Here is a 57,256-nt window from a genome sequence, read left to right on the forward strand (position 1 = left end):
CACCGTAGATGCTCCACAGCGCGCCGGAGGTGTTGAACCGCCTCCAGAACAGCGAGTACAGGATCGTCGGCAGGTTCGCCGACGCCGCCACCGCGAACGCCAACGCCACCAGGAACGCGATGTTCTGCCCATTCGCGAAGATGCCACCCACGATCGCCACCGCGCCGATCACGACCGCGCCGATCCGCGCGACCTTGACCTCCTGCTCCTTGTCGTCGACCACACCGCGCTTGATCACGTTCGCGTAGATGTCGTGCGCGAACGAGGCGGACGCGGTGATCGTCAGCCCGGCGACAACCGCGAGGATCGTCGCGAACGCGACCGCGGAGATCAGCCCGAGCAGGATCGGCCCGCCCAGCGCCTCGGCCAGCAGCGGCGCGGCCGAGTTGACCTTGCCGGGCGCGTTCTGGATGGCCGCCGGGCCGACGAGCGCCGCGGCGCCGTAGCCAAGGACCAGCGTGAACAGGTAGAAGATGCCGATCAGCACGATGGCCCAGACGACCGAGCGGCGCGCATCCTTGGCCGTGGGCACGGTGTAGAAGCGCATCAGGATGTGCGGCAGACCGGCCGTGCCCAACACCAGCGCGACAGCCAGGGACACGAAGTCGAGCTTGCTGAGCCCGGTGGCGCCGTACTGCAGGCCCGGCGACAGCACCTTCTCGCCCGCCTTCGGGCTGTTCTCGACGGCCGCGCCGAGCAGCGTGGAGAGGTTCATGCCGTACTTGCTCAGCACCCAGACCGTCATCACCGCCGCACCGCTGATCAGCAGCACCGCCTTGATGATCTGCACCCAGGTGGTGCCCTTCATCCCGCCGATCAGCACGTACATGATCATCAGCGCGCCGACGACCGCGATCACGATGGACTGGCCGACCTTGTTCTCGATACCCAGCAGCAGCGCGACGAGACCGCCCGCACCCGCCATCTGGGCCAGCAGATAGAAGAACGAGACCGCGAGAGTGGACGTGGCCGCCGCGGCGCGGACGGGGCGCTGCCGCATGCGGAACGCGAGAACGTCGCCCATCGTGTACTTGCCGGTGTTGCGCAGCAGTTCGGCCACCAGCAGCAAGGCGACGAGCCAAGCCACGAGGAAGCCGATCGAATAGAGGAAGCCGTCGTAGCCGTACAGGGCGATGGCGCCCGCGATACCGAGGAACGACGCGGCGGAGAGATAGTCGCCGGAAATGGCGATGCCGTTCTGCGGGCCGGTGAACGCGTGGCCCGCGGCGTAGTAGTCCGACACGGTCTTGTTGGTACGGCTGGCGCGGAAGACCACCACGAGGGTGATCGCCACGAACGCGCCGAAGATGGCGATATTGAGCGCGGTGTTCGACTCCGCGGCCTGGGCGAGGGTCATCGGAGGTCGTTCTCCAGTTCGTGCCGGATCTTCTCGGCCAGCGGGTCGAGGTGGCGGTCGGCGTGACGGACGTAGAGGAAGGTGATCAGGAACGTCGAGACGAACTGGAGCAGGCCCAGGACCAGGCCGACGTTGATGTTGCCGACCAGCTTGGTCGCCATGAATCCGTGCGCGTAGTCGGCGAGCAGGACATAGAGCAGGTACCAGGCCAGGAAGGCCCCGGTCATCGGGAAGACGAAGCGGCGCAGTCTGCGCTTGAGTTCGCGGAAGTCAGCGCTCTCGTGCATTCGCACCCACTCGTCTTCCTCGGTGCTGGTGGACACTGTGACCCTCCGTAGGTGATCGGCCCGTAGGTGATCGGCCGCGTGGCGAGACGGTAGGTATCCGGTCTGGTGCGGCATCCGACCGTTCGGGGTGAAATCGCCAGACTGTCGAGTGATGCGACGAGCGGTTGGCTCTGTATTACGAGTCACGAAACCGTATTCGGAGCCGAGATGTAGCTCGGTCAGGTGAATTGCGAAATTCCCGATCGAGAGCGACATTACGGATTGTGTAGATAATTCGGCGTCGGCGGCGACTAGCAGATAGCCACGATCAGGTCAGCGGCGGTGTCGGCCATTGGCCAGGCGCGTGCGCTCCTCGGCGGTGCCGAACCGGGCGATGTCGCGGTCGCGGATGAAGCCCAGCCGGTCGGGCGCGTGCATCCGCATCCTGATGCGGTTGGTGTCGGCCGGGATGTGCCGCTGGGTCGCCTTGCTCATGATGATCACGGCCAGGAACGCGGCGGGCACCGTCACCAGCGCGGGCTGCAGGAAGAACGCGGGCGCCCAGTTGCCGGTGTACGCGCTGATGATGTTGAGGCTCAGTGCGGCCAGCACCAGGCCGCCGCCGACCAGCATCCCCGCCGCCGCGCCGATCCAGGTGATCTTGCGCCACCAGATGCCGAGCACCAGCACCGGGCAGAACGTCGACGCGGCCAGCGCGAACGACATCCCGACGCTCAGCGAGAGGTCCGAGCGCGGCAGCGCCAGCGCGATCGCCAGTGGCACACCGCCCGCGATCGCGCTGGCGAAGCGGAAGTCGCGCACCCGCCCGGGCAGCACGTCGGTGGACAGCACGCCCGCCACGCTGACCACCAGTCCCGACGACGTCGACAGGAACGCGGCGAACGCGCCCGCCGCGGTGACCGCGCCCAGGATCTCGCCGAGCAGGCCGGGCGCGATCTTCATCGGCAGCGCCAGTACCGCCGCGTCGGTCCGGCCCATGACCAGCAGTTCGGGCACGTAGAGCCGCGACAGCGCGCCGAGGATCATCGGGAACAGGTAGAACAGCCCGAGCAGCAGCAGCACGTGCAGCGTCGTGCGGCGGGCGGCGCGGCCGTCGGGGTTGGTGTAGAAGCGCACGAGGACGTGCGGCAGCCCCATGGTGCCCAGGAACAGGGCCACCATCAGCGAGTACGTGGTCAGCAGGTCGCCCTTGCCGGACACCGGGCGCAGCCAGCTCGCGTTGTCCGGCGGCGTGCCCTTCACGACCGGCACCGCGGACCCCGCGGTGAACCGGAGCTGGGTCTCGGCGCCGACGGTGTGCGGCCCGGCGCCCCAGTAGACGACGCCCTCGGCGGCCGCGTTGTCGACGTTTCCCTTGACCCACAGCCAGACCGGCTCGTTGACCGTGAGCACGACCGGCGTCTCCACGTCGACGACCGCGTCGGCGGTGAAGCGTGGCGCCAGCGGCGCCGAGAGTCCGGTGGCGCCGACGCCCCGCGCGCCGCCGTCGCCGACGAACAGCGCGCACAGCACGAACGTCGGCGCGGCGATCGCGAACAGCTTGAGCCAGTACTGGAACGCCTGCACCACGGTGATCGCGCGCATGCCGCCGCCGAACACGTTGACGATCACCACCACGGCCACCAGCGCGGCGCCCACCCAGGTCGGCACCGAGGGCAGGATCTGCTGGATGGTGAGCCCCGCGCCTTGGAGCTGCGGCACCAGGTAGAGCATGCCGATGAACACCACGAACGCCGTGGACAGCCCGCGCAAGCCCCGCGAGCCCAGCCGCGCCTCGCAGAAGTCGGGCAGCGTGTACGCCCCGGACCGGCGCAGCGGCGCCGCGACGAACAGCATCAGCGCCAGGTAGCCCGCGGTGAAGCCGATCGGGTACCAGAGGGCGTCGGCGCCGTCCTTGAGGATCAGCCCGGCCACGCCGAGGAACGACGCGGCCGACAGGTACTCCCCGGAGACGGCGGCGGCGTTGCGCCGCGACCGGACCGTGCGCCGGGCGACGAGGAAGTCCTGGGTGGTGCTGGCGAGCCGGGAGCTGCGGAACCCGATCGAGAACGTGGCGAGGCCGACCAGCAGGATGCCTGCCACCGCCCACAGGTTCAGTTCCAAGGCGCCCGGGTCTCTTCTGTCGTGGGAACGCCTACTTCTCGACCATGTCGACGAAGTCGCGCTCGTGTCGCTCAGCCAAGACGTTGTACCAGTACCCGATGCCGAAAAGGAGGGGGAAGGGCAAGATGCCCAGCAACAACCACGGCAGCGCGACGCCCGCGACGGCGATTTCGGACATTCCGGGCAACAGGAAGAACAGCAGCGGCAGGCTGCCGAACAGCAGGATCACCAGCGCGGCGAGCCAGGCCGCGGTGCGGAACTGGGTGCGGATGAACCCGCGCACGACCTCCTCGGCCCAGCTCGTCTGCTGCTCCAGCTCGATGACCGTGCGCAGCACCGTGACCGGCGCCCGCGAATCGGCCAGCACGACGCGCTTGCGGCGCGGCTGGGTGGGCGGGTCCTGGTAGCCGCCTGCCGAGTGTTTGCTCACGGCCCGTTGCCTCTGACCAACCGGTCCTTGAGCTCCCGGGTGTGGCGCCTGCTGACCGGCAGCACCTTCTCCTCGTGGCCGATCACCACCGAGTAGCCCGAGCCACCCATGCGCAGCTCGGTGATCAGCGAGATCGGCACCAGGTAGGAGCGGTGGATGCGGACGAACCCGGCCTTCTCCCAGCGTTCCTCAAGCTGCGCCAGCGGGATGCGCACCAGGTGGGAGCCGTCGAGGGTGTAGAGGCGGGCGTAGTCGCCCTGCGCCTCGACCCAGCGGACCGCGGCCCGCGACACCAGTTTGGTGGTGCCCGCCAGCTCGACCGGGATCACCTCGTCGTCGCGCTGCTCGGGAACCGCGGCGGCGGACTGTCCGCCGTTCTGGTGGATCTTGGCGAGTACCCGCTCCATGGCCTTGTCCAGCCGCGGCTGCTCGGCCGGTTTGAGCAGGTAGTCGACCGCGCCGAGGTCGAACGCGGCGACCGCCTCCTCGCTGTGCGCGGTGACGAAGACCAGGACCGGGGCGGGCTTGAACCCGGCCAGCACCTTGGCCAGCTCCATGCCGGTGAGCCCGGGCATCTCCAGGTCGGCGAACACGACGTCGACCACGGGCAGGCCCGCGTCCTTGCGGGCGGCGAGTTCCGAGTCGTCGCCCGCGAGTTCGAGCAGTGCCTCGGTCGCGTCGAACGCCTGCAGGATGCGACGGACATGTCGGTTGCCGTTCAGCAGCTCGACCAGTTGGGCCATGCCGGACTTCTCGTCATCGACGGCGAGGACGACGAGACCTGGGGTGTTGTTCGCGGTACTCACGGTGAGTGCATCTTGCCGATTGCGCGGCCCGCCTGTCCATGGTCAATCCAGAGGCCAACCGACCAGGTGACGACGGGCGGCAGAATGTGACTCTGCGTTCACACCTTGGCCGACGTCACAACCCGAACCGGGACCAAGCCGCCCGCGTCTCCAGTGCCTCCATAGCGGCGAGTACACGGTCCGGCATGGTGAGGGCGACCCCGGACCCGCCGCCGACGCCCAGCCGGGCCAGCACCGTCCGCTTCGGCTCGGTAACCGACACCTCCGCGTCCGGGAACCGCTGGGCCACGACCGCGCGCAGGCTGCCCACGCCGTCGATGAGGCCCAGGTCGACCGCCTTGGCGCCGGTCCAGACCTCGCCGGAGAACAGCTCCTCGTCGGTGCCGACGAGCTTGCCGTCGCGGCGCTCGCGCACCCACCCGACGAACTGGTCGTGCAACTGGCCCTGCAGGTTCGTCAGCCAGGCCACGTCGTCGGGGTTCTCCGGCTGGAACGGGTCGAGCCGGACCTTGCGGGTGCCCGCGGTGTGCACGCGCCGCTCGACGCCGAACCGCTCCAGCAGCCCGGCCAGCCCGAACCCGGCCGTGACCACCCCGATCGACCCCACCAGCGACGACCGGTGGGCGTAAATCTCGTCGGCGGCGCAGGCCAGCCAGTAGCCGCCCGAGGCGGCCACGTCCTCACAGAAGCCCAGCACCGGCACCTGCCGCCTGTCCGCCAGCTCGCGAATCCGCTCGGCCACCAGCGCGGACTGCGTCGGCGCGCCGCCCGGGGAGTTGATCGCCAGCGCGACCGCGACGAGCCGGTCGTGGCCGAACGCCCTGGACAGGGCCGACTCCACGGTGTTGATGTTGATCGTTCCGCGCGCCAGCGGGGACGGCGTCGGGCTGATGACCCCGTGCAGCTTCACCACCGCCACCACGGGCGGTCGGTCGCCTCGGTCGCCGAACCGGGGCAGTCGGGCGGCCAGCCTGTCGGTCACGCTCATACCGACCAACATACGTGCCGCTCGGCGCGACCTCAGGGGGCGACGGCGGCGGGCGGGGCCGGTGGCGGCACCGGCCCACCCGGCCCGTCCATGTCCTCCTCGTGGGTGGAGAAGTCGGGCAGGTCGGGGCGCACGCCGGGGAAGAACTTGGGCACCCGCAGGGTGATCTTCATGCCCGCCCCCGGCGCGGTCTCCACCATCAGCGCGTACTCGTCGCCGAAAACCTGCCGCATGCGCTGGTTGATGTTGCCGACGCCGACGTGGGAGCCGGTCTTGTGCGAGTCGCGCAGATCCTCGAAGAGCCGGTCGGCGTCCATCCCTACGCCGTCGTCCTCGATGACGATCAGCGCCTCCGCGCCGTTGTCGTGGGCGAACACGCCGACCGTGCCGCCGCCCGGCTTCTTCGCGATGCCGTGCTGCACGGCGTTCTCGACCAGCGGCTGCAGCACCAGGAACGGCACGACGACCGACTGCACCTCCGGGGCGATCCGCAGCCGGACGTTGAGCCGCTCCTTGTACCGCGCGCACTGGATGGTCAGGTAGCGGTCGATATTGCTCAGCTCGTCGGCCAACGTCGCGAACAGCCCGGAGGTGCGGAAGGAGTACCGGGTGAACGCGGCGAAGTCCTGCAGCAGCTCGCGGGCCTGCTCGGGGTCGGTGCGGATGAGCGAGGAGATGGTGTTGAGGGTGTTGTAGATGAAGTGCGGGGATATCTGCGCGCGCAGCGCCCGGGTCTCCGCGCGGGCGAGCTGCTGCTTGGACTCGTCCAGCTTGGCCAGTTCGAGCTGGATGCAGAGGAACCTGGCCACCTCGTCGGCGGCCCGGATCAGCCGCCTGCTGTCGACCCCGCCGACGACGATCAGGGCGCCCTCGACCTGTCCGTCGATGATCAGCGGGACGATGACCGCGGTGCGCATCGGGCAGCTACCGCGGCGGCGGCACGGCAGGTTCTCGTGCTGGACGTGCGCGCGCTGGCTGCGCTGGACCGCGCCCACGATCGGCTCGGCGAGGTCGTCGTAGTGCTCGTTCGCCTGTCCGTCCCACGACAGCAGGTTGCCCTCGGCGTCGGAGATGCCTATCGCCACGCACTTGAGCATCTCCAGCAGGTGCTGGGTGGCCTCGTCGGCGGCGTGTCCGGTGAGCCCGTTGCGCAGCTCCGGCGCGGCCTTGGACAGCCGCTGCACCGCGTCGAGCACGGCGTCGTGGACCGAGGCCGACTTGCGCGGCCTGCAAAGCACCACGAACAGCCCGAGGACCACCAGCGTCGCGACTACTCCCACGAACGCGCGTTCGGTCAACAGCTCGGCCACCGTGCCATGCTCCCGTTCCACCGAAGGTGTGACAAGAATAGGTGGCTGCCGCCGCTACTTGAGCAGTCGGGACATCCGCCGGTCGGCCAGCGGCTTCCCGCCGGTCTGACAGGTGGCGCAGTACTGGAACGACTTGTCGGCGAACGACACCTCGCGCACCGTGTCCCCGCACACCGGGCACGGCAGGCCGGTCCGGGCGTGCACCCGCAGCCCGGAGCGCTTCTCCCCCTTGAGCCGGGCCGCGTCCTGGCCGACGGACCGGTCCACCGCGTCGGTCAGCACGGTCCGCAGCGACGCGTAGAGCCGGTCCATCGCGTCGTCGTCGAGCCTGCCGACGGTCGCGAACGGGGACAGTTTCGCCGCGTGCATGATCTCGTCGGAGTAGGCGTTGCCGACGCCCGCGATCACCCGCTGGCTGGTCAGCGCGGTCTTCAGCCGCTCGGTGCGGCCCTTGAACAGCTCGGCGAACTCGTCGCGGGTCACCGCGAGCGCGTCGGGCCCGAGCGTGGCGATCTGCTCGATCGCCGTCGGGTCGTCCACGATCCACACCGCGAGCCCCTTCTTGGTGCCCGCCTCGGTGAGGTCGATCCCCGGGCCCTGGCCGGGCGGGCCGAGGTGCACGCGCAGCGCCAGCGGCCCCTTGCCCGGACGCGGCGGAGCGGCCGACATGGTGTCGACCCAGCGCAACCAGCCCGCGCGGGCGAGGTGGGTGACCAGGTGCAGACCGTCGCAGTCCAGATCCAGGTACTTCCCGTAGCGGTTCGCCGTGGTGACCTGGCGGCCGTGCAGCGCGGTCCACGGCGGGCTGGCCGTCTTGAGCACGCTCAGCGACGCCACGTCGACGCGCGCGACCGTGCGGCCCACGGCGTTCTCGCGCAGGTGGTGGGCTAGGGCCTCGACCTCGGGCAGTTCCGGCACGGCTCCAGTGTTGCCGCTGGACGCCGCCCTGTCATGCCCGATCACTGGATGGGCTTGAGCACACCCTCGTAGCTCGGCTGGGTGTCCTGGCTGATGGTCTTGGCGATCTTGGCGATCTCGCTGCGGGCGGTGAAGTACCCGCGGACCGTGCCCATCCACCGCTCTTCCGGCCCGCCGTCGCCGTCGTCGCCGGTCTCCGCGACCAGGGTCCACGGCCTGCGCAGCGCCCAGCGGGCCGGGAAGAACAGCGCGAGCAGCACCAGCAGCAGCACCAGCCAGATCGGCACCACCACGTCGATCGGCGTCCAGGTGACCAGGACGATGGCCAGGATGCTGATGAGCACGATCATCACGATGCCGGGCACGTACCCCGCGGCCACGTCGTGCTCGAAGTCGTCCTCGGTGGCGGGCGTGCGCCACTCCAGGGTGCCGTGCACGGTCCACAGGCGGCCGTTCACGTCACGGGTCTGACGTGTCATCTTCCACCCTTCGGCGCGGGTAACCGGGTCACCACATTCAGTCACTACACCGAGGGCTACGTTACCCCCTCGGCACTGGACCGCGCGGGTGAACTACCCGTCGATCGTCCCACCGACAGGGTAGTTGATCAACTGGCGACGATGCTGGTCGGTATCGTGGCCGACCCCGGTGAGCTGGGCTTCTCCACCGCGGGCAGGGTCGGCGACGGGCTCGGCACGACCTGCGCGTACTCACCCGCGGGTTCGGCCCGCGGCGAGTAGTACGTGGTGCGCTCGGTCGTCTGGGTCAGCACGGTCGTCTGGTTGGCCGCGTTGACCTTGGTCTGCGTGGTGGTCTCGCTGACCACCTCCCGGTCGTCGTAGACCGACCACTTCCACTGGTAGGAACTCTGCTGGAAGACCACCGGCTGGTTCTCGTCGTACGTGCTCACCGGGGACGTCTCGATCCGTGCCGCCGGCTCCGACTGCGTCTCGGTCCCCGGCTCGTTGATCGCGTCGGTGGTGCGCGGCTGCGGCGCGAACGTGCCGCCCCGGTTCCGCGGCTCCGCGTCCAGGATGGGCGCCCGCGGCGGGGTCGTGGTCTCGGCGACCGACTTGGTCGGCACGGCCCCGCCGTCGGACACCACCGGCGCGGTGCTCGTGGATTCGCCGGTGATCACCAACTCGGGGGCGCCGTCGAAATCGTCGAACGCGGCGGTGTCGTCGGTCGACCCGCCCCACGGCACCAGGGCCAGTCCGAACGCGCCGACCGCCGCCGCCGACGCGGCCGCCAGCGCGACCTGGACCTTGGCACCGGCCAACAGCGCCTTCGCGCTCACGCTGAACCCCGCAGCCGCGGGGGCCGCCGCGGCGCCCGCCTGCCACAGGGCCACCCCGGCGACGGGGGCGGCGAGGTAGGCGGCATGCGCGCGCAGGCCGGAGCAGACATCCTGCAATTCGGCGTGCATCGTGGTGCACGACCCGCAGGTCGACAGGTGGGCGCGGACCTTGCGCCGCTCGGTGCCCTTGATGCTGCCCGCGGTGTAGGCGCCGAGCTTCTCCAGCACCGAGCGACAGCCGGTGGCGCCGCGGTCGACGGTGAGGTGGGCCTGCAGGTAGGCCGCCCGCAGGCCCTGCCTGGCGCGCCGGGCCAGCGCGGCGGTGGCGTTCGGGCTGAGGCCGAAGTTGACCGCGACCACGGCGGGGCGCTCACCCTCGACCTCCACCTTCCACAACACGCTGCGCCAGCGCTCGGGCAGGCTGGTGAACGCGCGGGTGATCAGGTTGCGCTCGGTCGACTGGCCGCTGGTGTCGGGATCGGCGCCGACGCGGTGGTTCAACTCCTCGTCGGACACGGGCACGTCGCGCCTGCGGCCGTTCCACTCCCACGCCACCCGGCGCGCGACGATCAGCAGGTAGCCGCGGACATTGTCGACCGGACCGGAGCCGCGGCGGATGGCCTGCAACACCCGGAAGAACGCCTCCGCGGTGAGGTCTTCGGCCTCCGCGCGGTCGTTGACCAGGCCCAGCGCGAGCCTGCGGACAGCGGCGGAGTGCCTGCTGAACAGCTCGCCGAACGCGGCGTCCTCGCCGGAGCGCAGTCGGAACAGCAGGGCTCGGTCTTCGGCGGCAGCAGTGGCCTCGGGCGACTCGGCGATCTCCGACGGCACCTCTTCGTCGCGACGCCCGCCGAACGCAGGCCGGTGGATCCCGGTCATCCGGCCCGGTACCTCCTCCTGGCCGCCGTGACAATGGTGAACAAGATGCCACATCCGGGTATCCGGCGGTCGATAACCGTGAATAACGTTTACAGGCACCGCCGAACGTCCTAGTCCGTTTGGTCGACGCCGCCTGTTCACCCAGCGTGACGCCCGAACAGGCCCACCATGACGGGGCACCGCGGACATCGGATATAGTTGCCGAGCACCGGGAAACCGGGGCGTGCGGACGTGGCGCAGCTGGTAGCGCATCACCTTGCCAAGGTGAGGGTCGCGAGTTCGAATCTCGTCGTCCGCTCCACTCTGGGTGACCCGTGTTCGCGGAGTGCGCGAACTGGGTCGTTTCGACATTTCATCTGGGGGACGATCCCCCAGACCCCCACGGTGCGGTCTCTCGCGATCCAGCGGGTTCGCTCGCCTGCGGCTCGCATCGAGTACGTAACCAACGGCAGGGTCGCCCACGGTGCGAGTGGAGCGGGGTTGGCGCTTTGTGCCGTGAGGGGGTCCGGGGGTGTTAGAGGGTGGGGGCTTTGAAGGGGTCGTGTTCGGCGATGAGTTTGTCCATCCGGGCGCGGTCGAGTCTGCTCGCCACGGCGGCGTCCTCCTGCCGGTCCCGGATGACCTTGGCCAGGGTGAACGACGAGGTCACGGCGTAGAGGGCACCTAACCCCAGGAAGGCCCGAATCCAGGGATCGACCGGCAGCAGCGCGATGCCGACGGTCACCGCGATGAGGGCGATCGAGAAGGACAGCGCGGCCTGGGCGAAGAACGCGGCCGTGGTGGGCGAGGGCGGGGTCTTGGTCTGCGTGGTCATGGACAAGAGCATGGATCCGCGCGCTGAGCAGGGCATCCGTAGGTCTACTCAATTTCGCCAAATGCTTTGCGCACGGCGGCGTCCAGCCGCGGCAGCAGTTCGGCCCGGTCGGCGGCCGACGCCTCCGCCAGCGTGCGCGCCAACGCCACCACTTGCTGAGCTGCCCGCGCCCCCGGGTCCGGCACGGGCAGCCGCGCGACGTACTGGGTGATCCAGCGGCGTCTGCCCGCGTAGAGCCGGTTGCCGCACACCTCGTCGTAGAAGCGGGTGCCGAACGCCGAGTTGGCGACCCCCAGCACGAGCTGCGCCAGGTCGTCGCCGCCGAGTTCGGGCACGCTGATCCAGTAGCAGTCGCCGTTCACCACGGCCCCGCTGCGGTCGACGGTGAACCGCGGCAGCGGGCTGATGTCCGGGAAGACGATCTTCGGCGCGCGCCACAGGGCGGGCCGCTGCGGCACCCAGATCTCGAACCACTCCCGCCCGGCGTCGGTCAGGTACCGCCGCCCGGCCAGCCGCGCCCGGTGCAGTTCGAGGTACGCGGCCGCGCGCGGGTGGTCGGCCAGGTTGACGACCTGGCGGTTGGGGAGATCGAGGTACGGGTAGAGCACGCGCGCCCGTGGCGGCCCCGGCGCCACCCAGGCGTGCACGTCCGCGTGAGTGAGCAGGGGGCGCAGCAGCTCGGGCTCCGGGGTGTGCGCGGGCGGCAGCGCGTCCCAGTGCTCGCCGATGAACACCGGGTCGGCGGTGGTCTTGATGCCGACCCGGATGCGCGCCAGCTCGCCCAGCGTCTTCCACGTCCGGTCGGCCACGCGCGCGAACCGGCGCTCGCGGTCCGGCGTGCTCAGCCGCCACGGGTGGCCGCCGCCGTGGGCGAGGGTGCCGACGGACACCTCGAACGCGCGCCCGCCGACCGCCACCCGCGAGTCGCGGTCGGCGGTGAGTGCGGCGAACAGCTCGCCCGCCGGTGCGTCCACTTTGGACTCGTACGCGCTGGCGTAGCGCGCGGGGCGGGGCTGTCCGTCGCGGACGGCCACGACCACCGCGGGGAGCACCGCGGCGTCGAACAGCCGGGTGTCGCCGAGGTCGTACACCTCATGCACGGCGAACCGCGAGGTCAGCAGCTCGCGGACGTTGCCGCCCGCCTTGGTGGTGAGGAAGCGGTTGGAGCAGAGCAGCCCGAAGACGCCGCCCGCGCGCAGCAGCCGAGGCACCATCGCGACGAACGGGTGGGTCAGATCGATCCGGCCGCGCAACCCGAACCGCGCCGACAGGTGCGCCGCCTGCCCGTCCAGGAGTTGGGTCCGCACATACGGGGGGTTGGTGATCACCACGTCGAACGAGCCCGCGGGGAGTTCGTCGCCGAACTCGGTGAAATCGCCCGGCTCGATCACCGCCGACGGCAGCCGGTCCCTGGCCACCTCGACGGCGTCCCGGTCGAGATCGAACCCGACCAGCTCGGCGTCGGCGTGCAGCAGGCGAATGGCGGCCAGCAACTCGCCGTCGCCGCACGCCGGGTCGAGCACACGGATAGGCCGATCCCCCACCGCGAGCGACACCCGCTCGGCCAGAAACCCCGCCAACCCCACCGGCGTGTAGTGCACCCCCAGGCGCTTCCGGCGGTCGACAGGCCCCACCTGGCGATCTTAGGCCGCGTCCTCGATCAACGCCCGCACCCGCCCGGCCCGCACCGCTTCCGCGAGTTCGGCGTGGTCGGCCTCGGTGCGGTCGGCGTAGTCGACTGCGTACTTGGCGAACGCCTCGTCCAGGTCGTCGCCGTCGGTTCCGCAGTAGCCCGCGAGCAGCCGCGGGTCGACCGAGCGGGTGTGCGCGCGGGCGAGCAGCGCGCCCGCGAACCGGCCGTAGTCGTCGAGGTGGTCGCGCTCCAGCGTCGTGGCGTCGATCTCGCCCTTGCGGTTGCGGAACTGGCGCACGATGTAGTGGCTGCCCCGCACGGTCGTCCAACCGAGCAGGATGTCGGTCTCGGCCTGCACCAGGCGCGCGCCGTGCACGATCCGCTTGCCCTCGTGCTTGGCCGGGTCGCCCGCCAGGTGCGCGGCGAGCGCCGACGGTCGGGCCTCCTTCACCTGCAGCACCAGCGCCTCGTCGCCGTTGCCGTGCAGCAGCACGAGGTAGTTCCGCAACCCCACACTCCCCGTCCCGACGACGCGGAAGGCCACGTCGGAGACGCCGTAGCGGGTGATCAGGATCCGCCGGGACTCCCGCAGCGTGTCGACGTACTCGGGCAACGCCCCGATCACGGCGTCAGCGGTGTCTTCGGAGACCGCGGTGAGCACCGGCGGTTCGGGAACGAACCGCCACCGCTCGTCGGCGCCGCGGTGGGTCCACTTGGCGGCGAGTCGGGCGCTGGTGTTCTTGCGGGCTTTCTTGGCGGCCTTGGCGAAGTCGTCCAGCAGGGCGCCCGCGTTGACCTGGGTCAGCACGGACTCGTCGCCAAGGGCCGTCCAGGATTCGAGGAACGGCTGCTGCGCGAGGTGGTCGATGGTGCGCCGATAGGACAGGACCACGTCCTCGGCAGCCTCGCGGCAGCCCTTCTCCGACACCCCACCCTCGCGGCCCGCGAGAACCAGGCTGACGGCGAGCCGCTTGAGGTCCCACTCCCACGGGCCGGGCAGTGTCTCGTCGAAGTCGTTGATGTCCATGACGATCCGGCCCTCGGGCGTCCCGTACAGCCCGAAGTTGGCGACGTGGGCGTCGCCGCACAACTGGGCGTCCAGGCCGCTGCGGGGGCTCGCCGCGAGGTCGCCCGCCATGAGCCCCGCACTGCCCCGGAAGAACGCGAACGGCGAGGCCAGCATGCGGCCGACGCGCAACGGCGCCAGGTCGGGCAGTCGGCCTTCGTTGCTCGCGTCGACGAAGTCCACGACCGACGGCCGGTCTTTCGCGAGCACGCACTCCCTGTGCGCCTGGTGGCTCGTGTACTCCCGCAGGGCATGCCCGCGCGCGTACACCTCCGCAGGCTCGACCCATCGACCCATCACCGCGGCGGTCCGCGCCCGCGTGCGTTCACCCATACGAGCCATGATGCGCCCCCAGCCAACCCCCCGATGCGTTGATTCGCTGGACGCCGGTCTCCGAATCAAGCGGCCGACGTCCGCGGTGAGAGCCGGACGACGAGTTCGGCTTCGAGCGCGTCGGCCAACCGCTCCAGGACCGGGATGGTCGGCACAGTTCCGCCCGCAACTGGCCGCGCGGTAGCCTGATCAACGCGCCTTAGCCGTCGATCATGGCCACTGAAACTCAAGCCGTAGGGAGACAATACGTTGAAGGGTGACACCGACCATCTCACAGCGGTTGACGCATTCTCGGGCGCTGGAGGGTTGAGCCTCGGGCTAAGAAACGCCGGGTTCGACATGCGGTGCGCCTTCGACACCGACATCGAGGCAATCACCAGCTACTGCAAGAATATCGGTGAGCACGGTTTCCAGGCTGACGCAACCACCGTCGATCGAGATTGGATTATCGAGCGCGCCGGACTTAACGATGATCTCGCTCTCTTTGCTGGCGGACCTCCGTGTCAGGGATTTTCGAAACAGAAACGAGGCGCACATCTCGGGGACAAGAGGAATAGTCTCGTCTTAGAGTATCTGCGTCTCGTTGATGAACTCAAGCCGCGATCATTCTTGCTTGAAAACGTAGCCATGTTGGCGCAGGTACGTGGCAAGCATCTAGTAGAGCGGTTCCACGGCTTGGTCGACTATGAGCTGACCGGTCACTTCTACATTGCGGCCAACTATGGTGTTGCTCAAACGCGAGAGCGGTTCGTGCTAGTTGGAATTAGGCGAGACCAACCGGGCAGCTTTGTTGTGCCGAAAGCCACCACTTCCCAATGGCCTACAGTTGGTGAAGTAATTGGCAATTTGCCGGAGCCGCCGAACGATTACAGCGAGCACCCGGAGTACCCGAATCACCAGGCCGCGCGAGTCACGGCCATCAACATCGAACGCTTTTCGCATGTCCCCCAAGGGGGAGGGTGGCGGGACATTCCATTCAACCTTCGCCTGCGCTGCCATCAGGTCGTAGATACCACCAAGGGTGGTTGGCCAGACGTGTACGGGAGGCTTCGATGGGACGGGCAATGCCCGACCATCACGGGCGGTTTCGACAGTTTTACACGAGGAAGATATGGGCATCCCAAGGTCGACCGACCGCTAACCCCTCGTGAAGCTGCTCGCCTACAAGGTTTCCCAGACTCATTCGCCTTCTCAGGAACTCGGCATCACGTCAGGCATCAGATCGGGAATGCGGTGCCAGTTACCTTGGCGGAAGCAATCGGGGGCGAAATGGCCCGCGCGTTGCGTGGCGATTCAGCCAAACGTCCGCAGGACGTCGACACTAGTGACATGATGCTGTTCTGATCATTCAAGCAAGTAAGGTAGATCCTCTGTCAGAAGGTGGCCATACGGTCGAACCAACGGCATTCCAGGACAATTTCCAGCAAGGTATGAAGCTGGAGGATCCAGGTAGTACATGCCTTCGAGTTGAGCAATATACTTCTGATAAAGCGCGATTGTTCCAGGAACAAGCGTCTCCTTCAATCCCCTGCCTGGATACTGGCCGTCTATTTCTTTGATCTTGGCGTCGTTAACTGTGTTAGTTTCGTTTACCACGCAAATTATGGTGCGATAATCGCCAGGGCGTGCTGTTTCAAGTATTCGAGCATGCACATAAGCCTGGGAAATCCGTTCGCGGGTCGATATTTTCGTCGGCACAACGAGACAGGGTCGGCCGTTGTTTGCCTCAAAGGTAAGATCGACCTTGATTTTCTCGTAACCACCCGGAACTGGTAACTTTACTTCTGAGCCGACATCCCGCCCAGACAGATTGCCGATCAACGCGCCGGTAAGTATCTCGAAATAGGTACCAGCGAGCCCATTTGAAGGTTTGAATAGGTCAACGGCGGCAGCCCAAGACATTACAGCGGAATAGCAAAGGGCATTAACTCTCACTGCGTCAAGGTATATGAGCCGACCTTGGGACCGACTACTTGCGACAGCTTCTAGGAGTTCGCTCCAGCCCGAAATAAACTCGTCAGGATCGAAGATAAACTGATCCGTATTCACTGCCCGAGAAATTCGCGCCCCAGGCTCATCCAGGATGAAAATAGAATATCTTCTCGCACCCCTACCTGTCCATGCAAACGGTCGAACCGTCGAGTGCTCACGCAACAATTTGAGTGATCCAGCGCTAAATTTTCCGATAGTTTGCAATATTTCGACTGGAGCTGTGCGTCGCGATTTCTTGAGGTTCTCAAAGTCTGCCAGCAATCGGGCAATAGGCATATCAACCGTCACAGTTATTGTTAGGTCACGAAAGGCCGCGAAAGATTTCCTCAATCGACACGCCTATGGCATCGGAAATCGCGAACACTTTGTCGACGGACACCGAATGCCGAGCATTTTCAATGTCTACATAGAAGGATCGGTCCATGCCAGCGTCATGCGCGACTTGCTCTTGCGTCAGACCTTGGTCGGTTCGGATCCGCCGGAGTTGCACAGCGAAGGCCCTGCGTCGCAACTCGATCTTGGTTGGGTCGCCAGGCACACAATTACGATACGGATTGTCACCCTGTGTGTCTGTAGGAAATATCCTACATTGAGTACTATTTCTGCACCAGTTGTGAGCAGGCGGACCTCGACATCCTCGCGCTCGCATGCTCATCGAAAGGCAACCAATGGCACGAGCACTGCCCTATGTATAGGGTTTGGTCGTCACGCTACTTCGCGGCGGTAGTGGCGATCTAATAGCCGCGGAAACCGAATTGTCGGACACCATAGGTATTCGTCAATGTAGTCGGCGGCAACGAGGTCGACCCCGTGGAACAGGGGCATGCCCCACGGCTCCGGCAAAGTCGTAGATCACATGGTCATGGGCGGATTCCGAGCCGTATAAGTGGTGGTCGGGTGAAGTCGCGTGCGGCCGCGATGTTGGTGTCGCCCGCGAGCCGCGGCCTCGGCCCCGACTCCCAAGAAGCCTGACCGTTGCCCGCCAAACGGGGCAACCGCGTGGCACCTCCGGGCCGCTCCGGCGGATGGGAGGCCCGCTTCGCGACGTGACTCCGGGAACCGTCAGTCCTCACGCATGCCCAAGCCGCCCGGGCAACTCACGCCGGTGCCGCCCATGCCGCAGTAGCCGTGGGGGACTTTGTGGAGGTACTGCTGGTGGTAGTCCTCGGCGTAGTAGAAGGGGCCCGCGGCGGCGACCTCGGTCGTGATGGTGCCGTGGCCCGCGCGGGTGAGGGCCCGCTGGTAGCTCGCCAGGCTCTCCTCGACGGCCGCCTTCTGGGCCTCGTCCACGTAGTAGATCGCTGAGCGGTACTGGGTTCCCGTGTCGTTTCCCTGGCGCATGCCCTGGGTGGGGTCGTGGCCTTCCCAGAAGATCTTGAGCAGGGCCTCGTAGGTCACCTGAGCGGGGTCGTAGACGACCAGGACGGCCTCGGTGTGGCCGGTGCGGCCGGAACAGACCTCCTCGTACGTCGGGTTCCGCGTGTGCCCGCCCACGTACCCGACCGCCGTCGAATAGACGCCGGGGACCTGCCAGAAGACTCGCTCCGGCCCCCAGAAGCAGCCCATCGCCAGCACCGCGGTGCGCAGGCCGTCGGGGAACGGCGGCACGATCCGCCGATCCGGGTGTACCGCGTGCGTGGTCGGCACGGGCAGCGGGGTCGACCGCCCCGGCAACGCCCGCTCCGGCTCCACGATCCGACTCTTGTCCCGTCCGAACAGCGCCATGCCCCCACTGTACGAGCCCGGCGCGCACCGTCCGAGTTTTGCAAGAACCTGGTAACAACTCGGCACGAACCAAGGGAAGATGGAGCGGAATCCGACCAACCTGGGAGATCAACCGATGGAGTGGCAGGAACGCCTGCGGGAACTGGACGCGCGGGAGGCGGCAGGCGAAGTGTCGGCGGCGGACCACCGGCGCCTGCGGGACGAGATCCTGGCCCAGGCGTCCAGCCGGGTCTCGGTTCGGCAGGCCGCGGGGTTCGGGGCCAAGGCGCCCGTCCAGCACGCGCCGCTGACCAGCGCACCTATCCCGCCCGCGCGGATCGCGACCGGTCAGGAGTTGGTCGAGGGGTCGGCGATCTTCGCGGGGGCGCGGGAGGGCAGGCGCACCCGGGTCGTGCTGGTGGTGCTGGCCGTGGTGGTCGTGTTGGCGGCGGTCGGGGGCGGAGTCTGGTGGTACCTGCAGCGGTCGGACGAGCAAGCGCCCGCGGCGCAGCAGACGCAGGCAACGCGGCCGGGGCTGAGTCTGGACCGGCTGCCCAATCCCACGCAGAACCCGCTGACGACCACGGGCACCTTCAGCGTCGACCAGGGGCTCGCGGCGAAGCTGCTCAAGCAGGAGGAAGTCGACTACCTGACCAACGGCGCCACCCAGCAGGTGTTCTTCCGGGCGGCGGCCGAGGACGAGCTGTCCTACCAGATGTTCCTGTTCCAGACTCCGGGCCAGGAGGGGGCGACCGTGGTCAACTCAAGCATCATCGCCGTGGGCAAGGAGGGCAGGCTGGTGGACGCGGGCATCTCCGGCCTTCCCGCCGGGGTCACCGCCACGAAGGCGACCGAGGTCGGGCTGGTCCAGGCGTCCTATGTCACCGACGGCGGAACTGTGCGAATCATCATCCTGCAGAACGGCACCCGTGACGACGCGAAGCTCACCGACGCGCTGCGGCGGACAGTGGTACTGACAGCTCGGTCGCTGCCCGCGCAGTCGAGCTAGCAGCGGTAACGCAAGGTCACGAGTTGGCCTCGACACCGGACGACCACACGGTGCGGTGCAGAATGTGGCGGGTTCGGCCATGCCACGGGAGCGGGGCCGCGGCGACAGGGAAGGGGGCCAGGGTTGTCCTGGCAGGAGGAACTCCGCAAGCTCGACGAGGAACTCGCCACCGGCCGGATCTCGGCCGACGACTACCGGGTCCGGCGAGACCAACTGCTTTCGTCCGCGGCGGGCACTGGCGGCCCAGCGCAGGCCGGACCTCCCAGCCCGGCGGAGAGCACACAGTTCATCGCGCCCACCCCGGCCGCCCCGCCGCCGCCGAACGTCGAGCGGACGCAGGTCGTGTCCGACCAGGCCGACAAGACCCAGATCGTGCCCGCGCGGCCGCCTGAGGGCACCGAGCGCACCCAGATCGTCGGCGGCAACTGGCAGAGCACCCGCCCGCGCAACGAGAGCGACGCCGAGCGCACCCAGATCGTGCCCGGCGTGCCGCAGCAGAGCGGCCAGTACCCGCCCGCGCCCGGTTACCGTCAGCCACCGCAGTCCTGGAACCAGCCCGACGAGAACCTGGCGCCGCCGTGGGCCGGGTCGGATTTCCCGCCGCTCGCGGCCGGTGGGAGCCCGGAGTGGATCCGGCAGGGGCCGGAACTGTTCGAGTCGGGCGGCTCGGGCAAGGGCAGTCGGATCGCGGTGATCGCCGCCGTGGTGGTCCTGGTCGCGGGGCTCGGCGTGGGGGCGTTCTTCTTCTTCAATCGCGACGGCTCCACCGACGCGCAGCCGCCGAACACGACTGCCCCGACGAGCACCAGCGTGGCGCCGACCACGACGGTGCGGCCGAAGGACGACCTGGAGGTCGCCGAGCTGCCCGGCAAGCGGGAGCCGACCGACCACATCCTGACCTTCGCCGACGCGGAGCAGAGCGGGTTCCTCACCCCGGACGAGATCGCGTTCTACAAGACGGCGGAGTCCGGCAAGTGCAGGCTGATCGTCTCGCGGCTGCCCGGCGACGTGAACGCGTACATCTTCACCACCAAGGCGGCCACGCCCGAGGCGGCGGTGATCGCGGTCCAGGGTCTGGCGCAGTTGCAGCTCAAGTTCGGGATGGCCGCGCGCCCCACGGCGCCGACCGGCGTCACGACCGCCGAGGTGGACAAGGCCGAGGGCAGGCCGGCGACGTTGCGCGCGCATTACCTGCACAAGGGCACCATCGTGCGTATCCAGATCTACGGTGACGACCTCGCCAAGGTGCAGGAGGCGTTCGACAAGGTGATCGAGGAGCAGCTCACGGCCCTGCCGGTCGATGCCTGAGGGCAGGCGCTCGGCGGTCGGGTGCACGATCACGACGCGCGGCGGGATGCCCGCCGCGCGGGTTCTGGCGCGGACCTACTCGGCGCACCACCCCGACCACGACTTCCTGGTCGTGGTGCTCGACGCCGCCGGTGACAGCGTCGAGCACGGCTACCGGGTCGTGGGCCCGGGCTGGCTCGACCTGGGCCGGGCCGAGTTCCTGCGGATGGCGACGTGCTACGACGCGGGCGAGTTGGCGGCGGCGGTGCGGCCGCGGCTGCTGCGGCACCTGCTCGCCGAGTACGACGTGGCCGTGTTCATCCAGCCAGAGAGCAAGGTGTTCGCACCGCTCCCCGAGGTGGTGGTGGCCGCCCGCGCGCACGACGTGGTGCTGACGCCGCGCCTGCGCGAGCCGCTGCCCGCGGATGGCAGGCAGCCGGACGACGCGGCCCTTCCCGGCACCTACGACGTCGGTTTCCTGGCCGTCGGGCAGGGCGCGAAGTCCTTCCTCGACTTCGTGGCCGAGCACGAGCGGCTGCCCGCCGACGCCAAGCAGACCGGGTCCGCCGAGCAGCGGGTGCTCGACCGCGCCGCGGCGCTGTTCGGGCACGCCGAGCTGCGCGAACCGGGGTTCGCCGCGGCCTACTGGAACGCGCACGAGCTGGCCGAGGGCACACCAGTGCCGCTGTTCCAGTTCGTCGGACACGACCCGGGGACCCCCTGGCTGCTCAGCACGCACTGCGTCGACGACGCCCGTGTTCTCCTGTCCGCCGACAGCGCGCTGCGCGAGCTGTGCGCGGACTACCGGACGGATCTCCAGGCAGCCGACAGCGAGCCGTACCGGTTCGCCGCGCTGCCGGACGGGACCGAGCTGACGCCGGTCATGCGCGAGCTGTTCCGGGAGGCCGACGACGCTCCCCCGCACCCGTTCGGCGACGACCTCGGCGCGGGTTTCCGCGACTGGCTGAGTTCGGCGGAGACCCCGCTGGCGGCCGCGGCCGGGCTGAACCGGCTGGTCACGGGCCTGTGGCGGTCGCGGGTCGACCTGCAGGTCGCGTTCCCGCAGCCGCACGGCGCGACGTTTCGCGAGTGGTGTCGCACGCACGGCGTCGCGGAGGGCGAGGTGCCGTCGTGGGCGGCGCCCCGCGAACCTGCCCGCCCCGCGCGCCCGGTGGCCGAGTTCGGGGTCAACCTCGCCGGCTACCTGACCGCCGACCTGGGGCTCGGCGAGATGGGCCGGGTCGTCCACGACGTGCTCCGGCACGCGGCCGTCCCGATCGCCGCCGTGGTCGAGGAACAGGCACTGACCTGCGGACTCTCGCTCGCGGCGCCGAGCACGACGGGGCGGCCGAAGTACCCGGTCAGCGTGCTCGCGGTGAACTCGGACTACACGAAACTACTGCTCGACAGCTACCCGGAGGTCGGGCACGGCCGCTACCGGATCGGGTTGTGGGCGTGGGAGCTCGAAGAGTTCCCTGACTGGCTGCACAGCGGGTTCGATCTGGTGGACGAGGTGTGGACGGTCAGCGAGTTCTGCCGCCGGTCCATCGCCGCGCACTCGCCGGTGCCGGTGAAGGTCATCCCCGTGCCCGTGCCGGATCCCGGCGAGGTGGTCCGCCCCGAGCGGCGCCCGGGCGACCCGATCCGGTTCCTGTTCGCGTTCGACTTCAACAGCACCGCCGCGCGCAAGAACCCGGACGGGCTGGTCAGCGCGTTCCAGCGGGCCTTCCCCGGCCGGGCCGACGTGCGGCTGACGATCAAGGCGACGAACAGCGGGCCGCACGCGGCCGCCGCCGAGCGGCTGCGCACCGCGATCGCGGACGACAGCCGGATCGAGCTGATCGACCGCTACCTGAGCACCGCGGACTTCACCGCCCTGTACGCGACGAGCGACGCCTACGTCTCGCTGCACCGCAGTGAGGGGTTCGGGCTCACCGTGGCGGAGGCCATGATCCGCGGCCTGCCCGTGATCGCGACCGCGTACGCGGGCACGGCGGAGTTCTTCGGCGAAGGTCTCGGTTGGCCAGTGCCGTACCGGATGGCGCCGGTCGGCCCCGGATCGCCGCCCTACCAGGCGACCGCGCTGTGGGCAGATCCTGATCTCGACGCCGCCGCCGCCGCGATGCGTGCGGTGGCCGACGACCCGGCCGAGGCGGCTCGACGCGGCAGCGCCGCGCGGGCCCACCTGCTGCGGACGCGGACGGTCGAGGCCGCCGCCGAGTGGATGCGGCGGGAACTCGACGCGGCCTACCGCGCGTGGCGCGAGCGCCCGGCCGACCGCAACGCCGACCCCAGGCACCGCGCGGCCGACCCGGTGGTCCGCGCGCGCGAGGCGCTGCACTGGCGGGCCGACACCTCGACGCCGTCGCGGGTGCCGTTCGCAGGCGGGTTGCGCAAGGCCGTGCTGCGCGCGATCGACCACTACGACGTGCACCAGCGCGAGGTGCTGGGCGTCGTGGTGGACGGCATGGCGGAAGCGCTCGACGCGGCGGGCACGCGCACGGACTCGCTCGAAGCCGACACAGACCGGAGAATGGTGGCCATGGCCGCGCAGCTCGACCGGATCGAGCGGCTGGTGCGGTCACTCGGCGCGGACGAGGGGGCGAGCGGGCCTTGACGCGAACCGACGAACCGGACACCCTGCCGCCCATCCACGAGGCGTGGCTGCCCCGCGAGCATTCGCTGCATCGGCCCCGGCATGGCGGCAGGCAGCGGCTCGCGCTGTTCTTCGCCGCGGTGTTCTTCACGACGCCGCTGGTCGCGCTCGGTTTGGGCGTGCGTCCGCCGGAGATCGAGAACCGGCCGCTCGCCGCGTTCCCGAGTCCGGCGGACGGCTGGAATTTCCTGGGCAACCTCAGCCCCTGGGCGACCGATCACCTGGCGTTCCGGCACAACGCGATCGGCGTGGCCGACGCGGTCAGCCGGTCGGTGTTCGGCGAGCCGCCCGCGCTCGGCGGCGGCAACCAGTCGGCCCAGCCGGACATCTTCGGGTCGCGGAAGGAGATCAACGACATCGCCATCCCGTCGGTGATCGAGGGCAGGGACGGGTGGCTCTACCTCGGCGACGACGTGGTCAGCCGGTGCAAGCAGTCGATCGCGCTGGAGGAGACGCTCCAGCAGCTCCGCACACTGCGCGACGGGGTGGTGGCGTCCGGGCGCGAATTCGTGCTGGTCGTGGCGCCGGACAAGACGACGGTCGTGCCGGAGAACCTGCCGGACACCTTCGTCGGCCAGGACTGCGCGCGGCGGGTGTCGGACAACCTGTGGCGGCTGCTGACGGCCGAGGACTTCGTCGTCGACCTGCGCGACGAGCTGCGCACCGAGGGCGCGCGGCTGGGCAAGCCGGTGTATCCGCCGCTCGACGCGCACTGGGCCGACGAGGGCGGCGTGGCCATGGCGCGCGGCCTGGCCGAGGCGGTGACCCCGGGGGTCAGCACGACGTGGCAGGTCACGCCGCGCGAGACCTGGCGGGTGCCCGCCGACCTGCCGCCGCTCATCGGCCGCGCGGGCAACATCGACGGCCGGTACTACGCGCTGCGGCCGGACGGCGGGTGGGACCAGACCCGGGTGCTGCCGCAGGATTTCAGCACCCCCGTGCGGCTGGACACCGCCGTCGGGCCGGGCACCGTCGAGCCCAAGGCGGGCCTGCTCGGCGACTCGTTCAGCATTCGCGCGCTGCGCTACCTGGCCGCGTCGTTCCGCGACCTGACCGTGCTGCACTACGGCAAGGTGGATCGCGACGGCGGTCGGGCGGCCGGGCGGATGCTGGCCGAGAACGACGTGGTGATGGTCGAGATCGTGGAGCGCACGCTCGCGTCGGGCAACACCATCCTGCTCAAGCCCGAGGTGGTGGCCGGGATCGTCGGGGAGCTGTCGGCCCGTCCCGTGCGGTAGCGGGCCGAGCGCAGGTTCTAGACTTCGCGGCGAATGGCGGGAGCTGCCGCTGAAAGAAAGTCGATGGGCGAGGTATGTCGGACGCGCGCCTGGCCGATGCGTTGGCACGGCTGGACCAACACCGCGAGCTACACCTTCCGCTGCGGCGCGGGGATTTGCTGGGCAGGCTCGCGCTGCGGTTCCTGTGGCGCAGGCAGCTCAAGTGGCAGGTGGAGGCAAACCTGGCCGCGCGGGACGCGATCGGCAGCCTGCACGCGGTCGTCGCCGAGCAGCGCGCCGAGATCCAGCGCCTCTCCGCCGTGGTGCACGATTCGGCCGGGCTGGCCCGCGCCGACGACCTGCGCCACGAGGTGGAATCGCTGAAGCGGGCCGACCAGAACATCATGGCGGGCCTCAACCAGCGGATCTACGCGTCGATCGGCGGGGTCCGCTCGGAGGTGGGCGACCTGCGCCTGCAGCTCGCCGAGAAGGCCGAGGCGTCCGGCGAGACCGACCAGCGCCTGGCCGCGTTGGAGGCGAGCCTCGCCGAACTGGTCGCCGCGGCCCGCGACGGTCGGCTGCGCCACGCCCAGGTCGACCTGTTCCTCGACGAGGTCCGCGCCGCGCTGCCCGCCCGGCCGACCCCGGCCGCCGTCGCCAAGCTGCCGGAGCGCGGCGCGCACCTGGAGCTGGCGGTGGCCGAACTGCTCGACGGCCCCGTGGACCACGTCCGCGCGGCGCGCGCCGCGCATCTGCCGGTCGTGCGGCAGGCCCGCAAGCGGGAGGCGAACGGCCCGGTGTTCGACATGGCCCCCGCCCGCGGCGAATGGCTCGAAGTCCTGCGCGGCGCGGACATCCCGTGGCGGTCGGCCTCGGCCAACCCGCACGTGGTGCGCCAGTGCACGGCCCTCGGTCTCGTGGTGGACGAGAGCGACGCGCTCACCTCACTGTCCACAGTGGAGCACCGTTCGTTGGGCGCTGTCACCGCATTCCGCTTCGTCGAACGGCTCGACGCCGCCGACGTCGCCCGCTTCGTGGCCTTGGCGGGCGCCGCGCTGCAGCCGGGCGGCGTCCTCGTGGTGGAGACCTCGGAGTCCACTGAGGACTTCCACCTGGACCCGTTCGCCCAGCGGCCCGTCCACCCGACCCTGTTGCGCTTCCTCGCCGAAGCCGCGGGCCTGCGCGACGCGGAGGTCACCCGCCACGGCGGCCGCTACACCCTGACCGCCCGGCGGTGAGCGCGCACCATGCCCGCCGCCATGTGGACACCGCTGCCCCCCGCCCGCAGCGGAATCGCCGACTACGCCTACGAACTCCTGGGCCCGCTCTGCGCCACCACTGACCTGGTCGCAGTCGCCCAACCCACCCCCGCGCAAACCGCCGCCGCGCAGCCCCCACCCACCTCGGGGGATCGGCCCTGCTCCAGTCTATCGGTGGTGGGGGGTGCGGCAAGGGGTGGGGGATTTTCTGTGGATGGTTTGGCGGATGTGGACAACTCGGGGAAGGCCGATGCGGTAGTGGCCGGGTGTCGGGTTGTGGATCCCGTCGAGGCCGGGTCTCGTACTACGCACGTGTATCAGATGGGGAATCACGCCGAGTCCCATCTGTGGATCTATCGGCAAGCGTTGGCCACGCCGGGAATCGTTGTCCTGCATGACACTTCGCTGCTCGGCTTTCACCACGGCTATCTCGGCGGGCCGGACAATCCAGAGTTTCGGCGTGAGGTCGACTACGCGCACGGGCCGATCTGGGGGAACGCTGACGATCCGGCGCTGCTGAACGGCTGGCCCGCTACCGAGGTCGACGGCGTGCAGGTGCTCGACAGTCGGACGCTGAGCATGGAGCGGCGGATCGTGTCCAGCAGCCGGGGCGTGATCGTGCACGACCCGTACTCGGCGAGCTGGTTGCAGGCTCGCTACCCGAAGGTCCCCGTGCACATGATCCCGCACGGGGTGACCATCCGCGAGGACACGGGCCGTGACGAGACGCGGGCTCGGTTCGGGTGGCAGGACGACCACGTCGTGTTCGGGTTGTTCGGCGGTTTCAACCGGACAAAACGCATGCTGGTGGCCGTGTTGGCGTTCGCGCACCTCCGGCGCCGCTGGCCCAACGCGCGGCTGCTCATCGCTGGGCACCCGGATTACCCGGACATCGTCGCCGAGATCCGGGCAACCGTCGCCCAGCAGGGGCTCACGGACTCCGTCCACTTGGAACTGAGTCCCACCAAGGACGACTTCGAGCGGTTGATCACCGCCACGGACGCGGTGATCAACCTGCGCTGGCCCACCGAGGGCGAGACGAGCGGGGTGATGGCGCGGGCGTTCGGCGCGGGCAGGCTCGTGATCACGAGTGACCTGCAGCAGCACCGCCACCTCGACCCGGCGTACTGCTGGCGGGTGCCGACCGAGCCCGCCGCCGAGGCCGAGACGCTGCTTGACCTGCTGGAACGGGCGATGTCCCGACCGGACGAGGTCCGCGCGGCCGGCGCACGGGCGCGGGCGCACGCCCGGCGGACGGCGTCGTGGCCGGTGGTCGCGGCGGCGTACAAGCGGGTGTTGGACGGGACATCGGCCACCCGGAAGCCCGCGCGGTCCGCACTCCCCGGGGTGAATGTGTTCGCCGACCCGAGGGCCACCACCGGTCTGTCCGAGTCGGCCCGCAGGCACTCCGAGGCACTGCTCGACGCGGGTGTGTCGATGACATTCACCGAGTTCAACTCCCGGGCGTGGAACCGCTCGGTGCCGGTGCCGCGGCGGCTCGCCGAGTTGCGGCGGGGCAAGGAGCACCCGGTCGACCTGTGGCTGCTCAACCTCAACGAGTTCCAGTTGATCCCCGAGCACGCGCTCGACCGGCACACGATCGCGTTGTGGGCGTGGGAGTTCCCGGAAATCCTCGACTACACGCTGGTCCAGCTCCCTCGGCTGGACGAACTGTGGGTGGTCTCCTCGTTCGTCGCGGACGCATTCCGCACGGCGACTGACATCCCGATCACGGTGATCCCGAACGTGGTGACCCAGTTCGACGGCGTCGAGGCCGACCGAGCGCGCTTCGCCCTGCCCGACGACCAACTGGTGGTGTTGTTCAGTTTCAGCGCGTCGTCCAGTGATGCCCGGAAGAACCCTTGGGGCGTAATCGAAGCGTTCCGCCGCGCGTTCCGGGCGGACGAGCGCGGCCGGTCCGCGCACATGGTGATCAAGGTCATCGATCTGCACGAGTTCCCAGAGCTGTCGGTCCATCTGGCCGAAGCCGTGGCCGACGTGAACGGCACGCTCATCACCGCCGACCTCACCCGCGAGGAGATGGACTCGCTGCTGGCCAGTTGCGACATCTACCTCTCGCTGCACCGGTCGGAAGGGTTCGGGATGGGGATGGCCGAGGCGATGGCGCTGGGCAAGCCCGTCATCGCGACCGGCTACGGCGGCAACGTCGACTTCATGCCGCCCGGTGCCGCCGCCGTGGTCGGCTATGACATCCGGGGGATCACGGCGAGCGATCACCGGTTCGGCGCCAAGTTCGCGGGCTGGTACCGGCCGGGGCAGCTCTGGGCCGAGCCGAACGTCGACCAGGCCGCGCGCTGGCTGCGGCGCCTGGCCGACGATCCGGCGCTGCGGCGGGCAATGGGCGCGCGGGGCGCGGAAGCAGTGCGGGCGACCTGCAGTGCCGAGGCGGTGGGCGCGGCCATGGTCCGCAGGCTCACCGAACTGGCGACGGTGCGGACATGAGCGTCGAACACCTGCGGTCCACTTGGGAGCAACTCGGCCAGGACGATCCGCTGTGGGCGGTGCTGTCCGACCCGTCGCGCAAGGGCGGCAACTGGGACGTCGACGAGTTCCTGTCGACGGGCAGGCACTGGGTCAAGCACATCCTGGACACGCTGCACGGGGTGTCGCTGGACCTCGGCGACCGGGTGCTCGACTTCGGCTGCGGCGTCGGCAGGCTGAGCTTCGCGCTCGCCGAGCACGCCCGCGAGGTGACCGGGGTGGACATCGCCGCGTCGATGGTCGAGCACGCCGCGCGGCTCAACCACGCGCCGGACCGGATCAGGTTCGCGCACTACGACGGCACGCGGCTGCCTTTCCCCGACGCCTCGTTCGACGCGGTCGTGAGCCTGATCGTCCTGCAACACGCGCCGCCCGCGGTGCAGCTCGCCTGCCTCGTGGAGGTGCAGCGGGTCGTCCGTCCAGGTGGGACGCTGATCGTGCAGATCCCGGCCGGGCGCAAGCCGCCGTTGCCGCTGCCGCTGGACGCCATGCGCGCGCGGATCGCCGTGTCGCCGGTCCCCGAGTTGCTGCCCGCGGGCGCCGAACACACGGCGACCGTGACGATCACGAACGTCGGCGCCGCGCCGTGGCCACTGAGCCAGGCGATCCGGGTGGGCAACCACTGGCTCGCCGACGGCGAGATCGCCGTGGTGGACGACGGGCGCGGCGAGCTGCCGAGCGAGGTCGCGCCCGGCGCCACCGTCGAGGTCGAACTGTTGGTCACCGCCCCGCCGGAGCCGGGTCGGTACGAGCTGGAGTTCGACCTGCTCCAGGAGTCGGTCGCGTGGTTCGGCCAGGTCGGCAGCGACACCGTCCGGGTGCCGGTCGAGGTCGTCCGTGCGCCGGAGCGCGTCGAGGAGCCGGAATCGGTCACCGAAGGTCCGGCGCAGATGGAGATGCACGCCATTCCGAGCGCGTTGGTGCGTGGGGTGTTCGAGCACTGCGGCTGCGAGGTGGTCGCCGCGATCCCGGACGACCTCGCAGGCGCTGAGTGGGAGAGCTACACCTATCTCGTCCGCAAGACCTAGGTGTCTGTTGGTGCACCCGACCAGTCCTCAGCCCGCGGTCCTGGTTTTGATGAGCGGCGCGTCCCGCGACAACTCCCGGAACCCGACGCTGGAGAACAGCCCGCGCGCCTTGGGATGCCCCGACGCGCCCAGGCAGGCGACCGTCGTATGAGTGGCCCCGGCTGCCCGCGCCAGGTGCATCCCGTGCAGAAGCATCGCCCTGCCCAGCCCCAGACGCCGGTAGCCCGGATGCGTCCCGACCGGCTCGAACTCAGCGGTCTTGTTCGCTTCATCGAGCCACATGATCGTCGAGGACGCCATCGTCGCGTCCGGCGCTTCCACCAGGATGTGCAGGTCGCCGCGATACGTCGCCGTCTGCCGGACGCCCTGGTAGCTCTCGGCCGTGTACGTCGAGGGCGCCCAGGCGTCCAGATGGGCCTGGACCGCGGCCTTCGGTCCGGCCTCGTCGGCGGTGCGGAACCGGAATCCGGCAGGCAGTACCGGCTGTTCCACGTCGATGAGGTCCCGCTCGTTGAGCTGGGTCCAGGACCCGGTGTCGCCGAGCGAGGCCAGGTCGGTCTCATAGCCGTGCGCCGCCCAACGCTTCAGGGCGAACTCGTCGGCGGCGCTCGGGAGCACCGTCCGTTCGATGTCCGCCGCCGTAGCGTCGTACCAGTCGATCACCTCGTCAACCAGCCCGGCATGGTCGGGATGGACCTGATACGCCAGATAGGCGCCGGTGACGTCCTTCACAGACCCGTCGCTCTTCCGCACCTGGTGCGGAAGAGACGCCCAGCCCCACGCCACCAGATCCCCGCCAGCGAACCACAGCCGACGCGGCCAGCTGGCGCCGTGGCCCGCGTGCCCCTTACCCCAGATCCAGGCCAACTCCCCGAACGACGCGTCGCTGTTCACCAGGTCCGGGCGGGTGGCGGTGACCCGCTGCGCCAAGCCCTGCATGAGCCGCACGTCCGCGGCGGTCACAAGCTCAACGCTCGTCATAGTGCGCCACGGTGTCAGGACGCCACGAATCCGTCGAACCGTTTCCGGGCACTAGCGCTGTTCGAGCTCGGTGACGCGGTTCTCCAGCCTGGCCGCGTAGCGGGCCGACTTGGCGGCGTCCGCGTTGAGTTCGTCGATGGTCCGCTGCAACTCGACACAGCGCGCGGACTCGTCTTCCCTGGCCTGCTCCGCCGCCCGCACGGCCTCGTCGAGCCTGCGCACGTAGGCGACTTCGGCTGCCCGCACCCGCTGCTGTTCTTGCTCCCACACGTGCCGCTTTTCGCGCTCCAGCACCACCTCGTGGCGCTCGTAGGTGTCGAACACGTTGGCGGGCGCGGAAAGCACGCGTAACGCATCCTCGTCGTCGTGCGCCGCATAGAACCGGTTGAGGCCGTCGAACAGCGCGCAGCGGTAGTCCGCGTCGAGCAGGATCGGCTCCCAGGACTGGTGCGACGGGATCGGCGCGCCGGGCTCGGTGGCCTCGACCACCACCACGCGCGGCCGGTGCCGGTCCCAGTCCGCGCCGGTGATCACGTCGTGTTCGGCGCCCTCGACGTCGATCTTGAGGAAGTCGACCGGCCCGGGGTGCGCGTCGAGCAGCGCGGCGAGGGTGACGACCTCGACCTCGACGTCGGCCGACGCCCAGCCGTCGTCGTCGCGGTATCGGCGGGCGAGGTCGCCGTCGAGGGTGGAGCGACCCCAGTTGTCGGACACGACGTGCAGGATCGCGGTACCGGGCTTCGCGCCGACCGCCACCGCAAGGGTCACATCGTCGGGCCGCGCCGCCCGGATCTGCTCGGCCATCGTGGGGCTCGGCTCGACGTTCACGCCGCGCCAGCCGAGGTCGTAGAAATGCTTGGTCACCGAGTCCGCGACCGGATCTCCGGCGCCGAGGTCGACGTAGCGGCCGGTGGTCCGGTCGGTGAACAACCGGGCGAGCACGACGTCCTCGGCGTTCTGGGCGTAGGAGATCACGACGCTAGGGTAGTGGCCCGGCGCACGCCGCCAGCCTTGCGTCGCGACCTGCTGCTATCCCCCGGACGGGTGACCTGGCCGGCGTGTCGCGGGCCGGGTCCGCCCGGTGCGGCGGACGGCACGAAGCATCGGGGGATCACCCGACATCGGGAGGCGACTATGTGGTTGCAGGTCATGGCGTTGGTCGCGGTGGGCCTGTTCTTCGTGGTGCGCTTGGTACTCGCGCTCTACGATCGGCCGTCCAAGCACTGACCCCGCGCGCCGCGGCGGGTCGTCGTGGACTCGGGTCGGGATGACGCCGCCGGTCGAACGCCTGCGCTACCGGTGCACTACTTCTTCGTGTAACCCCAGGAATCTACTTGCGGGTAGCCTCCTGCCGCATGGATGCACCGGCCAAGCGAGTCCGCGTCACCGACGTCCTGCGCGCGCTGCCCAAGCTGGTCGCCGACGGGCCGGGGATGGTCCGCGGCGTGGTCGGGCTGGCGACGATCCGGCCGACCACCCCGGAGTCGATCGGACACATCTTCCAGCGTGCCGCCGCGCAGCACCCCGAGCTGCCGTTCCTCCGGTTCGAGGACACCGAGATCACCTACGGCGACGCGAACCGGCTGGTCAACCGGTATGCGTCGGTCCTCGCAGCGCACGGCGTGCTGGCGGGCGGCACGGTGGCGATCATGGCGGGCAACCGGCCGGAGACCCTGCTGGCCGCGCTCGCCACGGTGAAGCTCGGCGCGTCCGCCGGGATGCTCAACGTCAACCAGCGCGGCGACGTGCTCGGCCACAGCGTCCGCCTGCTTGCGGCGACCGTGCTCGTCGTGTCGGCGGACTACCGCGGCGCGCTGGCCAACATCGAAACACCCACCGCGCTCGACATCGACACGTTGGCCGACCACAGCACGTCCGACGCCGACCCGCCGGAATGCGCGCAGCTCACCGCCGCGGCGACAGCGTTCTACGTGTTCACCTCCGGCACGACCGGGCTGCCGAAAGCCAGCGCGATGTCGCACTACCGATGGCTCAAGAGCATGTGCGGCATCGGCGGGCTCGGGGTTCGGCTGCGCGGCGAGGACACGCTCTACTGCTGTCTTCCGCTGTATCACAACAATGCCCTCACGGTGTCGCTCTCCGCCGTGCTCTCGGCGGGCGCGACCCTCGCACTTGGACAGTCCTTTTCGGCCTCCCAGTTCTGGGACGAGCTGGTACGCACCAGGTCCACGGCGTTCTGCTACGTCGGCGAACTGTGCCGCTACCTGCTCAACCAGCCGGTGCGCGCGATCGAGCGGCAGCACCAGGTGCGCGTGGTCGTCGGCAACGGGCTGCGGCCGGAGATCTGGACCGAGTTCACCGAACGGTTCGCCATCCCGCGCGTCGCGGAGTTCTACGGGGCCAGCGAGTGCAACGTGGCGTTCGTCAACGCGCTCAACATCGACCGCACGGCTGGCGCGTGCCCGCTGCCGTTCGCGGTGGTCGAGTACGACGCCGAGAAGCCGCGCAGGCATGGCGATCGGCTGCGCAAGGTGTCGACCGGCGAGGTCGGGCTGCTGCTGACGAAAGTGACCGACCGCGCGCCCTTCGACGGCTACACCGACGCCGAGGCCACCGAACGCAAGCTGGTGCGCGACGCGTTCAAGGATGGCGACTGCTGGTTCGACACCGGCGACCTGGTGCGCGATCAGGGTTTCCGGCACGTCGCGTTCGTCGACCGGCTGGGCGACACCTTCCGGTGGAAGGGCGAGAACGTGGCGACCACCGAGGTCGAAGGTGCCGTCGGGGACTACGGCGCCGTAGAACAGGCGGTGGTGTATGGGGTTTCCGTGCCCGGCACCGACGGCAAGGCTGGCATGGCGGCGGTGAAACTGCGCGCGGGCAAGACCTTCGACGGGACCGGGCTGGCCGCGCACCTGGCCGAGCGGCTGCCGGGGTACGCGGTGCCGCTGTTCGTGCGGGTGATCGAGGAGGTCGCCCAGACCTCGACCTTCAAGTCCCGCAAGGTCGACCTGCGCGACGAGGGCTATTCGGCCGCGGTGACCGACCCGCTGTATGTGTTGAGCGGCGGCGAATACGTCGAGGCCTACCCGTCGTACCCGGACGACGTGGCGGCGGGGAGGATTCGGGTGTGAGCGAGCTTGCGAGCGAATCGGTGTCACAGGGCGTCCGCGAGCGGCATCACGGAGCCTGCGAGGGGATGTCATGAGCGGATTCGTGGCACTGCTGCGCGGCGTGAATGTCAGCGGACACAAGAAGATCGCGATGGCCGACCTGCGCGTCCTGCTGACCGACCTCGGCTTCGGCGACGTGCGAACGCTGCTGCAGAGCGGAAACGCGGCGTTCACCGCCGACGATTCCCCCGCGTCGCTGGAGTCGCGGATCGAGGACGCGCTGGTCGGCCGGTTCGAGCTGGCGACGCGCTGCCTCGTCCGAACAGGCGACGAGCTGCGCGCGGTGCTGGCCGCGCACCCGCTGGTTTCCTTGGCGGACAACGGGTCGCGGATGCTGGCCATCTTCCTGTCCGACGACCCCGACCCCGCGCTGGCGGCGACGCACGACCCGGTGGCGCTGGACCCGGAGCATGTCCGGGTCGGCAAGCGCGTGATCTACCAGTGGTGCCCGGACGGCGTCGCGGAGGCACCGCTGGTGGGGCCGTTCGTAGAGCGGCGCTGGAAGGTGACGGCGACCGGCCGGAACTGGAACACGGTGACCAAGCTGGCGGCGATGGTCTGACTCACCGACCGACCGCGTACCCCTGCATGCCGCGCGGGTTGGCTGCCGCCCGCAGGAGGCCGGAATCCCTTGCCACAGCGGACATCCGGCCCAGACTCCACGGGCCGACGTCCACTACACTGTGTCCGCGCCGTGCCAGTTCGTCCAAAGTGGACTTTCCGAGTCGGGATTCCAGATGGGCCTCGCCGGGCACGAAATCGCGCGGGTAGAACGAACTCGGGACCGCGTTGGAGTGCCACGCGGGCGCGTCGATGGCGGCTTGGAGGTTCAGCCCGCCGAGGGTGTGGGCGAGCCAGAAGCAGAGCTGCCACTGGTCCTGACCGTCGCCGCCGGGGGTGCCGAAGGCGATGGTCGGCTCGCCGTCGCGCAGGGCGAGGCTCGGGGTCAGCGTGATGCGGGGGCGCTTGCCGGGGGCCAGCGAGTTCGGCAAACCCGGTTCCAGCCAGAACATCTGGGCGCGGGTGCCGAGGCAGAACCCCAGCCCGGGAATGGCGGGCGACGACTGGAGCCAGCCGCCGGACGGGGTCGCGGAGATGAGGTTGCCGTGCCGATCGACGACGTCGATGTGCACGGTGTCGCCCCTGGTGGAGCCGTCGGGGCGGACGGTGGGCTCGCCGATCGCGCCGGACAGCGGGGTGTCGCGCGTGCCGGTGGCCAGCAGCTTCGGCAGGCGCGGGGTGCGCCCGCCGGGCGCCCCGGGCCGCAACTCGAACGACGCGGTGTCGCCGACGAGCGCGCGGCGATCGGCGGCGTACTCACGGGAGAGCAGGTCGTCCAGTGGGACGGTGTCGTCGTCGCCGTACCAGGCTTCCCGGTCGGCGAAGGCGAGTTTGGCGCACTCCAGTGCGAGGTGCACAGTGTCTGCGGTGGGCATGCCATCCACATAGGACAGTGGCAGGGTCTCCAGCAGGCGGAGCTGTTGGAGGAGAACGGGTCCCTGGGTCCAGGCGCCGCACTTGGCCAGGGTCCAGTCGCCGAAGTCCGCGGTGACGGCGTTTTCGTAGGACGCGGACCAGCCCGCGATGTCCTGTCCGGTAAGCACTCCCGCGTGATCACGACCGGAGTCGTCGCGGAAACTGTTGCGGCAGAATGCATCGATGGCCTCGGCCACAAACCCCTGCGACCAAGCCCGCCGCGCGGCATCAATCTCCGCCTCCCGCGTCGGCCCGACGGCCTCGGTGAGCAGCCGTTCCCACGTGTCGGCCAGGGTCGGGTTGGCGAAGCGGTCGCCGGTCGCGCCGAGCCAGAGCGCGGCGGAGGTGGGCCAGTGGCCGGTGAAGAGGTCGCGGACGGTGTCGATCACCAAGGGCACCCGGTCGAGCAGCGGGAAACCGTTGCGGGCGTAGGAGATCGCGTACCCGAGCACGTCGTGCAGCCGCTTGGTGCCGTGGTCGCGGAGCAGCGTCAACCAGCCGTCCCACGCGCCGGGGACCGTGGTGGCGAGCAGGCCGCTACCCGGGATCAGGTCCAGCCCGAGATCGCGAAAATGCCCTGGCGTCGCGCCCGCCGGGGCGACGCCCTGGCCGCAGAGGACGCGGGGGGTCGGGTCGTCGGCGGTGGTGAACACGGCGGGAACCTCGCCGCCAGGCCCGTTGAGGTGCGGCTCGACAACCTGGAGCACGAACCCCGCGGCCACGGCGGCGTCGAAGGCATTGCCACCGTCCTCCAGCACGGCCATGCCCGCGGCCGACGCCAGCCAGTGGGTGGACGCGACCATGCCAAAGGTGCCGACAAGCTCCGGTCGAGTGGTGAACACCAGGCCAACGTACCCGATTTAGTTAACTTTGCTAACTATTCGTGGCGTCGACTTAAGCCGAGAGGGCGCCGGCTTGACACGACCACCACACCGAAGCAGCGCAGGACCGCGGCCGGGCACCCGCCTGACTGCGCACCCCCCAACACAAACCCCACCCGCCCTGGGGGCCTGCCCTGCTCCAGTCTATCGGTGGTAGGGGGTTTGTGGGGGTGGGGCGGTTTGGCTGTGGATGGTTCGAGGGGATCGGTTCGAACATTTGTGCACATTGTGGACAAGTGCTGTGGATAAGTCAGCGGCGGCCGGGTGGGCAGATTTCGTCTATGGCGGTCAGGTCGTCGTGGGTGGGGTGCCAGCGGATGGTCAGGGCGTTGGCGATGACCTGTTCGGGGGTTGTCGCGCCCGCGATTACCGAGCCGACGACGGGCTGGGCTGTCAACCAGCCGATGGCGAGGGTGGCCATGGTGATGGCGCGTTCGTCGGCGAAGGCGCGGAGTTTTTCGATCCGGTCCCACGGCGCGTCGGCCAGTAGGCGCTGTCGACCGACCAGGCGGCTGCCATCCGGTGGCGCAATGTCGCGCGCGTACTTGCCGGTCAGCAGGCCGTTGGCCAGCGGAAAGTACGGGAGCACGCTCATCCGAAACCGGCCGCACGCGGGAAGCACCTCACGCTCGGCCTCGCGTTCCAGCAGCGAGTAGTGGTTCTGCGACGACACGGGCGGCCGCACGTGGGTGGTCTGGGCTGTCCAGGCCGCGTCGGCGATCTGCCAGCCCGCCAGGTTGCACACGCCGACATAGCGGACCAGGCCGTCGCGAACGAGGTCGTCCAGGGCGGCGAGGGTCTCGGCGAGCGGGGTGCTCGGGTCGGGCCGATGCAACTGGTACAGATCGATCCAGTCGGTGCCGAGTCTGCGGAGAGATGCCTCGGCGGCGCGGCGCACGTAGCGGCGGGAACCGCGGGCACCGAAGTCGGGACCGTTGCCGCCCTGCATGTCGACGCCGAACTTGGTGGCGATGATCGCGTTCTCCCGCTTGCCCGCGAGGGCCTGGCCGAGCAGTTCCTCGCTGCGCCCGCGCGGCGCGCCGTAGACGTCGGCGACGTCGAACAGGGTCACGCCCGCGTCGATCGCGGCGTGCACCAGCGCGCGGGCGCCCGCCAGCGACTCGGCGGCGGTACCCGGTCTGCCGAGGTTGTTGCAGCCCAAGCCGACGGCACTGACCACCAGGCCGGAATCGCCGACGTGACGAAGCTCCACACGGGAGACCCTAGGACGGACCGGGCGTGTGATCCAGACATCAGGGCACAAGAACGATCCACACTCGGTACCGACGACCTTGGTAAGGCAGGCTATGACCATGAGCACGACACCTGAGGACGATCCCGGGGCGGCGGCCCCCGGTTGGACCGCTGCCGACATCCCCAGCCTGGTCGGGCGCACCTTCATCGTCACCGGCGGCAACAGCGGGCTGGGCTTCGAGACCAGCCGCGAGCTGGCCCGGCACGGCGCCCATGTGATCCTGACCGCTCGCGACCCCGAGAAGGGCGCCGACGCCGTCGAGGCGATCCAGGCCGAACACCCGGACGCCAACGTCGAGACCCGACTGCTCGACCTCGCCGACCTGCCGACAGTCACGAAGTTCGCCAACAGCGTCCACCGGGCCGACGTGCTGATCAACAACGGCGGGGTGATGATGCCGCCGCGCACGCTGAGCGCGCAGGGGCACGAACTCCAGTTGGCCGTCAACCACCTCGGCCACTTCGCGCTGACCGCGCTGCTCCTCGACGTGCTGAAAGAGGGCCGCGAACCGCGCGTGGTGACCGTCAGCTCGATCCTGCACAAGCGCGGCCGCATCCACTTCGACGACCTGCACGGCGAGCAGAAGTACTCGCGCACCGGCTACTACGCGCAGTCGAAGCTGGCGAACGTGGTGTTCGGGCTGGAACTGCACCGCCGGTTACGGGCCAACGGGTTCGCGGTGGCGAGTGTGCTGGCGCACCCGGGATACGCGGCGACGAACCTGCAGTCCACCGGCCCGACCGGGGTGGCCAAGCTCGCGATGAAGGTGTCCAACCGGCTGATCGCGCAGGACGCGGCGATGGGCGCGCTGCCACAGCTCTACGCGGCGACCGCCGAGGACGTGGACAGCGGGCAGTTCATCGGACCGAACGGGCGGCGCGAGCAGAAGGGCTACCCGACGCTGGTGGAGCCGGTGGAGTCGGCGCGCGACCGGGAACTGGCGAAGCGGCTGTGGGACGCGAGCGAGGAGCTGACCGGGATCACGTTCGACCTCGCCGCGCGCTGAGTCCGCGCCCGCCATCTCCTCGGCTGGGGCACTGTCCAGAAGCGACAATCCTGCGATGTCCGGCACATCGGCTGTGGGCGCCACTTGAACGGCCGTTAACCTCTGGCCCGGGCAGACCGTGCGAAGGCGCGCGGGCGCGGCGAAGGGAACCGGACATGCAGATCGTCGGGAGCGCGGCCATCGTCACCGGGGGCGCGTCCGGCCTCGGTGGCGCGACCGCACAGGCGTTGGCCGCCAAGGGATCGACCGTGTTCGCGCTCGACCTGCCCGCAGCCATCGAGCATGCCCCCAAGGTTGACGGCGTGACCTACATAGGCACCGACGTGACCGACCCCGACCAGGTCCAGGCCGCCGTGGACCAGGCGGCCGGGACCGGGAAACCGCTGCGGGTCGTGGTCAACTGTGCCGGGATCGGGCCGTCCGCGCGGATCCTGTCCAAGAAGGGCACACACGACCTGAAGCTGTTCCGCAAGGTCATCGAGGTCAACCTGATCGGCACGTTCACCGTCGTCACCCTCGCCGCTGCCGCCATCGCGAAGACGGACACGCTCGACCACGGGCAGCGCGGGGTCATCATCAACACCGCCTCGATCGCCGCGTTCGACGGACAGATCGGCCAGGTGGCCTACGCCGCGTCCAAGGGCGGGGTCGTCGGCCTCAATCTGCCTGCCGCGCGTGACCTGGCGAGCTCCGGTATCCGGGTGCTGACGATCGCGCCGGGGATCATCGACACGCCGATGCTGGCGACGGTCAGCGACGAGTTCCGGGCCACGCTGGCCGAGGGGGTGCCGTTCCCGAAGCGGCTGGGCAAGCCTGCGGAGTTCGCGAACCTGGCGCTCTCGATCATCGACCAGGACTACCTCAACGGCGAGGTGATCCGGCTCGACGGCTCGCTGCGCATGGCGCCGAGGTAGGCCCGCACCTCGTCTAGTTGGGACCGGACGCCCTGCATGAAGCTGCCCGCGCTGTGCAGGGCCTGGTTGAACTGCTCGACCTCTTCGGCCGAGGCGTTGGTGAACATCAGCAGCTCGGTCAGCTCCAGCCTGCGGTTGACCGAACCGACCGCGCCGCGCCAGTTGTGCAGCAGGTCGATCAGGTCGCCGTCGCGGCGGGGGCTGAGGGCGCCGGAGGCGAACGCGGCGTCCACAGCGGACTGGAACAGCCGCGGGTAGATTTTCCGCCCGGACGCCGCGGACTCGCTGAAAGCCTTGCCGTCCAACAGTTCCCGGTTGCGGGCCAACTCGGTCTCGATCGAGTCGATGGCCTGCTGGCGGCGCTCGCGCTGCGCGGCCCAGCGTTCGGCGAAGATGCCGGTGATGCCCGCGAGCAGGGCGAGGGTGTTGACCGCGGGCTCCCAGCGCTCGCCCGCGTCGGACACCACGAACCAGCTCACGCCGAGCACCAGCGCCACCGCGAGAGCACCGAAGGTCGCGATCGTGATCCCGATCCGGGTCATCGGGTCAGGTCGCCCAGATCTCGTCCGCGCGGGTCTTCTCCCGCGGCTGCGGAACCGGGGCCTGCTCGCCCGGCGCCATCAGCACCAGGTCCATGCCGAACCCGTGCGCGGACCGGGGCACCTGGAAGTCCGAGTGCGTCCCGATGATCTTGCGCATGCCGACCTCGCCGACCAGGGCGTCGATCGCCTTCCGCTCGTACTTGCGGGTCAGGTACAGCCGAACCGTGTCCCGGTCGGGAAACGGGACGCGGGTGCGGTCGGGCAGCATCATCTGGATGTCGCCGCCGGTCTGGTTCTGGTAGACGACCTTGACCCGCAGCGCGCGGGTGCCCTCGACGGCACCGCGGAAGATCACCGAGTCCATGTTGATCGTCAGGTCCGTGTTGTGCAGCAACGCGCTGGTGACGAACTCGCGGTAGGCCCGGCTGCGCGAGTACTCCTCCACCGCCTCCTGGGCCAGGTCGTCGGACACGGCGTCGGTCGTGGCGACCTCCAGCAGGAACCGGTCCTGCGGGCGGACCAGCTTCGTCAACCCGGCCAGCAGCGCGGTGTCGTTGTCGAAGTTGGCCATGGTGTTGCCCAGCAGCGAGTACAGGATCGGCTCGTCACCGACGAGGCGGTGGAGCAGGACCGTCAACTCCGACAGGTTCTCCGCGATCGAGAAGTCGAGCTGAACCGGGACGACCTGGTGGCCGGGCAGCCGCACGCCGCGGGTGGACTCCTGGGTGCCGAGGCGCAGCATCTCGGAACTCATGTCGACCGGCAGGTAGAACATGTCCGGGTTGCGCACGATCAGGTTCTCGACGATCTGCCGGTCCTTGTGACCCGTGCCGACGCCGAAGCTGACGTAGTGGCACGGCAGGTCGTCCAACTTGCCGCGGACCCGGCGCCAGCGGCGGGTGAACGACTCCAGGCTCTGCTTCATCACCAGGTAGAACGGATCGGCGCAGGCGTGCGCCCAGGCGATGCTCGGGCCGATGCCCCAGTAGGAGTAGCCCGAGGTGATCTGCTTGCCGTCGCCCGTCGGCGATGGTTTGCCGCGTAGATCCCCGGTGAGAGCGGCCAGCTTGCTCGACTGGTCCTCGCCGACCAGGACGAGTGACCAGGCGAAATCGGACTCGTCGATGGCTTTGGCGAGATCGCCGACCAGACGCTGCTCTCCGGCGGTCATCGGGTCGGCCTCCCACAGTGATTCAGTGACAACCCGACCAGCCTACCGACCGCACTCGACCGGGGACCCAGCGTTTCAGTGACCTCGGTCTATCCACTCCCGCAGGTTCGGCGCCTCGGCGCCGATCGAGGTCGAGTCGCCGTGGCCAGTGTGCACCAAGGTTTCCGGCGGCAGCGTGAGCAGCCGATCGGAGATCGACTCGATGATCGTCGGGAAGTCGCTGAACGAGCGGCCGGTGGCGCCCGGGCCGCCGTGGAACAGGGTGTCGCCGCTGAACACGGCACCCAGTTGCGGCACGTAGAGGCACACCGCGCCGGGCGCGTGGCCGGGCGTGTGCAGCACGCTCAGCAGCACACCGGCGACCTCGATGGTGTCGCCGTCGGCCAGCGGCTCGAAGTCGGCGTCCGGGTAGACCCGGCGCCACAGTTCCTCGTCGTCGGGGTGCAGCATCACCAGTGCGTCGGTGGCCTCGGCCAGGTCGGCCGCGGCGTTGATGTGGTCGTCGTGCGCGTGGGTGCAGATGATCGCGCGGACGCGCCGGTCGCCGACCGCGGCGAGGATCTCGTCGGCGTCGTGCGCGGCGTCGATCACCACGACTTCGGTGTCGTCGCCGACGATCCACACGTTGTTGTCGACCTCCCAGGTGCCACCGTCGAGGCTGAACGTGCCGGAGGTGACGACGTGGTCGATGCGTGCGGTCATCAGAAAACCACCACGGAGCGCAGCACCTCGCCGTGGTGCATGCGCTCGAACGCCTGCTCCACGCCGTCGAGCGCGATGGTGTCGGAGACGAACGCGTCGAGGTCGAGGCGGCCCTGGCGGTAGAGGTCGACCAGGTACGGGAAGTCGCGCGAGGGCAGGCAGTCGCCGTACCAGCTCGACTTGAGCGAGCCGCCGCGGCCGAAGAAGTCGATCAGCGGCATCTCGATCTTCATGTCCGGCGTCGGGACGCCGACGAGCACGACCGTGCCCGCGAGGTCGCGCGCGTAGAACGCCTGCTTCCAGGTCTCCGGGCGGCCGACGGCGTCGATCACCACGTCGGCGCCGAAGCCGCCGGTGAGATCCTGGATCGCGGTGACCGGGTCGCCCGCCTTCGCGTTGACCGTGTGCGTCGCGCCGATTCCCTTGGCCCAGGCCAACTTCCGGTCGTCGACGTCGACCGCGATGATCGTGGTGGCGCCCGCGAGCTTGGCCCCCGCGATGGCCGCGTCGCCGACGCCGCCGCAGCCGATCACCGCGACGGAGTCGCCGCGGGACACGCCGCCGGTGTTGATCGCCGCGCCGAGACCGGCCATGACGCCGCAGCCGAGCAGGCCGACCGCGGTCGGCGACGCGGCTGGATCGACCTTCGTGCACTGTCCACTGTGGACAAGGGTCTTCTCGGCGAACGCGCCGATGCCGAGCGCGGGCGAGAGCGCGGTGCCGTCCGTAAGGGTCATCGGTTGGGCCGCGTTGTGCGTGTCGAAGCAGTACCAGGGCTTGCCCTTGAGACAGGCGCGACACCGGCCGCACACCGCGCGCCAGTTGAGGATGACGAAGTCGCCCGGCTCGACATCGGTGACGCCATCGCCCACCGACTCCACGATCCCCGCGGCCTCGTGGCCGAGCAGGAACGGGAACTCGTCGTTGATGCCGCCCTCGCGGTAGTGCAGGTCCGTGTGGCACACGCCGCACGACTGCACCATGACCACGGCCTCACCCGGTCCCGGGTCGGGAACCACGATCGTCTCGACCGTGACCGGTTCGCCCTTGGCGCGCGCGACGACGCCACGTACCTGCTGTGCCATCAATACTCCTCGATGAGATCGGCTTGCCGCTCAACCGTATTCGAGGTCATATGCGCATGCGACTGCCCGACGGGCTCAGATATCGCCGACGTACGGAATGTCGTCGACGGCCGGGGACGACATCCACCCGCGCAGCGCGGCCGTGGCCCGCACGTCGTCCTCGTTGTACTCCAGCAGGCGCCTGCGCTGGGTCGGGTCGGGCTCGCCGCCGCCCAGCCCGACCGCGTCGCGGTACCAGCGCATCGAGTTCTCCCCGCCCGCCTCCGGGTCGCGCCACTTGAACCCCGCGACCGGGGCGATCGTCTTGAGCCCCTTGCCGTGGGAGCACAGGAAATACTCGCGGACGCTGCCGAACAGGTCGAACCACTCGTCGGACTCGATGAAGCCGAGCACCTGCCTGCGGCTGGGGATGCCCGGCCTGCCCGCGAACCGCTTGACCGACGACAGCAGCCAGCGGTTCTCGGCCAACTCGTTGTAGCAGTAGGCGCGAAAGCTCAGGCCGCGCTCGGCGGCGGCGCGGCGCACCGCGGTGAGCCACTGCCAGAACTCGGCGAACGAGCGGGCCTCGTCGTCGGTGGGCAGCGGCTCCCAGCTCGCGAACGCGCGGTAGCCCGGGGGTTCGCCGACGTCCGCGCCGGACAGCAGCACGCCCCACAGGTACGCGCCCGCGTCGCCGAAGCTCTCCATATCGACGTCGACCTCGACGTCGGCGCGCGGCACGTCGATCCGCTCGGTGCGCCGGACGACGGTCAGGTCGGCCAGCCAGGCCCGCGCCAGACCGACGGCGTCGTCCACCGGCATGCCCACCAGCGGCGGAACCGCCGGGGCCGCCGGGTCGAGCGTGGCCAGCACGTCGACCGTGCGCACGCCCGCGGCACGCAGCAGGCCCGCGTCCTCGCCGCGCACGACCAGGCTGACGTCGCGGGCGGCCAGCAGGTCGGCCTCGCACACCGGCCACCACGGGCAGCCGCGGCACTCCACGATGCGGGACGGCTCGGCCAGCGGATCGGCGCCTGTCGCCGCGGCGTCGGCCACGGCCAGCCGGTCGGCGAAGCGCGCGTCGTACTCGGCGAGCGCGGTGCGGGCGCCCGGCCAGGTCGGCAGCTCCAGGTCGTGCCAGACGACCACGTCGCCCTCCAGGCCGACGACCCCGGCCAGCGCGTGCCGCTCGTCGGCGTGCCCCGCGGCCTGCAGCAGCCTGCGGGTGTGCGCGAGGCGGAGTTGGTCGCGCGGCTGCGGGCGGACCTTGCGGGTCTGGTCGGTGTCGCCGCCGACGTCGGCCAGCTCCGCCAGCGGCGACGTGCGGGCGCCCGTGCCCGGGTCGGTGACCTTGTGTCGGACGACCAAGACCGGCACGTAGCCGCCCGGCGTGCGGACCAGCAGGTCGATCGCGCCGCGCCTGCCGCCGCCGGAGTCGCGGGGGAGTTGGGCGGCCCAGATGAACCGGGCGCCCGCCTCGATCGCGGCGAGGGTGGCCGCCTCCCGCGCGGCGCCGCGCACGCCGGGCCCGAACGGGATCTCGGTCCAGTCGGCGCCGAACCGCTCGGCGAGGATGTCCGCGATGGCCCGTCGATGGCTGCCCGCGTCGGCTTTGCGCAGCTCGGCGGTGGGGTCGGGGGCGCCGCGCACGGTGTCGCGCATGGTCGGGTCGTGCTCCAGGTGGACACGGCGCCTGCAGCGGCTCACCACGCCCGCGTCAAGGAGCACCGTCGTCGTCACACAGTGCAGCTTAGTTGCGCCGGGCGACAAACCCGGCGGGACCGTCCGACCGGCGGAGCCGACGTGCCTGCGGCGATCACCGCCAGTAGGTTCATACCGACGAGCGGGAGGCTTGGGATGGCGCGGAAGAAAGCCATGGGCACGCCGAGGTTCACACCGGGCAAGGCGCGCAACGCGATCGCGATCGCCAAGGTGCTCGGGCCGGTGGTGGTGCCGGTCGTGACGCCGTACGTGGTGCAGGGCGCGGCCGCGGTACGCGAGCGGTGGGATCGGCGCAAGGCGCGCAGGCTGGGCGTTTCCGTGGCCGACCTCGGCCAGTACACCGGCCGGGGCGGCGCGCTGCACGCGCGGATCTCCGGGGCGGCGAGCGGGGTGGCCGAGCTGCGCGCCAAGGCGTCGGCCGACGATCTCGCGTTCGCCGACGCGGCGGAGAGCACGCTGCACCAGCTCGCCGCCGCCGTGCGGGCCGCGGAGCGGATGCCCACCCCGCGCCGCCGGGCCGCCCATCGGGCTGTCGGCGTCGAGTTGGACCGCATCGAGGAGCGGCTGCTCAAGGCGCTCGGCGTCTGATCCGGGCGGGTGGGCTGGGTCACTGGACACAGCCGAATACCCTGGGGAGCTGTGACCCCCAGTCGAGTGACACCGCCGCGCGCGTTCCGCGTGCAGCGCGGGTGTCTGCTCGGCTTGTCGTCGGCCGCGCTGGCCGTCGCCGCGCACGGCATGGCGGGCGGCGGCGTGCCGGACACGGCGGTGACTGTGGTGCTCACCGTGCTGGTCGGTTGGGCGGGCACGGCCGTCGCCGACCGGCGCCACGACACCTGGTCGATGCTGACGCTGCTCGGTGTGAGCCAGCTCAGCCTGCACGTCCTGCTCACCGACATCGCCTCGACCCACCCCGGCCACGGCGCCGGGGCCGCGGTGGACGGCGACCTGATGCTGGTCACGCACGTGCTCGCGACTGTGCTCACGGCCGTCCTGCTGACCAAGGCGTCGGTCGCGCTTGGCGTGCTCGCCTCGGCGCTCACCGGGCTGGTCCGCGCGCTGGTGTGGACTCCTGTGCCGGTCGCCACGACGCCGCGGCCCGCGCCGGTCGAGGTTTTCCGCGGGCATCTGCTCGCGGTCGTGTTCCGCCAGGTCTGCGGCAGGCGTGGTCCCCCGCTCGGCTCCTGAACCCCGCGTCATCCCCATCACGAGCCCGGATCGGCTCGTCCTTTCGCGTACTTCAGGAGATAAACCACTATGTCGACAAATCGTTTTGTAGCACGAGCCGGTGTCGTGCTCACGGCGGCCGGGATCGCCGTGCTGTCCGGCGGCGGCATCGCGTCCGCGCACGTCACCGCCAAGGTCATCGGCGAGACCGCCACCCAGGGCGGCTATACCAAGATCACCTTCCGGGTGCCGAACGAGGACAGCGCGGCGGGCACCGTCAAGCTGGAGATCAAGCTGCCCGCCGAGTACCCGCTGACCTCCGTGCGGACCAAGCCCACGCCGGGCTGGACCGCGCAGATCACCAAGGCCAAGCTGGACAAGCCGGTCACCTCGCACGGCGCGGAGATCACCGAGGCGGTCAGCACCGTCGTCTGGACCGCCGCGCCCGGCACCCGGATCGGCCCCGGCGAGTTCGGCGAGTTCGAGGTGTCCGCGGGCAGGCTGCCGGAGAACACCGACAAGCTGGTCATCCCGGCGATCCAGACCTACGACAGCGGCAAGGTCGTGGCCTGGGATGCCCCGCCGCCCGCCGAGGGCGCCGCGGAGCCGGAGCGGCCCGCCCCGGTGATCGCGCTGGCCAAGGCGGCCGAGGGCGGCGACCACCACGTCACGGCCGTTGCCCCGGCAGGCAACGACACCGGCACGGGCCAAACCGTGGCCGCGTCGACCGAGGACGGCACCGCCCGCTGGCTGGGCGGCGCGGGCCTGGCGGTCGGCGCGCTCGGGCTCGGCCTCGGCGCGGGCGCCACGCTGCGCGCCCGGCGGACCGTCGCGGCGGCGAAGGCGGGCGAGTAACCGATGCGGAACCTCGGCCAGGCCGCCGCCGCGATCGCGGTGGCCCTGTTCGCCCTGATCGGGCTGGCCACACCCGCGCTCGCGCACAATCAGCTTGTCAGCAGCAATCCGGCGGACAAGGCGTCGATGGCCGCGGGCCCGAAAACGATCGAGCTGACGTTCGACCAGCCGGTGCAGGCCGGTGCGAACCTCAACTCGATCGTCGTGGTCGGGCCGCGGGGCGGCGACCAGTGGCAGGACGGGAAGGTGACCGTGCGCAGCAACGTCGTCACCGTGCCGGTGCGCGAACTCGGCCCGGCCGGGGACTACCGCGTCGGCTACCGCATCCTGTCAGCCGACGGACACCCCGTGACCGGCGAGCTCAAGTTCACCCTGACCGCGGCGGGCAACGGCACACCGGCACCCGCCGAGGCCGAGCAGGCGGTCCCCGACGCGGGGGCAGCCGACAGCGGCGGCTTGCCGACGTGGGTGTGGATAGCGGGCGCGGTCGTGCTGCTCGGCGCGGGCGTGTTCTTCGCGATGCGAGTCGGCGAAGGAGCGACGAAGTGAGTGAGACCCGGACCACCACGACCCGGCACCAGTACCACCTCGCGACGGTTCTGGTCGTGGCGTCGATCGTCGGGGTGCTCGTCGGCCTGGCGATCATCGCGACCGAACCGATCCCGGGGCTGCCTGCGCCGGACGCGGTGGTCCGGGTCGGCCTCCCGATCGTCCGCGTGCTGCTCGACATGGCCGCGGTCGTGACGGTCGGGCTGTGCCTGCTACCGCTGCTCATCGGGTTCGACCGGCCGAAACTGGCCGAGCCGATCCTCGCGGGCGCCCGGCGGGTGGCCATGTCGAGCGCGCTGGTGTGGACGGTGACGGCGCTGGTCGCGCTGGTGCTGCAGACCGCGGAGTTGCGGCCCGAGCAGGACGTCTCCCCCGGCGCGGTCTTCGACTACATCGGCACGGTCGGCGCGGGGCGGGCGCTGATGTTCGTGGCGGTGTTCGCGCTGCTCTCGTTCGCGCTGTCGCTGTGGGCGGTGCGGGTCGGCGAGGCGGTGCCCGCCGAACTGCGTGCGGCGGTGGCCTTGTTCGCGCTGCTGCCGCTGCCGGTCACCGGGCATGCCACGAACTGGCGCTGGCACGACTTCACGATGATCTCGATGGAACTGCACGTGATGAGCGCCGCCGCGTGGACCGGCGGGCTCGGCGCGGTGGTCGTGCTGCTCGCGGCGAACCGGACGCTGCTCGCGCAGGCACTGCCCCGGTTCTCCAAGCTGGCCACGCTCTGCCTGGTCGTGGTCACCGCGACCGGGATGTTCAACGCGCTGGTGGAGCTGGCGGTGAGCCCGGGCGGCACCCTGCTCGACGGGCTGTTCGGCAGCGGTTACGGCGCGCTGGTGGTGCTCAAGACCACCTGCCTGGTGGCGCTGGCCGCGCTTGGCGCGAACATCAGGTGGCGGCTGATGCCGGGCATCGTCGCGCACAAGCGCACGGCGCTGCTCGGCTGGGCGGGCCTGGAGCTGGCGGTGATGGGGCTGGCGTTCGGCTTCGCCGTGGTGCTGACCCGTGCTCCGGTGAGCTGACTTGTCCACACCTGTGGATGGTTATCCACAGGTATCTGTGGATAACTCGCGTTCGCCGACGTGAGGAGCCGTTCATCGGTCGGCGGACACCGCGGGCAAGCCTTCGGCGGACCGGGAACCCGGAATGGACGCAACGGCGAGTGGTCAGTCCTGTTCGGTGAGATGCGCCGCGGAGGGCCGCATCCGACGCAGTTCGGCGAGCTGGCCGGTGGCAAACCTGCCCCGGCGCTCCAGTTCGCGCTTGCCGATCCAACCCTGCGCGTAGTGCCGATACGCCTGCGCGAGCAGCACCAACTCGGCCAGATAGTCGGCGCCGCGCCTGCGGCTGGCCTCGGGCAGGCGGCTGACCAGCGCGAGATGGCTCGCGACCACCTCGTCGAGCACGTGGGCGGCCGCGAGGGCACGTCGGGCCCGCCTGCCCACCAACAAACCGATCACCGAACCCCCGACCACCGAGAGTAGAGCGGGCGGTGGAAAAAGACGCCCACCACCCTGTTGCCAGTGCTTCGTTCACAGTGCGCACACCGTTACCCCCGAGAACACCGCCAATAGGCTGAAAGACCGGCCTCAGGTATAGCGGGACCACTGGGCGTCGTCGTCGCCGGAGCGGAAGTCGCGGAGGCGTCTGAGCAGCTCAGGCCGCACTTCCGGGCTGCTGTTCATGATCGGCAGCACGCTGGTGATCAGTTTGAGTTCGCGGACCTCGCGCAGCACCGGAAACCCAGCCCATCGGGTGACATCGAAGCCGTAGCCCTCGACCAGTTCGGCGTACAGCGCGGCCGGTTCGCCGAATCTACGCACACCGACGGCGAGCGGCGTCAGATCCCATTCCGGCGGGCCGACGCAGCTTGAGTCGAAGTCGCACAGCAGCGGGCCGTCGGGCGCCGGGATGAGGTTGCCCAGGTGCGCGTCGCCGTGCACGAAACCGGGCGCCAGCACGTAGTCGAGCCGCGCCAACTGCTCGGCGACCTGGTCACAGCGGTCGCGCAGGAACGACAACTCGTCGCCGTCGAGCCCCTCGGCCTCGCCGATCCGACGCCGCACGTCGTCGAGCGGGTCCCACTCGGGCAGCCCGTCGAGCGGCGGGGACAGCGGGTGGACGATGCGCAGCAGGCGGGCCAGATCGGCGGGGCGGGGCCTGCGGTCGAACGGCGGCACGGCGTCCCAGACGGTGGCCGCGTAGTCGCCGACCAGCACCGGCTGGCTGATCCCCGCGGCCAGGCGTACGGCGGGCACGTCGTGCTCGGCGAACCAGGTGGCCACCTGGACCACCTTGCGCACCCGGTGCCGCAGCGCGCGCGAGCCCACGATCCGCACCACGAGCGGCGCGGACGCGAGCTGGTAGACCGCGTTGTTGGTGAACCGGAGCAGCCGCGCGCCGTGCGGGTCAAGGTCCATCTCGGCACACACGGCGGCCAGCGCCGAGCGCAGCTTGTCCCTGGTGAACAGGCCGTCGGTGGGCACCGTGGCCGGTCAAGCCACGTTGAGATTGGTGATCTGGTCGGCGAGATCGCGCGCATCGGCGTTGTTGCGGCGCTTGTTCGCTTCGAGCAGCAGCGGCTTGAGCCTGTCCTTGACCCGGCTGGACTTGAGGCTCTCGGCCAACTCGACCGCACCCCGCCCGATCCGCGCACCGTGGTCGATGTCGCCTTCGAGCAGGTGGTTCGTGGCCAGGGCACCCAGGTTGAACGCCTTGCTCCTGGTCATCTCGTCGCCGTAGGAGTCGATCGCCTTGGACAGCGCCGGGATCGCGAACTTCGTGTGGGTCGGGTCGACGGTCTGCGCCAGCACCGTGTGCACGGTGCCGATCATGGCGTACACGTCGGTCTCGTTGAAGAACTTGACCCAGTCCTCGGCCTCATCGGTGTTGGCCCTGGCGAACTCGTCGCGGGTGCGGCCGATGAGCTTCATCGTCTGTTCCTTGTGGCCCATCAGCGCGTACGCCCACGCCTGGTTCGCGCAGATCACCGCGACGGCGAGCTCCGAACCGGACTCCTGGGCGGCGATCTGGCCGAGCTGGAACATCTTCAGCGCGTCGTCCGGGGACTCCTTGTGCAGGTAGACCCGGCCCATGCGGTACAGGATGTTCGCCACCAGCGGCTCGCTCTTGCCCGCCTTGGCCAGCTCCAGCGCCTTGCCGAAGTGGTTGCGGGCGGAGTCGGTCAGTCCGATGTCGAACGACGTCCAGCCCGCCAGGTTGTGCAGGTCCGCCAACGCTACGTGCAGCCGCTGTTTCACGTGGTCAGGGCCGGAGGCCCCGAGCATCTGCTGACCCCAGGACAGTTGCGCCACGACCGCGTCGCGGCAGAAACCACCGCCGTACTGGTAATCCAGCGACCGCAGCGCTCTGGTGGCGGCTTCCACCTGGCGCACGTCGGTCATCCCGATCCGCCCGGGCGCGGGGGTCTGGACGGGGCTCGCGACCCACGACCCGGAGCTGGTGCCCAGCACGTTCGCGCCCACCGTGACGGCGGCCGCGTGTGCCAGGAACTCCCGACGCTTCACCTCTTCGCTCTCCTCAGGCTGCGAGGCCTCGCGCGTTATCGCGACACGTATCGCCGTGACTTCGTCGTAGGCGAGGCCCATGTATCCCCTTGGGACACCCAGTCCGTCGGCGATCCGCGCGAGCACGTCGTAGGCCATCACCTGACGACCCTTGAGGATCTCCGACACCTCGGACTGCGATTGGCCTGTCATCGCCGCTATCTGGCGTTGTGAGACACCAGTGCGACGAAGCAGCCGATACACGGAACTGACCTCCCGCGCGGCAAGCGCGGCCCGCATCTCGGTCTCCTCCCACGTGTCCGACTTGATGGGAGAACCCGAAGATCCGAGTGAGTTCATTCCGCCCCCTCACAGTCCGCTGGGCGTCAAACGCAGAGTAAGCGCACTTCACAAGCCGCGAGAAGTGCGGATCGGCGAACCTGATCGGCCCGACCGAAGTTCGTCGACCGCTTAACGTAGGACGGCCGCCGATCGGCGCTATGACGCTCCAATCTCGTTCAACGAGGATCAATGTAGTTCGTTGTAAGCGTACGAGCACGGAGGGAAACGACAGCCGTGGAACTGCTCCGGTCGGCACCGACACCGGGCGCCAGCGCGCCCAACCGCCGCGAGGAGCACGCCCATCTGCTGCGCGACGAGCTCCACGGTTCCGTGGGTGGCCGCCGAGTCTGGCGGGTCAGTTGCGGCGACGTGATCAATCGCGACCGGTGCCTCACGGTGCTCGTGGAAAAGGACAAGGTGGTCCTCGTCGGACCGCCCGGCGAGACCGCGGTGCTGACAGCGGGCCAACTGGGCCAGTTGCGGATCGCACTGAGAGAAGCCGCCGAACAGGCGGAAAGGTGACGGTGACGTTGAGGTGGACGAGATACTCGGTCAAGTCCTGCGCAGCGCCGTATGGGAGCGCCTCGACATGCTCTCCGAGCTGGCCAACCGTGCTGATGCGCCGTCGCTGCTGTCCGTCGCGCGGTCGGAACTGCCCCGCCTGACCGAAGGCTGGCGGTCGATGCTGTCCGCGCACGAGCCTGACGACCGGGGCAACTGCCCGGTCTGCTCGTCGCGGTGGCGTCAGCAGAAGGCCCCGTGCTCGGTCTGGCGCGCGGCCTACGAGCACCTGGTGGCCGGTGGCCTGGCACCACAACCGACGACGGCGCGCCACGCGCTCGACGGGAACCCGGTTAGCCCGGTCCGTCGAATCGCTGCGGGCGCCCGCTGACAGGCGCTCGGGACTCCGCCGTTCCCCCGGACGCACGCGGAGGCCCGGACGCCGACTGACTGGTGGTCCGGTTCATCTCTCCCCCCGAACGGATGAACCGGCCGCCAGTCGCCTAGGTGTTTCATGTTCGCGGACCCGCCACGGAAGTGGCCCATAAGCTCCGCGGGCCGGTGTTGTTGTACCTCCCCCGACCAGCACCGGTCCGCGGTTCCATGTGTTGGGGCGGCTACTCGTGGGTAGTTTGTGAAAGTTGTTCCAGAAAGTACTGTGCGAGCATTTCGGGGCTCTGCCTCAGTCGTTGAACGGGCAGGATGGACGTCAGCGACCAGGAGGAGACGCAGTGGCCAGCCCAACCCCACTCCGCCGACAGCCCGTACAGCAGCGCAGCGCCAAGCGCGTGCAGAAGATGCTCGAAGCCTGTGCGCAGTTAGTCGACGAGCTGGGCTACGACGGGGTCACCACCACGCTGATCGCTGAGCGGGCCGGGGTCGCGGTGGGGTCGCTCTACCAGTTCTTCCCCGATAAGCGAGCCGTCGTGCAGGCGTTGACGCAGCGCAACCTCGACTTCTTCATGGCCGAGATCGGCCGCAAGCTCGACGAGGCCCACCTGGAGCACTGGTGGGACGGCGCGGACGTCGTCTTCGACATCTACGTGCGGATGTACCGCGAGGTGCCGGGCTTCCGGCGCATCCGCTTCGGCGACGTGGTGGACCTGCGGCTCATCGATGAGGACCGCGACAACAACACCGTCATCGCCGACGGCATGGCCGTGTTCCTCGCCGAGCGGTTCCAGATCCCCTTCGACGAGATCCGGCTGCCGGTGGCGGTCGCCAACGAGATCGCCGACGGCATCCTCAACCTGGCGTTCCGCCGCGGGCTGTTCCCCGAGGAGACGGTCATCGCGGAGGCCAAGACGGTCGTGCGCGGGTACCTGTCCGGCAAGATGGGGTCGTCGCGCTAGCCGAAGCTGTGGCCCTCGCCGCGGTAGGTGGGCACGGCGCGGGCCACGCGGTCGCCCTCGATCACGTGGTACTCGGCGAAGCGCTCGGCCAGCTCCCCGGCCTTGGCGTGCCGCAGCCACACCCGGTCCCCGACCCGCAGCGTGTCCGCCGCCGCGCCGCTCACCGGCGTCTGCACCTCGCCCGCGCCCTCCGTGGCCAGGAGCTTGAGCCCCTCGGGCAGGTACGGCCGGGGCAACCGCGCGCCGTTCGCCGGGCCGGACGCCAGGTAGCCGCCGCCGAGCAGCGTCGCGACGCCCGGGCCGGGCCTGCGCACCACCGGCACGGCGTAGAGCACGGCGGGCTGCGGGGTGAAGCTGCGGTAGTTGTCGAACAGCGTCGGACCGATCAGACCCGAGCCCGCCGCGATCTCGGTGACCGAGGGGTCGGCGCGGGTGACCTCGATGCTGCCGGTGCCGCCGCCGTTGACGAATTCGAGCTGCCGCACAGCCGTCACCGCGCGCACGACCTCGCCGCGCCTGCGGACCAGCTCGCGCGCCGAGCGGCGCTGCATCCAGCGGCGCAGCAGGCCGAGCAGCGGGTAGCCCACCGGGTCGTCGCCGAGACCGGCGATCTGACCCTCGTAGCCCATGACGCCGACCAGGTCGAATCCCGGCCGGACCAGCACGGCCTTCGCCAGCTCCCGAGCCTGCTCCGAGGTGAACACGGGCGAGCGGTGGGTGCCGACGTGCACCTTGCGGTCGCCGAACAGCGGCCGCCAGGACACGTCGAGTTCGAGGCAGACCCGAATCGGCGGGTGGTCGGCGCCGAGCGCCGCGTCGACGAGGTCGAGGTGGGCGCCCGAGTCGATCACGATCGACACCGTGCGGCGGGCGTGTTCGTCAGCGGCCAACTCACGCAGCGCGGCGTGGTCGACGGTCGGGTATGCGACGAGGATGTCGGTGTCGGCGAGGTCGGTGTCCGCCCACGCTCTGGTCAGCCACAGCGCCTCGGGCAGCGCGTAGCTCAGCACGCCGGTGAACCCCGGCGTGCGCAGCGCCCGCTCCAGCAGGTACCGGCAGCGAACCGACTTGCTGGCGACCCGGATGGGCCTGCCCGCCGCCCGCCGGACGAGGTCTGCGGCGTTGTGGTCGAACGCGGCCAGGTCGACCACCGCCACCGGCGGGTCGAGGTGTTTGGTGGCGGCGTCGAGCCGGGTGCGCAGGAGCGTCAGTTGCACAATTCAACGGTACGACACCGCGCCTTGAAATGTGAAGTTGATTCACTTAACGTTTTCGATGTCCCGATAGTCTCGCCGGGAGGCCAGTCATGACCCGCACGCCCGCCGCTCCGCACGCAGCCTGGCGCAACTGGGCGGGCACCGAGTCCGCGGTGGCCGCCGAGGTCCGGCAGCCGCGCGATGTCACGGAGATCAGCAAGGCGGTCACCTGGGCGGCCGAGCACGGCACAACCGTGCGCACCCGGGGCAGCGGGCACTCGTTCAACGGGATCGCCGCCGCGCACGGCCTCGCACTCGACCTGGCCCGCTGGACCGGGATCGCGTCGGCCGACCTGGACACCGGCGAGGTCACCGTCCGCGCGGGCACGACGCTGGCCACCCTCAACGCCGACCTCGACCGGCTCGGCCTCGCCATGAGCAACCTCGGCGACATCGACACGCAGACGATCTCCGGGGCGATCTCCACCGGCACGCACGGCACGGGCGCGCGCCTCGGCGGGATCGCGACGCAGGTCGTCGGCCTGGAACTGGTGCTGGCGGACGGATCCGTCGTGTCCTGTTCAGACAGTGCGCGGCCGGACCTGTTCGCCGCCGCGCGGGTCGGCCTCGGTGCCCTCGGCGTGATCAGCGCGGTGACCCTGCGCACCGAGCCGTCGTTCGTGCTGGCCGCCGAGGAGCGGCCCGAGCCGCTGGACGAGGTGGTGGCCCGGCTCGACGAGTACTGCGCGGCGAACGACCACTTCGAGTTCTTCTGGTTTCCCTACGGGCAGCAGGCTCTCGTGAAGCGGAACAACCGGCTGCCCGCGGGCACGCCGCCGCGGCCGATGAGCCGGGCACGCGAGTTCTTCGAGTACGAGGTGGTCGAGAACGCCGCGTTCGGCGCGCTCTGCCGGGTGGGCCGCCGGGTGCCGAAACTGGTGCGGCCGTTGAACAAGATGTCCGGGTCGTTGATCTCGGGCCGCTCGTACAGCGATGTCTCGCACAAGGTTTTCGCGACCAAGCGCCGAGTCCGGTTCGTCGAGTGCGAGTACGCGATTCCGCGGGAGGCGGTGGGCGAGGTGCTTGCCGAGCTGCGGGTGCGGGTGCCCGCGCTGGCCGACCCGGTGATGTTCCCGGTCGAGGTGCGGGTGGCGGCGCGCGACGACATCTGGCTGTCGACGGCGTACGGGCGGGAGTCGGCGTACCTGGCGATCCACCAGTACGCGGGGATGCCCTACCGCGCGTATGTCGACCTGTTCGAGTCGGTGGTGGCCGCGGTCGGCGGGCGGCCGCACTGGGGCAAGGTGCACAACCTCGACGCGACGGCGTTGCGGGCGCGCTACCCGCGCTTCGACGACTTCCGCCGGGTGCGGTCCGAAGTGGACCCCGAGGGCCGGTTCGGCAATCCCTATCTGGACCGGGTGCTCGGCTCCGCCACCGCCTGAACCGCTTGCGCGACAAGGGTTTCACCGTCGACCAGGTCCAGCGTGAGCCCCGCGGTGCGCGGATCGTCGGCGAGCGCCAGCAGCACGGCGGCCACGTCGGCGCGGCTGACCGACCCGCGGTCGAGGGACGCGGCGAGCCGCACGCGTCCGGTCGGCAGGTCGTCGGTCAACCTGCCGGGGCGCAGGATTGTCCAATCGAGATCGCGGTCGCGCAGGTCGCGCTCGGCGGCGTCCTTGGCCCGCAGGTACGCGGCGAAGGTCTCGTCCATGTCCGGGTCGTCGGCGCGGTCGAGGCCCATGGCGCTGATCTGCAGGAAGCGCAGCACGCCGACCGTGCGGGCGGCGTCGGCGAGCAGTGCGGACGCCGCGCGGTCGACGGTGTCTTTGCGGGCGACGCTGCTGCCGGGCCCGGCACCCGCGGCGAACACCACGACATCGGCGCCACTCACCGCGGCGGCGACTTCGTCCACAGTGGCCTCTTCGAAGTCGAGGAGCGCGGCGTCGCCGCCGTGGGCGCGCACATCTTCGACGTGGTCCGGGTTGCGCACCAGGCCGACGACCGTGTCGCCGCGGTCGGCGGCGAGCCTGGTCAGCAGCAGCGCGATCTTGCCGTGACCGCCCGCGATGACGAGTCGCATCCCCGCGTCAGGCTCCCACGGCCGTTTCGAGGATCTGGTCGTAGGCGAGTTCGCTGACCCAGCGGTAGAGGGCGTCGACCTCGGGGTAGGCGCGGTCGGGCCTGCCGGGCAGGTCGAGGTCGACCTGGGCGTCCACGTCGGCGCTGACGACGGCCACGCCGTAGGCGCGGGCGCGGGGCAGGCAGTTGGCCAGGTAGTCGTGGGTCAGTACGGCGGAGGTGGGCAGCACCATCGCGGCGTCGCCGTAGCGCAGGAATGGCACGGCGTTGGCCAGCCCGGTACGCCAGTGCCGCGCGACGGCGATGGCGCCGACGATGCGCGCCGCGGGCTCCGGCACCCTGCCGGACAGTTCGGGCCACGCCCATGTCGCGACGCTCGCGCGGTCGGTGACGGGGTCTTGGCCAAGGCAGATCCGCTCGGCGTGCACGTCTGCCTTGAGGTCGGCGACGAGGCAGACCCGGCGGCCGAGCAGCGTCATCTCGGGTAGGACGGTGCCGGACCACCCGAGTGCCGCCACGGCCGCTGCGGCCAACTCCCGCACTGGGGCGGGCAGCTCGACCGGCGGGGTGAGCTGCGCAGGCAGCACCTTGAGGTTTTCCGAAACCGCCGTGCGCCCTGGGAAGCCGGTCACGAACTCCGCCCTTCTCTTCCACCGCCGCCTGCCGCATCAGATTGCGAGCCGATCGTGGGTGTCGATTGGTACATGTTCGGAGTACCAGGGAGTGCCAGGCGATTAAGAGGGTGTGAACACCTTCATGCGACCGACGGCCACATGCGATCGGTGACCGGTCGACGACCGGTAAACAGACTTATGCCCGACTGTGCTGCCGACCGGGTGAGCCACAAGCCAGACGGCCCCCACCCCCCTACCCACAGTTGCCCACCCCCCACCCACTCCCACCACCCACCCACTCCCGCCCGCACCCCCCCCGATGGCGCGCAGCGCCGAGCCACGCTGGATCGCGAGAGAACGCACCGTAGGGGTCCGGGGGGGCTCGGCCCCCCGGGTAGAGTGGACACGCAAAAACGGCGAGCGCTCTACGCGAGCACTCACCGTCCATTTGCGTGGGCGAGGGGGGAGTTGAACCCCCACGTCCTTTCGGACACACGGACCTGAACCGTGCGCGTCTGCCATTCCGCCACTCGCCCGAGTGGTGGTCCCTCAGTGGAACGTGCGAGAGCCTAGCACGGGTATTGAAGCCGGTTTGCACATACCCGTGTCCCACCTGGCGCGCCCGGATACGATCGGCGCAGGAGCACGCGTGGGAAGGAGGAGCCGTGGGTATCGGACAGCGGTTGAACCGCAAGCTTGAGGATGTCGTCGGCAACACCTTCGCGCGTGTCTTCGGTGGCAACGTGGTGCCCCAGGAAGTGGCGCAGGCGTTGCAGCGTGAAGGCGAGGACAACGTCCGTGAGCTGGCAGGCGGCAGGCAGTTGGCGCCCAACCACTACATAGTGCAACTGGGCCCGGCCGATCACCAGAACTTCGCGGGCGATGAAGACCGCATGAAAGCGCTGCTCGCGGACTGTGTGGCGGAACATCTCGCCGAGCACGGATGGGATACCTATGGTGACGTCGTAGTCTCCTTGGAGCGCTCCGACGCGCTGCACACCGGACAGTTCCGAACCCGCTCGTCCGTCGACCCCGACGTGAAGCCTCACGTCGGCGGTGCAGGCCAACAGGCAGGCAGACGGCAGGCACAACCCCGCAACGCAGGAGACCGATCCATGAGCCAGCCTCCCGGCTACGGCCAGCCGCCCGAGGGCGACCCGTACGGACAGCAGCAGTACGGGTACGGCCAGGGCCAGTACGGCAACGATCCCAACTACGGTCAGCAGGGCTACGGCCAGCAGCCGCAGCAAGGTGGTGGCTACGACCAGGGTTACGGCCAGCAGCAGGGCGGCTATGACCAGGGTTATGGCCAGCAACAGCAGCAGCCGGGCTACGACCAGGGCTATGGCCAGCAGCAGCCGGGTTACGGCCA

Annotated in this window: 53 protein-coding genes, 2 tRNA genes and 1 pseudogene (1 of these 56 cut by a window edge); 24 read left to right on the forward strand and 32 right to left on the reverse strand. The window is 69.9% G+C overall.

What is annotated here, in order from left to right:
* The 10 genes from ACT4N7_RS15165 to ACT4N7_RS15210 form a co-directional block, all read right to left on the reverse strand.
* Positions 1-1,357: solute symporter family protein (locus ACT4N7_RS15165; RefSeq protein WP_444829362.1), on the reverse strand; the 1,357-nt coding region annotated here is incomplete at its 3' end.
* Complete coding sequence (locus ACT4N7_RS15170) at positions 1,354-1,644, reverse strand: DUF485 domain-containing protein (protein ID WP_444829452.1); 291 nt, start codon at positions 1,642-1,644, stop codon at positions 1,354-1,356. The genes ACT4N7_RS15165 and ACT4N7_RS15170, both read right to left, overlap by 4 nt.
* A gap of 312 nt (positions 1,645-1,956) precedes the next feature.
* Positions 1,957-3,747, reverse strand: a complete 1,791-nt coding sequence (locus tag ACT4N7_RS15175; protein ID WP_444829363.1) for a sodium/solute symporter — start codon at positions 3,745-3,747, stop codon at positions 1,957-1,959.
* A gap of 31 nt (positions 3,748-3,778) precedes the next feature.
* Positions 3,779-4,177 carry a hypothetical protein gene (locus ACT4N7_RS15180; protein WP_444829364.1) on the reverse strand — a complete coding sequence of 133 codons (399 nt, stop codon included), beginning with the start codon at positions 4,175-4,177 and terminating at the stop codon, positions 3,779-3,781.
* On the reverse strand, positions 4,174-4,983 hold the full coding sequence (locus ACT4N7_RS15185) for a LytR/AlgR family response regulator transcription factor (RefSeq protein ID WP_444829365.1): 810 nt from the start codon (positions 4,981-4,983) through the stop codon (positions 4,174-4,176). Before ACT4N7_RS15185 ends, ACT4N7_RS15180 begins: the two co-directional genes overlap by 4 nt.
* A 115-nt stretch (positions 4,984-5,098) precedes the next feature.
* Entirely contained in the window at positions 5,099-5,971 is an 873-nt protein-coding gene (locus tag ACT4N7_RS15190; protein WP_444829366.1) for a S49 family peptidase, read from the reverse strand.
* Between the two features lie 32 nt (positions 5,972-6,003).
* Positions 6,004-7,302, reverse strand: a complete 1,299-nt coding sequence (locus ACT4N7_RS15195; protein ID WP_444829367.1) for a GAF domain-containing sensor histidine kinase — start codon at positions 7,300-7,302, stop codon at positions 6,004-6,006.
* Between the two features lie 33 nt (positions 7,303-7,335).
* Positions 7,336-8,199, reverse strand: coding sequence for an Fpg/Nei family DNA glycosylase (locus ACT4N7_RS15200; protein WP_444829368.1), 864 nt, complete (start codon positions 8,197-8,199; stop codon positions 7,336-7,338).
* A gap of 41 nt (positions 8,200-8,240) precedes the next feature.
* The gene (locus tag ACT4N7_RS15205; RefSeq protein ID WP_444829369.1) at positions 8,241-8,678 is read right to left on the reverse strand and encodes a DUF983 domain-containing protein; all 438 of its coding nucleotides are present in this window, start codon (positions 8,676-8,678) and stop codon (positions 8,241-8,243) included.
* Positions 8,679-8,806: 128 nt separating this feature from the next.
* Positions 8,807-10,375 carry a sigma-70 family RNA polymerase sigma factor gene (locus ACT4N7_RS15210; protein ID WP_444829370.1) on the reverse strand — a complete coding sequence of 523 codons (1,569 nt, stop codon included), beginning with the start codon at positions 10,373-10,375 and terminating at the stop codon, positions 8,807-8,809.
* A 225-nt stretch (positions 10,376-10,600) separates the two neighbouring features.
* Here ACT4N7_RS15210 and ACT4N7_RS15215 point away from each other — a divergent pair.
* Positions 10,601-10,676: transfer RNA gene (locus ACT4N7_RS15215), tRNA-Gly, on the forward strand.
* 213 nt (positions 10,677-10,889) lie between these two features.
* Here the strand turns inward: ACT4N7_RS15215 and ACT4N7_RS15220 are convergent.
* Genes ACT4N7_RS15220 through ACT4N7_RS15230 form a run of 3 tightly spaced genes read right to left on the reverse strand, consistent with a single transcriptional unit; the run spans position 10,890 to position 14,221 of the window.
* Positions 10,890-11,189 carry a YiaA/YiaB family inner membrane protein gene (locus ACT4N7_RS15220; protein ID WP_444829371.1) on the reverse strand — a complete coding sequence of 100 codons (300 nt, stop codon included), beginning with the start codon at positions 11,187-11,189 and terminating at the stop codon, positions 10,890-10,892.
* A gap of 44 nt (positions 11,190-11,233) precedes the next feature.
* Positions 11,234-12,823, reverse strand: a complete 1,590-nt coding sequence (locus ACT4N7_RS15225; RefSeq protein ID WP_444829372.1) for an Eco57I restriction-modification methylase domain-containing protein — start codon at positions 12,821-12,823, stop codon at positions 11,234-11,236.
* Between the two features lie 9 nt (positions 12,824-12,832).
* On the reverse strand, positions 12,833-14,221 hold the full coding sequence (locus tag ACT4N7_RS15230; protein ID WP_444829373.1) for a DUF2252 domain-containing protein: 1,389 nt from the start codon (positions 14,219-14,221) through the stop codon (positions 12,833-12,835).
* Between the two features lie 249 nt (positions 14,222-14,470).
* On the opposite strand from ACT4N7_RS15230, the gene ACT4N7_RS15235 reads away from it, so the two are divergent.
* A complete protein-coding gene (locus tag ACT4N7_RS15235; protein ID WP_444829374.1) occupies positions 14,471-15,565 on the forward strand; it encodes a DNA cytosine methyltransferase in 1,095 nt (364 codons plus the stop codon).
* Here ACT4N7_RS15235 and ACT4N7_RS15240 read toward each other — a convergent pair whose 3' ends face one another.
* The 3 genes from ACT4N7_RS15240 to msrA form a co-directional block, all read right to left on the reverse strand.
* Positions 15,566-16,501: a hypothetical protein gene (locus ACT4N7_RS15240; RefSeq protein WP_444829375.1), complete on the reverse strand. Its 936-nt coding sequence runs from the start codon at positions 16,499-16,501 to the stop codon at positions 15,566-15,568.
* A gap of 13 nt (positions 16,502-16,514) precedes the next feature.
* A complete protein-coding gene (locus ACT4N7_RS15245) occupies positions 16,515-16,751 on the reverse strand; it encodes a helix-turn-helix domain-containing protein (protein ID WP_444829376.1) in 237 nt (78 codons plus the stop codon).
* Between the two features lie 524 nt (positions 16,752-17,275).
* Positions 17,276-17,938: a peptide-methionine (S)-S-oxide reductase MsrA gene (gene msrA, locus ACT4N7_RS15250; protein ID WP_444829377.1), complete on the reverse strand. Its 663-nt coding sequence runs from the start codon at positions 17,936-17,938 to the stop codon at positions 17,276-17,278.
* A gap of 115 nt (positions 17,939-18,053) precedes the next feature.
* Between msrA and ACT4N7_RS15255 the strand changes: the two genes are divergently transcribed.
* From ACT4N7_RS15255 to ACT4N7_RS15285, 7 genes are all read left to right on the forward strand, one after another.
* Entirely contained in the window at positions 18,054-18,926 is an 873-nt protein-coding gene (locus ACT4N7_RS15255; RefSeq protein WP_444829378.1) for a hypothetical protein, read from the forward strand.
* Between the two features lie 123 nt (positions 18,927-19,049).
* Positions 19,050-20,234, forward strand: a complete 1,185-nt coding sequence (locus tag ACT4N7_RS15260; RefSeq protein ID WP_444829379.1) for a flagellar basal body protein FliL — start codon at positions 19,050-19,052, stop codon at positions 20,232-20,234.
* Positions 20,227-22,830, forward strand: coding sequence for a glycosyltransferase (locus ACT4N7_RS15265; protein ID WP_444829380.1), 2,604 nt, complete (start codon positions 20,227-20,229; stop codon positions 22,828-22,830). The genes ACT4N7_RS15260 and ACT4N7_RS15265 overlap by 8 nt, the downstream gene beginning before the upstream one ends.
* The gene (locus tag ACT4N7_RS15270) at positions 22,827-24,107 is read left to right on the forward strand and encodes an alginate O-acetyltransferase AlgX-related protein (protein WP_444829381.1); all 1,281 of its coding nucleotides are present in this window, start codon (positions 22,827-22,829) and stop codon (positions 24,105-24,107) included. Before ACT4N7_RS15265 ends, ACT4N7_RS15270 begins: the two co-directional genes overlap by 4 nt.
* Before the next feature lie 74 nt (positions 24,108-24,181).
* Complete coding sequence (locus ACT4N7_RS15275; protein WP_444829382.1) at positions 24,182-25,324, forward strand: hypothetical protein; 1,143 nt, start codon at positions 24,182-24,184, stop codon at positions 25,322-25,324.
* 9 nt (positions 25,325-25,333) lie between these two features.
* Positions 25,334-27,808, forward strand: coding sequence for a glycosyltransferase (locus ACT4N7_RS15280; protein WP_444829383.1), 2,475 nt, complete (start codon positions 25,334-25,336; stop codon positions 27,806-27,808).
* Positions 27,805-28,875 carry a methyltransferase domain-containing protein gene (locus ACT4N7_RS15285; RefSeq protein WP_444829384.1) on the forward strand — a complete coding sequence of 357 codons (1,071 nt, stop codon included), beginning with the start codon at positions 27,805-27,807 and terminating at the stop codon, positions 28,873-28,875. Before ACT4N7_RS15280 ends, ACT4N7_RS15285 begins: the two co-directional genes overlap by 4 nt.
* Positions 28,876-28,902: 27 nt before the next feature.
* Here the strand turns inward: ACT4N7_RS15285 and ACT4N7_RS15290 are convergent, their stop codons facing one another.
* Both ACT4N7_RS15290 and ACT4N7_RS15295 read right to left on the reverse strand, forming a co-directional pair.
* On the reverse strand, positions 28,903-29,838 hold the full coding sequence (locus ACT4N7_RS15290) for a GNAT family N-acetyltransferase (protein ID WP_444829385.1): 936 nt from the start codon (positions 29,836-29,838) through the stop codon (positions 28,903-28,905).
* Between the two features lie 69 nt (positions 29,839-29,907).
* Positions 29,908-30,831 carry an FkbM family methyltransferase gene (locus ACT4N7_RS15295; RefSeq protein WP_444829386.1) on the reverse strand — a complete coding sequence of 308 codons (924 nt, stop codon included), beginning with the start codon at positions 30,829-30,831 and terminating at the stop codon, positions 29,908-29,910.
* A 380-nt stretch (positions 30,832-31,211) separates the two neighbouring features.
* On the opposite strand from ACT4N7_RS15295, the gene ACT4N7_RS15300 reads away from it, so the two are divergent.
* Together ACT4N7_RS15300 and ACT4N7_RS15305 are read left to right on the forward strand one after the other, a co-directional pair.
* Entirely contained in the window at positions 31,212-32,951 is a 1,740-nt protein-coding gene (locus ACT4N7_RS15300) for a long-chain-acyl-CoA synthetase (RefSeq protein WP_444829387.1), read from the forward strand.
* A gap of 70 nt (positions 32,952-33,021) precedes the next feature.
* A complete protein-coding gene (locus ACT4N7_RS15305) occupies positions 33,022-33,552 on the forward strand; it encodes a DUF1697 domain-containing protein (RefSeq protein WP_444829388.1) in 531 nt (176 codons plus the stop codon).
* 1 nt (position 33,553) lies between these two features.
* Here the strand turns inward: ACT4N7_RS15305 and ACT4N7_RS15310 are convergent, their stop codons facing one another.
* The gene (locus ACT4N7_RS15310; protein WP_444829389.1) at positions 33,554-35,308 is read right to left on the reverse strand and encodes a gamma-glutamyltransferase family protein; all 1,755 of its coding nucleotides are present in this window, start codon (positions 35,306-35,308) and stop codon (positions 33,554-33,556) included.
* A 289-nt stretch (positions 35,309-35,597) separates the two neighbouring features.
* Positions 35,598-36,560, reverse strand: a complete 963-nt coding sequence (locus ACT4N7_RS15315; RefSeq protein WP_444829390.1) for an aldo/keto reductase — start codon at positions 36,558-36,560, stop codon at positions 35,598-35,600.
* A gap of 100 nt (positions 36,561-36,660) precedes the next feature.
* On the opposite strand from ACT4N7_RS15315, the gene ACT4N7_RS15320 reads away from it, so the two are divergent.
* The gene (locus ACT4N7_RS15320; protein WP_444829391.1) at positions 36,661-37,608 is read left to right on the forward strand and encodes an oxidoreductase; all 948 of its coding nucleotides are present in this window, start codon (positions 36,661-36,663) and stop codon (positions 37,606-37,608) included.
* A 155-nt stretch (positions 37,609-37,763) separates the two neighbouring features.
* Positions 37,764-38,522, forward strand: a complete 759-nt coding sequence (locus ACT4N7_RS15325; protein ID WP_444829392.1) for an SDR family NAD(P)-dependent oxidoreductase — start codon at positions 37,764-37,766, stop codon at positions 38,520-38,522.
* Here ACT4N7_RS15325 and ACT4N7_RS15330 read toward each other — a convergent pair.
* From ACT4N7_RS15330 to ACT4N7_RS15350, 5 genes are all read right to left on the reverse strand, one after another.
* Positions 38,465-39,064 carry a hypothetical protein gene (locus tag ACT4N7_RS15330; RefSeq protein WP_444829393.1) on the reverse strand — a complete coding sequence of 200 codons (600 nt, stop codon included), beginning with the start codon at positions 39,062-39,064 and terminating at the stop codon, positions 38,465-38,467. The two genes, ACT4N7_RS15325 and ACT4N7_RS15330, sit on opposite strands and share 58 nt — an antisense overlap.
* Positions 39,065-39,068: 4 nt before the next feature.
* Entirely contained in the window at positions 39,069-40,235 is a 1,167-nt protein-coding gene (locus ACT4N7_RS15335) for an L-histidine N(alpha)-methyltransferase (RefSeq protein WP_444829394.1), read from the reverse strand.
* Positions 40,236-40,310: 75 nt separating this feature from the next.
* Positions 40,311-40,937: an MBL fold metallo-hydrolase gene (locus ACT4N7_RS15340; protein ID WP_444829395.1), complete on the reverse strand. Its 627-nt coding sequence runs from the start codon at positions 40,935-40,937 to the stop codon at positions 40,311-40,313.
* The gene (locus ACT4N7_RS15345; protein ID WP_444829396.1) at positions 40,937-42,022 is read right to left on the reverse strand and encodes an S-(hydroxymethyl)mycothiol dehydrogenase; all 1,086 of its coding nucleotides are present in this window, start codon (positions 42,020-42,022) and stop codon (positions 40,937-40,939) included. The genes ACT4N7_RS15340 and ACT4N7_RS15345 overlap by 1 nt, the downstream gene beginning before the upstream one ends.
* Before the next feature lie 75 nt (positions 42,023-42,097).
* The gene (locus ACT4N7_RS15350; protein ID WP_444829397.1) at positions 42,098-43,741 is read right to left on the reverse strand and encodes a TM0106 family RecB-like putative nuclease; all 1,644 of its coding nucleotides are present in this window, start codon (positions 43,739-43,741) and stop codon (positions 42,098-42,100) included.
* Between the two features lie 3 nt (positions 43,742-43,744).
* On the opposite strand from ACT4N7_RS15350, the gene ACT4N7_RS15355 reads away from it, so the two are divergent.
* From ACT4N7_RS15355 to ACT4N7_RS15375, 5 genes are all read left to right on the forward strand, one after another.
* The gene (locus tag ACT4N7_RS15355; protein ID WP_444829398.1) at positions 43,745-44,311 is read left to right on the forward strand and encodes a DUF6474 family protein; all 567 of its coding nucleotides are present in this window, start codon (positions 43,745-43,747) and stop codon (positions 44,309-44,311) included.
* Positions 44,312-44,362: 51 nt separating this feature from the next.
* The gene (locus tag ACT4N7_RS15360; RefSeq protein ID WP_444829399.1) at positions 44,363-44,911 is read left to right on the forward strand and encodes a hypothetical protein; all 549 of its coding nucleotides are present in this window, start codon (positions 44,363-44,365) and stop codon (positions 44,909-44,911) included.
* A 69-nt stretch (positions 44,912-44,980) separates the two neighbouring features.
* Entirely contained in the window at positions 44,981-45,745 is a 765-nt protein-coding gene (locus tag ACT4N7_RS15365; protein WP_444829400.1) for a YcnI family copper-binding membrane protein, read from the forward strand.
* Positions 45,746-45,748: 3 nt separating this feature from the next.
* The gene (locus ACT4N7_RS15370; protein WP_444829401.1) at positions 45,749-46,294 is read left to right on the forward strand and encodes a copper resistance CopC family protein; all 546 of its coding nucleotides are present in this window, start codon (positions 45,749-45,751) and stop codon (positions 46,292-46,294) included.
* The gene (locus ACT4N7_RS15375; protein WP_444829402.1) at positions 46,291-47,313 is read left to right on the forward strand and encodes a copper resistance D family protein; all 1,023 of its coding nucleotides are present in this window, start codon (positions 46,291-46,293) and stop codon (positions 47,311-47,313) included. The genes ACT4N7_RS15370 and ACT4N7_RS15375 overlap by 4 nt, the downstream gene beginning before the upstream one ends.
* A gap of 144 nt (positions 47,314-47,457) precedes the next feature.
* Here ACT4N7_RS15375 and ACT4N7_RS15380 read toward each other — a convergent pair whose 3' ends face one another.
* The 3 genes from ACT4N7_RS15380 to ACT4N7_RS15390 all read right to left on the reverse strand — a co-directional run bounded on the left by ACT4N7_RS15380 (position 47,458) and on the right by ACT4N7_RS15390 (position 50,157).
* Positions 47,458-47,751, reverse strand: a complete 294-nt coding sequence (locus ACT4N7_RS15380) for a hypothetical protein (protein WP_444829403.1) — start codon at positions 47,749-47,751, stop codon at positions 47,458-47,460.
* A gap of 129 nt (positions 47,752-47,880) precedes the next feature.
* Positions 47,881-48,711, reverse strand: a complete 831-nt coding sequence (locus tag ACT4N7_RS15385; RefSeq protein WP_444829453.1) for an aminoglycoside phosphotransferase family protein — start codon at positions 48,709-48,711, stop codon at positions 47,881-47,883.
* Between the two features lie 75 nt (positions 48,712-48,786).
* Positions 48,787-50,157, reverse strand: coding sequence for a helix-turn-helix domain-containing protein (locus tag ACT4N7_RS15390; RefSeq protein ID WP_444829404.1), 1,371 nt, complete (start codon positions 50,155-50,157; stop codon positions 48,787-48,789).
* Between the two features lie 216 nt (positions 50,158-50,373).
* Between ACT4N7_RS15390 and ACT4N7_RS15395 the strand changes: the two genes are divergently transcribed.
* The 3 genes from ACT4N7_RS15395 to ACT4N7_RS15405 all read left to right on the forward strand — a co-directional run bounded on the left by ACT4N7_RS15395 (position 50,374) and on the right by ACT4N7_RS15405 (position 51,992).
* Entirely contained in the window at positions 50,374-50,661 is a 288-nt protein-coding gene (locus tag ACT4N7_RS15395) for a hypothetical protein (RefSeq protein ID WP_444829405.1), read from the forward strand.
* Positions 50,662-50,674: 13 nt separating this feature from the next.
* Complete coding sequence (locus tag ACT4N7_RS15400) at positions 50,675-51,031, forward strand: hypothetical protein (protein ID WP_444829406.1); 357 nt, start codon at positions 50,675-50,677, stop codon at positions 51,029-51,031.
* 340 nt (positions 51,032-51,371) lie between these two features.
* Complete coding sequence (locus ACT4N7_RS15405; protein WP_444829407.1) at positions 51,372-51,992, forward strand: TetR/AcrR family transcriptional regulator; 621 nt, start codon at positions 51,372-51,374, stop codon at positions 51,990-51,992.
* Here the strand turns inward: ACT4N7_RS15405 and ACT4N7_RS15410 are convergent.
* Complete coding sequence (locus tag ACT4N7_RS15410; RefSeq protein ID WP_444829454.1) at positions 51,989-53,203, reverse strand: amino acid deaminase/aldolase; 1,215 nt, start codon at positions 53,201-53,203, stop codon at positions 51,989-51,991. The two genes, ACT4N7_RS15405 and ACT4N7_RS15410, sit on opposite strands and share 4 nt — an antisense overlap.
* Before the next feature lie 95 nt (positions 53,204-53,298).
* On the opposite strand from ACT4N7_RS15410, the gene ACT4N7_RS15415 reads away from it, so the two are divergent.
* A complete protein-coding gene (locus ACT4N7_RS15415; protein WP_444829408.1) occupies positions 53,299-54,633 on the forward strand; it encodes a D-arabinono-1,4-lactone oxidase in 1,335 nt (444 codons plus the stop codon).
* Here the strand turns inward: ACT4N7_RS15415 and ACT4N7_RS15420 are convergent.
* From ACT4N7_RS15420 to ACT4N7_RS15430, 3 genes are all read right to left on the reverse strand, one after another.
* Entirely contained in the window at positions 54,597-55,271 is a 675-nt protein-coding gene (locus tag ACT4N7_RS15420; protein WP_444829409.1) for an SDR family oxidoreductase, read from the reverse strand. The two genes, ACT4N7_RS15415 and ACT4N7_RS15420, sit on opposite strands and share 37 nt — an antisense overlap.
* A 7-nt stretch (positions 55,272-55,278) precedes the next feature.
* A complete protein-coding gene (locus tag ACT4N7_RS15425) occupies positions 55,279-55,902 on the reverse strand; it encodes a hypothetical protein (protein WP_444829410.1) in 624 nt (207 codons plus the stop codon).
* 435 nt (positions 55,903-56,337) lie between these two features.
* Positions 56,338-56,420 (reverse strand) — tRNA-Leu (locus ACT4N7_RS15430).
* 129 nt (positions 56,421-56,549) lie between these two features.
* Between ACT4N7_RS15430 and ACT4N7_RS15435 the strand changes: the two are divergent.
* A pseudogene (locus ACT4N7_RS15435) lies at positions 56,550-56,843 on the forward strand (DUF3662 domain-containing protein); the annotation flags it as partial.
* Between the two features lie 156 nt (positions 56,844-56,999).
* A protein-coding gene (locus tag ACT4N7_RS15440; protein WP_444829455.1) for an FHA domain-containing protein crosses the window boundary here: on the forward strand, positions 57,000-57,256 show its beginning. Its footprint extends 472 nt past the window's final position; 257 of the gene's 729 nt are visible here — the first part of the coding sequence; its start codon is at positions 57,000-57,002; its stop codon lies beyond the right edge, outside the window.

Source organism: Actinokineospora sp. (genome assembly GCF_052390155.1).
Taxonomy (GTDB): Bacteria; Actinomycetota; Actinomycetes; order Mycobacteriales; family Pseudonocardiaceae; genus Actinokineospora.

What these genes read in the sequence shown, in the direction of transcription:
- ACT4N7_RS15305 (WP_444829388.1), top strand. Translation starts at nt 33,022, where the DNA reads ATGAGCGGATTCGTGGCACTGCTGCGCGGCGTGAATGTCAGCGGACAC.
- ACT4N7_RS15320 (WP_444829391.1), top strand. Translation starts at nt 36,661, where the DNA reads ATGAGCACGACACCTGAGGACGATCCCGGGGCGGCGGCCCCCGGTTGG.
- ACT4N7_RS15205 (WP_444829369.1), bottom strand. Translation starts at nt 8,678, where the DNA reads ATGACACGTCAGACCCGTGACGTGAACGGCCGCCTGTGGACCGTGCAC.
- ACT4N7_RS15335 (WP_444829394.1), bottom strand. Translation starts at nt 40,235, where the DNA reads ATGACCGCCGGAGAGCAGCGTCTGGTCGGCGATCTCGCCAAAGCCATC.
- ACT4N7_RS15365 (WP_444829400.1), top strand. Translation starts at nt 44,981, where the DNA reads ATGTCGACAAATCGTTTTGTAGCACGAGCCGGTGTCGTGCTCACGGCG.
- ACT4N7_RS15280 (WP_444829383.1), top strand. Translation starts at nt 25,334, where the DNA reads ATGCCCGCCGCCATGTGGACACCGCTGCCCCCCGCCCGCAGCGGAATC.
- ACT4N7_RS15230 (WP_444829373.1), bottom strand. Translation starts at nt 14,221, where the DNA reads ATGGGTGAACGCACGCGGGCGCGGACCGCCGCGGTGATGGGTCGATGG.
- ACT4N7_RS15325 (WP_444829392.1), top strand. Translation starts at nt 37,764, where the DNA reads ATGCAGATCGTCGGGAGCGCGGCCATCGTCACCGGGGGCGCGTCCGGC.
- ACT4N7_RS15385 (WP_444829453.1), bottom strand. Translation starts at nt 48,711, where the DNA reads ATGGACCTTGACCCGCACGGCGCGCGGCTGCTCCGGTTCACCAACAAC.
- ACT4N7_RS15415 (WP_444829408.1), top strand. Translation starts at nt 53,299, where the DNA reads ATGACCCGCACGCCCGCCGCTCCGCACGCAGCCTGGCGCAACTGGGCG.
- ACT4N7_RS15420 (WP_444829409.1), bottom strand. Translation starts at nt 55,271, where the DNA reads ATGCGACTCGTCATCGCGGGCGGTCACGGCAAGATCGCGCTGCTGCTG.
- ACT4N7_RS15330 (WP_444829393.1), bottom strand. Translation starts at nt 39,064, where the DNA reads ATGACCCGGATCGGGATCACGATCGCGACCTTCGGTGCTCTCGCGGTG.
- ACT4N7_RS15390 (WP_444829404.1), bottom strand. Translation starts at nt 50,157, where the DNA reads ATGAACTCACTCGGATCTTCGGGTTCTCCCATCAAGTCGGACACGTGG.
- ACT4N7_RS15210 (WP_444829370.1), bottom strand. Translation starts at nt 10,375, where the DNA reads ATGACCGGGATCCACCGGCCTGCGTTCGGCGGGCGTCGCGACGAAGAG.
- ACT4N7_RS15300 (WP_444829387.1), top strand. Translation starts at nt 31,212, where the DNA reads ATGGATGCACCGGCCAAGCGAGTCCGCGTCACCGACGTCCTGCGCGCG.
- ACT4N7_RS15265 (WP_444829380.1), top strand. Translation starts at nt 20,227, where the DNA reads ATGCCTGAGGGCAGGCGCTCGGCGGTCGGGTGCACGATCACGACGCGC.
- ACT4N7_RS15285 (WP_444829384.1), top strand. Translation starts at nt 27,805, where the DNA reads ATGAGCGTCGAACACCTGCGGTCCACTTGGGAGCAACTCGGCCAGGAC.
- ACT4N7_RS15340 (WP_444829395.1), bottom strand. Translation starts at nt 40,937, where the DNA reads ATGACCGCACGCATCGACCACGTCGTCACCTCCGGCACGTTCAGCCTC.
- ACT4N7_RS15345 (WP_444829396.1), bottom strand. Translation starts at nt 42,022, where the DNA reads ATGGCACAGCAGGTACGTGGCGTCGTCGCGCGCGCCAAGGGCGAACCG.
- ACT4N7_RS15220 (WP_444829371.1), bottom strand. Translation starts at nt 11,189, where the DNA reads ATGACCACGCAGACCAAGACCCCGCCCTCGCCCACCACGGCCGCGTTC.
- ACT4N7_RS15370 (WP_444829401.1), top strand. Translation starts at nt 45,749, where the DNA reads ATGCGGAACCTCGGCCAGGCCGCCGCCGCGATCGCGGTGGCCCTGTTC.
- ACT4N7_RS15255 (WP_444829378.1), top strand. Translation starts at nt 18,054, where the DNA reads ATGGAGTGGCAGGAACGCCTGCGGGAACTGGACGCGCGGGAGGCGGCA.
- ACT4N7_RS15275 (WP_444829382.1), top strand. Translation starts at nt 24,182, where the DNA reads ATGTCGGACGCGCGCCTGGCCGATGCGTTGGCACGGCTGGACCAACAC.
- ACT4N7_RS15170 (WP_444829452.1), bottom strand. Translation starts at nt 1,644, where the DNA reads ATGCACGAGAGCGCTGACTTCCGCGAACTCAAGCGCAGACTGCGCCGC.
- ACT4N7_RS15190 (WP_444829366.1), bottom strand. Translation starts at nt 5,971, where the DNA reads ATGAGCGTGACCGACAGGCTGGCCGCCCGACTGCCCCGGTTCGGCGAC.
- msrA (WP_444829377.1), bottom strand. Translation starts at nt 17,938, where the DNA reads ATGGCGCTGTTCGGACGGGACAAGAGTCGGATCGTGGAGCCGGAGCGG.